At 71.8% G+C, this 56885-nt stretch carries 53 protein-coding genes and 1 tRNA gene (1 of these 54 running past the window's edge); 36 read left to right on the top strand and 18 right to left on the bottom strand.

What is annotated here, in order from left to right; genetic code table 11:
• Positions 1–797, top strand: partial view of an ADP-ribosylglycohydrolase family protein gene (locus ACWCXC_RS25220; protein ID WP_450890605.1) — the 3' portion only. Its footprint begins 97 nt before the window's first position; 797 of the gene's 894 nt are visible here — the last part of the coding sequence; its start codon lies beyond the left edge, outside the window; it ends in the stop codon at positions 795–797.
• 63 nt (positions 798–860) lie between these two features.
• Positions 861–1754 carry a hypothetical protein gene (locus tag ACWCXC_RS25215; RefSeq protein WP_450890604.1) on the top strand — a complete coding sequence of 298 codons (894 nt, stop codon included), beginning with the start codon at positions 861–863 and terminating at the stop codon, positions 1752–1754.
• Positions 1755–1876: 122 nt separating this feature from the next.
• On the opposite strand, the gene ACWCXC_RS25210 is transcribed toward ACWCXC_RS25215, so the two are convergent.
• The 6 genes from ACWCXC_RS25210 to ligD form a co-directional block, all read right to left on the bottom strand.
• Positions 1877–2950, bottom strand: coding sequence for an amidase family protein (locus ACWCXC_RS25210; protein WP_450890603.1), 1074 nt, complete (start codon positions 2948–2950; stop codon positions 1877–1879).
• A gap of 248 nt (positions 2951–3198) precedes the next feature.
• Positions 3199–4656 (bottom strand): peptidoglycan D,D-transpeptidase FtsI family protein, encoded by a 1458-nt coding sequence (locus ACWCXC_RS25205; protein ID WP_450890602.1) that lies wholly within the window; start codon positions 4654–4656, stop codon positions 3199–3201.
• Positions 4653–6035: an FtsW/RodA/SpoVE family cell cycle protein gene (locus ACWCXC_RS25200; RefSeq protein ID WP_450683159.1), complete on the bottom strand. Its 1383-nt coding sequence runs from the start codon at positions 6033–6035 to the stop codon at positions 4653–4655. Before ACWCXC_RS25200 ends, ACWCXC_RS25205 begins: the two co-directional genes overlap by 4 nt.
• Positions 6036–6131: 96 nt before the next feature.
• On the bottom strand, positions 6132–6452 hold the full coding sequence (locus tag ACWCXC_RS25195; protein WP_450683158.1) for a zinc-ribbon domain-containing protein: 321 nt from the start codon (positions 6450–6452) through the stop codon (positions 6132–6134).
• A complete protein-coding gene (locus tag ACWCXC_RS25190; protein WP_450683157.1) occupies positions 6449–8587 on the bottom strand; it encodes a PBS lyase in 2139 nt (712 codons plus the stop codon). The genes ACWCXC_RS25195 and ACWCXC_RS25190 overlap by 4 nt, the downstream gene beginning before the upstream one ends.
• A gap of 207 nt (positions 8588–8794) precedes the next feature.
• Positions 8795–9691 carry a non-homologous end-joining DNA ligase gene (ligD, locus tag ACWCXC_RS25185; protein ID WP_450890601.1) on the bottom strand — a complete coding sequence of 299 codons (897 nt, stop codon included), beginning with the start codon at positions 9689–9691 and terminating at the stop codon, positions 8795–8797.
• A gap of 65 nt (positions 9692–9756) precedes the next feature.
• Here ligD and ku point away from each other — a divergent pair, with 65 nt between their 5' ends.
• Positions 9757–10812: a non-homologous end joining protein Ku gene (ku, locus tag ACWCXC_RS25180; protein ID WP_450890600.1), complete on the top strand. Its 1056-nt coding sequence runs from the start codon at positions 9757–9759 to the stop codon at positions 10810–10812.
• A 280-nt stretch (positions 10813–11092) separates the two neighbouring features.
• Here ku and ACWCXC_RS25175 read toward each other — a convergent pair whose 3' ends face one another.
• Positions 11093–13003 (bottom strand): S53 family peptidase, encoded by a 1911-nt coding sequence (locus ACWCXC_RS25175; RefSeq protein WP_450890599.1) that lies wholly within the window; start codon positions 13001–13003, stop codon positions 11093–11095.
• A gap of 406 nt (positions 13004–13409) precedes the next feature.
• Between ACWCXC_RS25175 and ACWCXC_RS25170 the strand changes: the two genes are divergently transcribed.
• Entirely contained in the window at positions 13410–14723 is a 1314-nt protein-coding gene (locus ACWCXC_RS25170) for a serine hydroxymethyltransferase (RefSeq protein WP_450890598.1), read from the top strand.
• A 68-nt stretch (positions 14724–14791) separates the two neighbouring features.
• On the opposite strand, the gene ACWCXC_RS25165 is transcribed toward ACWCXC_RS25170, so the two are convergent.
• Both ACWCXC_RS25165 and ACWCXC_RS25160 read right to left on the bottom strand, forming a co-directional pair.
• Positions 14792–14977, bottom strand: a complete 186-nt coding sequence (locus ACWCXC_RS25165) for a DUF397 domain-containing protein (RefSeq protein WP_450890597.1) — start codon at positions 14975–14977, stop codon at positions 14792–14794.
• Entirely contained in the window at positions 14974–15840 is an 867-nt protein-coding gene (locus tag ACWCXC_RS25160) for a helix-turn-helix domain-containing protein (protein WP_450890596.1), read from the bottom strand. Before ACWCXC_RS25160 ends, ACWCXC_RS25165 begins: the two co-directional genes overlap by 4 nt.
• Positions 15841–16002: 162 nt before the next feature.
• On the opposite strand from ACWCXC_RS25160, the gene ACWCXC_RS25155 reads away from it, so the two are divergent.
• Positions 16003–16461: an ATP-binding protein gene (locus ACWCXC_RS25155; RefSeq protein WP_450890595.1), complete on the top strand. Its 459-nt coding sequence runs from the start codon at positions 16003–16005 to the stop codon at positions 16459–16461.
• A 76-nt stretch (positions 16462–16537) separates the two neighbouring features.
• On the opposite strand, the gene ACWCXC_RS25150 is transcribed toward ACWCXC_RS25155, so the two are convergent.
• Positions 16538–16609 (bottom strand) — tRNA-Arg (locus tag ACWCXC_RS25150).
• Positions 16610–16806: 197 nt separating this feature from the next.
• Complete coding sequence (locus ACWCXC_RS25145) at positions 16807–16941, bottom strand: hypothetical protein (protein WP_450683161.1); 135 nt, start codon at positions 16939–16941, stop codon at positions 16807–16809.
• Between ACWCXC_RS25145 and ACWCXC_RS25140 the strand changes: the two genes are divergently transcribed.
• The 25 genes from ACWCXC_RS25140 to ACWCXC_RS25020 all read left to right on the top strand — a co-directional run bounded on the left by ACWCXC_RS25140 (position 16882) and on the right by ACWCXC_RS25020 (position 42820).
• Positions 16882–17238: a response regulator gene (locus tag ACWCXC_RS25140; RefSeq protein WP_450683160.1), complete on the top strand. Its 357-nt coding sequence runs from the start codon at positions 16882–16884 to the stop codon at positions 17236–17238. The genes ACWCXC_RS25145 and ACWCXC_RS25140 overlap by 60 nt on opposite strands.
• 55 nt (positions 17239–17293) lie before the next feature.
• Positions 17294–18457: an ArgS-related anticodon-binding protein NrtL gene (gene nrtL, locus ACWCXC_RS25135; RefSeq protein WP_450890594.1), complete on the top strand. Its 1164-nt coding sequence runs from the start codon at positions 17294–17296 to the stop codon at positions 18455–18457.
• A gap of 27 nt (positions 18458–18484) precedes the next feature.
• On the top strand, positions 18485–19876 hold the full coding sequence (lysA, locus tag ACWCXC_RS25130) for a diaminopimelate decarboxylase (RefSeq protein WP_450683133.1): 1392 nt from the start codon (positions 18485–18487) through the stop codon (positions 19874–19876).
• A gap of 125 nt (positions 19877–20001) precedes the next feature.
• Positions 20002–21312, top strand: coding sequence for a homoserine dehydrogenase (locus ACWCXC_RS25125; protein ID WP_450683132.1), 1311 nt, complete (start codon positions 20002–20004; stop codon positions 21310–21312).
• Positions 21313–21318: 6 nt separating this feature from the next.
• Positions 21319–22389, top strand: a complete 1071-nt coding sequence (gene thrC, locus ACWCXC_RS25120) for a threonine synthase (RefSeq protein WP_450683131.1) — start codon at positions 21319–21321, stop codon at positions 22387–22389.
• Between the two features lie 357 nt (positions 22390–22746).
• Entirely contained in the window at positions 22747–23664 is a 918-nt protein-coding gene (gene thrB / locus ACWCXC_RS25115; RefSeq protein ID WP_450890593.1) for a homoserine kinase, read from the top strand.
• A gap of 389 nt (positions 23665–24053) precedes the next feature.
• Entirely contained in the window at positions 24054–26048 is a 1995-nt protein-coding gene (gene rho / locus ACWCXC_RS25110) for a transcription termination factor Rho (RefSeq protein ID WP_450890592.1), read from the top strand.
• Between the two features lie 331 nt (positions 26049–26379).
• Positions 26380–27480 carry an LCP family protein gene (locus ACWCXC_RS25105; RefSeq protein WP_450890591.1) on the top strand — a complete coding sequence of 367 codons (1101 nt, stop codon included), beginning with the start codon at positions 26380–26382 and terminating at the stop codon, positions 27478–27480.
• A 140-nt stretch (positions 27481–27620) separates the two neighbouring features.
• Positions 27621–27845, top strand: a complete 225-nt coding sequence (rpmE, locus tag ACWCXC_RS25100) for a 50S ribosomal protein L31 (protein ID WP_136203279.1) — start codon at positions 27621–27623, stop codon at positions 27843–27845.
• 144 nt (positions 27846–27989) lie between these two features.
• A complete protein-coding gene (gene prfA, locus ACWCXC_RS25095; protein WP_450683127.1) occupies positions 27990–29066 on the top strand; it encodes a peptide chain release factor 1 in 1077 nt (358 codons plus the stop codon).
• Positions 29067–29115: 49 nt separating this feature from the next.
• Entirely contained in the window at positions 29116–29961 is an 846-nt protein-coding gene (gene prmC / locus ACWCXC_RS25090; RefSeq protein WP_450683126.1) for a peptide chain release factor N(5)-glutamine methyltransferase, read from the top strand.
• A 56-nt stretch (positions 29962–30017) separates the two neighbouring features.
• Positions 30018–30665 (top strand): L-threonylcarbamoyladenylate synthase, encoded by a 648-nt coding sequence (locus ACWCXC_RS25085; RefSeq protein ID WP_450683125.1) that lies wholly within the window; start codon positions 30018–30020, stop codon positions 30663–30665.
• Positions 30662–31303 carry an arsenate reductase/protein-tyrosine-phosphatase family protein gene (locus tag ACWCXC_RS25080; protein ID WP_383635043.1) on the top strand — a complete coding sequence of 214 codons (642 nt, stop codon included), beginning with the start codon at positions 30662–30664 and terminating at the stop codon, positions 31301–31303. Before ACWCXC_RS25085 ends, ACWCXC_RS25080 begins: the two co-directional genes overlap by 4 nt.
• 156 nt (positions 31304–31459) lie before the next feature.
• Positions 31460–32716: a serine hydroxymethyltransferase gene (locus ACWCXC_RS25075; protein WP_450890590.1), complete on the top strand. Its 1257-nt coding sequence runs from the start codon at positions 31460–31462 to the stop codon at positions 32714–32716.
• Between the two features lie 115 nt (positions 32717–32831).
• Positions 32832–34220 (top strand): MraY family glycosyltransferase, encoded by a 1389-nt coding sequence (locus tag ACWCXC_RS25070; RefSeq protein ID WP_450683123.1) that lies wholly within the window; start codon positions 32832–32834, stop codon positions 34218–34220.
• Between the two features lie 262 nt (positions 34221–34482).
• On the top strand, positions 34483–34920 hold the full coding sequence (locus ACWCXC_RS25065) for a hypothetical protein (protein ID WP_383635049.1): 438 nt from the start codon (positions 34483–34485) through the stop codon (positions 34918–34920).
• Positions 34921–35146: 226 nt separating this feature from the next.
• Positions 35147–35968: a F0F1 ATP synthase subunit A gene (gene atpB / locus ACWCXC_RS25060; RefSeq protein WP_450683122.1), complete on the top strand. Its 822-nt coding sequence runs from the start codon at positions 35147–35149 to the stop codon at positions 35966–35968.
• A 67-nt stretch (positions 35969–36035) separates the two neighbouring features.
• Positions 36036–36284: an ATP synthase F0 subunit C gene (gene atpE, locus ACWCXC_RS25055; protein ID WP_018102636.1), complete on the top strand. Its 249-nt coding sequence runs from the start codon at positions 36036–36038 to the stop codon at positions 36282–36284.
• Positions 36285–36321: 37 nt separating this feature from the next.
• The gene (locus ACWCXC_RS25050; protein ID WP_450683121.1) at positions 36322–36867 is read left to right on the top strand and encodes a F0F1 ATP synthase subunit B; all 546 of its coding nucleotides are present in this window, start codon (positions 36322–36324) and stop codon (positions 36865–36867) included.
• Positions 36864–37679, top strand: a complete 816-nt coding sequence (locus tag ACWCXC_RS25045) for a F0F1 ATP synthase subunit delta (protein ID WP_450683120.1) — start codon at positions 36864–36866, stop codon at positions 37677–37679. The genes ACWCXC_RS25050 and ACWCXC_RS25045 overlap by 4 nt, the downstream gene beginning before the upstream one ends.
• 140 nt (positions 37680–37819) lie before the next feature.
• Positions 37820–39391, top strand: coding sequence for a F0F1 ATP synthase subunit alpha (gene atpA / locus ACWCXC_RS25040; RefSeq protein ID WP_111338206.1), 1572 nt, complete (start codon positions 37820–37822; stop codon positions 39389–39391).
• Positions 39392–39394: 3 nt separating this feature from the next.
• Positions 39395–40309 carry a F0F1 ATP synthase subunit gamma gene (locus tag ACWCXC_RS25035; protein ID WP_450683119.1) on the top strand — a complete coding sequence of 305 codons (915 nt, stop codon included), beginning with the start codon at positions 39395–39397 and terminating at the stop codon, positions 40307–40309.
• Positions 40309–41751, top strand: a complete 1443-nt coding sequence (atpD, locus tag ACWCXC_RS25030; RefSeq protein WP_450683118.1) for a F0F1 ATP synthase subunit beta — start codon at positions 40309–40311, stop codon at positions 41749–41751. The genes ACWCXC_RS25035 and atpD overlap by 1 nt, the downstream gene beginning before the upstream one ends.
• A 109-nt stretch (positions 41752–41860) precedes the next feature.
• Positions 41861–42235: a F0F1 ATP synthase subunit epsilon gene (locus tag ACWCXC_RS25025; protein WP_383635061.1), complete on the top strand. Its 375-nt coding sequence runs from the start codon at positions 41861–41863 to the stop codon at positions 42233–42235.
• 138 nt (positions 42236–42373) lie between these two features.
• A complete protein-coding gene (locus ACWCXC_RS25020) occupies positions 42374–42820 on the top strand; it encodes a DUF2550 domain-containing protein (RefSeq protein WP_383635456.1) in 447 nt (148 codons plus the stop codon).
• 8 nt (positions 42821–42828) lie between these two features.
• Here ACWCXC_RS25020 and ACWCXC_RS25015 read toward each other — a convergent pair whose 3' ends face one another.
• Positions 42829–43911 (bottom strand): alpha/beta fold hydrolase, encoded by a 1083-nt coding sequence (locus ACWCXC_RS25015; protein ID WP_450890589.1) that lies wholly within the window; start codon positions 43909–43911, stop codon positions 42829–42831.
• A 103-nt stretch (positions 43912–44014) separates the two neighbouring features.
• On the opposite strand from ACWCXC_RS25015, the gene ACWCXC_RS25010 reads away from it, so the two are divergent.
• Complete coding sequence (locus tag ACWCXC_RS25010) at positions 44015–44767, top strand: TetR/AcrR family transcriptional regulator C-terminal domain-containing protein (RefSeq protein ID WP_450683115.1); 753 nt, start codon at positions 44015–44017, stop codon at positions 44765–44767.
• A gap of 151 nt (positions 44768–44918) precedes the next feature.
• Here the strand turns inward: ACWCXC_RS25010 and ACWCXC_RS25005 are convergent, their stop codons facing one another.
• From ACWCXC_RS25005 to ACWCXC_RS24995, 3 genes are all read right to left on the bottom strand, one after another.
• Complete coding sequence (locus ACWCXC_RS25005) at positions 44919–46802, bottom strand: glycosyl hydrolase family 18 protein (RefSeq protein WP_450890588.1); 1884 nt, start codon at positions 46800–46802, stop codon at positions 44919–44921.
• 182 nt (positions 46803–46984) lie between these two features.
• Positions 46985–47635 (bottom strand): response regulator, encoded by a 651-nt coding sequence (locus tag ACWCXC_RS25000; RefSeq protein WP_450683113.1) that lies wholly within the window; start codon positions 47633–47635, stop codon positions 46985–46987.
• Positions 47632–48828, bottom strand: a complete 1197-nt coding sequence (locus ACWCXC_RS24995) for a sensor histidine kinase (protein ID WP_450890587.1) — start codon at positions 48826–48828, stop codon at positions 47632–47634. The genes ACWCXC_RS25000 and ACWCXC_RS24995 overlap by 4 nt, the downstream gene beginning before the upstream one ends.
• A 152-nt stretch (positions 48829–48980) precedes the next feature.
• Here ACWCXC_RS24995 and ACWCXC_RS24990 point away from each other — a divergent pair, with 152 nt between their 5' ends.
• Positions 48981–49574: a hypothetical protein gene (locus tag ACWCXC_RS24990; protein ID WP_450890586.1), complete on the top strand. Its 594-nt coding sequence runs from the start codon at positions 48981–48983 to the stop codon at positions 49572–49574.
• Positions 49575–49599: 25 nt separating this feature from the next.
• Here the strand turns inward: ACWCXC_RS24990 and ACWCXC_RS24985 are convergent, their stop codons facing one another.
• From ACWCXC_RS24985 to ACWCXC_RS24975, 3 genes are read right to left on the bottom strand one after another with little or no spacing between them, the layout of a single operon-like run.
• On the bottom strand, positions 49600–50172 hold the full coding sequence (locus ACWCXC_RS24985; protein WP_450683110.1) for a cob(I)yrinic acid a,c-diamide adenosyltransferase: 573 nt from the start codon (positions 50170–50172) through the stop codon (positions 49600–49602).
• Positions 50173–50185: 13 nt separating this feature from the next.
• On the bottom strand, positions 50186–50935 hold the full coding sequence (locus ACWCXC_RS24980; RefSeq protein WP_450890585.1) for an ABC transporter permease: 750 nt from the start codon (positions 50933–50935) through the stop codon (positions 50186–50188).
• Between the two features lie 12 nt (positions 50936–50947).
• Positions 50948–51730, bottom strand: a complete 783-nt coding sequence (locus tag ACWCXC_RS24975) for an ABC transporter ATP-binding protein (RefSeq protein ID WP_450890584.1) — start codon at positions 51728–51730, stop codon at positions 50948–50950.
• 82 nt (positions 51731–51812) lie between these two features.
• On the opposite strand from ACWCXC_RS24975, the gene ACWCXC_RS24970 reads away from it, so the two are divergent.
• The 4 genes from ACWCXC_RS24970 (at position 51813) to ACWCXC_RS24955 (ending at position 56739) form a co-directional block, all read left to right on the top strand.
• On the top strand, positions 51813–52454 hold the full coding sequence (locus tag ACWCXC_RS24970) for a TetR/AcrR family transcriptional regulator (protein WP_450683107.1): 642 nt from the start codon (positions 51813–51815) through the stop codon (positions 52452–52454).
• Between the two features lie 135 nt (positions 52455–52589).
• Positions 52590–53438 carry a 3-hydroxyacyl-CoA dehydrogenase family protein gene (locus tag ACWCXC_RS24965; protein ID WP_450890583.1) on the top strand — a complete coding sequence of 283 codons (849 nt, stop codon included), beginning with the start codon at positions 52590–52592 and terminating at the stop codon, positions 53436–53438.
• A 260-nt stretch (positions 53439–53698) separates the two neighbouring features.
• A complete protein-coding gene (locus ACWCXC_RS24960) occupies positions 53699–54022 on the top strand; it encodes an STAS domain-containing protein (RefSeq protein WP_383635086.1) in 324 nt (107 codons plus the stop codon).
• A gap of 230 nt (positions 54023–54252) precedes the next feature.
• Positions 54253–56739: an ATP-binding protein gene (locus ACWCXC_RS24955; protein WP_450890582.1), complete on the top strand. Its 2487-nt coding sequence runs from the start codon at positions 54253–54255 to the stop codon at positions 56737–56739.
• Positions 56740–56885: the final 146 nt, after the last annotated feature.

Raw genomic sequence — 56885 nt, 5'->3', positions numbered from 1 at the left:
GGCTGTTCCGGCCGCCCCGGCAGGCGGTCAACGAGATCCGCGCCCGCCGCCTCCCGCACGAGCCCGTCTGGCACTGGACCGACGACACGGCGCTCGCCCGCGCCCTGTACCGGATGCTCGACGAGCGCGGGCGCGTCGAACAGGACCGGCTCGCGCTCCTCTTCGCGCTCGCCTTCGACGCCGACCGGGCACGGGGGTACGGCCACGGCATGCACCTGCTGCTGCCCCAACTGCTGACCGACCCGGCCGACTGGCGGACCCTGGCCCCCGGGCTGTTCGAGGGCGGCAGCCTCGGCAACGGCGCCGCGATGCGCGTGGCTCCGCTCGGCGCCCGCTTCCACCACGACCCGGGCCTCGCCGCCGAACAGGCCGTGCTCCAGGCCGAGGTCACCCACGCCCACCCCGAGGGGATCGCCGGAGCGGTCGCCGTCGCCGTCGCGGCGGCCCTCGCCGTGGAAGGCGGTCTCACACTCGCGCGGGTCGCCGGGCTGACGCCTCCGGGAGCCGTACGGGAGGGACTTCTGCGCGCCGCCGAGGTCCCCTTCGAGACCGCACCGTGGCGCGCGGCCGACCTCCTCGGCAACGGGCAGCGCATCCGCGCCGACGACACCGTGCCGTTCGCCCTGTGGACCGCCGCCCGCCACCCCGGCGATCTGGAGGCCGCTCTCTGGGCCACCGCCGAAGGACTCGGGGACGTCGACACCACGTGCGCGATCACGGGCGGGGTCGTCGGCGCGGCCACCGGGGTGGAGGGCATGCCGGAGAGCTGGCTGCGCCGGCGTGAACCCCTTGACTGACAGGACCCCGTGCGCCCGGGGCACTCGAAATCGTGTTCGCCCCCATGCCGTAACTTGGGCGCCATGACCACCCCGCCGCCTCCGCCCCCGCAGGACCCGTACGGCACCCCGCAGGACCCGTACGGCCCGCCGCCGGGTCCGTACGGCCCCGCGCAGCCGTCCTCGCAGCCGCAGTACAACCCGTACGCACAGCCGGGGCAGCCGGGGCAGCCCGCTCCCGGGCAGCCGCCGTACGGGTACGGGCAGCCGGGGCAGCCGTGGGGCGGTCCCGGGTTCGTCCCTGTGCCGCCGCGGCGCAAGCGGACCGGGCTGGTCGTCGGGATCGTGGTCGGCGCGCTGGTGGTGGCGGGCGGCATCGCGTTCGGCGTCGCCAGGGTGCTGGACTCGGCGGTCGAGAAGGGCGACCTCCCGACGGTCGGCGCCTTTCCGGAGGCCAAGTACCGGCTGACCGTGCCGAAGACGCTCCTCGACGACGAGTACAGCCTCGTCAAGGACTCCTCGGCGACCGACGGGCGGGAGATCGAGGACACCTACGACCCGAGCATCAGGAACGCCAAGGCCGTCGTCGCCCAGTACAGCTCCGACGACGGCGGCAGCCTGATCGTCTCCGGCATGTGGGGGCGCATCAAGAGTCCCGCGTTCACCCGGGAGAAGATCCTGGAGGGCGCCGTGCAGAACGACGGCATGACGATCGCCGTTCCCGCCCGCGACTTCCGGCCCGAGGGCTACGACGTCACCGTCTCCTGCCAGGTGGTGCGCTCGGTGCAGGGAGGCGTCACCAGCACCCTGCCCATGTGCGCCTGGGGTGACGACAACACCGCGTCGTTCGTCGCCGTCGTCACCCCGGAGACCGCCGTCCTGGCCCCCGAGAAGGTCGACCTGGACAAGGCCGCCCTGGACGCCGCCCGGGTCCGCGCCGAAGCACGCCGGCCGATCGGCGGCACGGCGGCCGGCTGACCCCCGCCCCACGCCTCCTCACGGCCACCCCGCCGGCCGATCGGTGGCACCGCCGCCGGCGCCGACCCCCACCCCCACGCCTTTCCACGGCCACCCGCTGCCCCCTGCCACCCCACGCGTCCTCACGGCCGCGCCGTCCCCAGCACCCTTTCCGCCGCCGAGGCCATGGCGAGCAGCGCGGCGTCCGCGCCCCGGTCGGCGACCAGTTGGAGCCCGACCGGGCAGCCGTCGCCGGTGAAGCCGGCGAAGACGCTGGCCGCAGGATGCCCGCTGAGGTTGAAGGACCAGGTCAGTGAGGTCGAGAAGGTGTCGCCCGGGCCGTCGTGGCCGTGCGGGCGGTTCGGGGTGACGGGGGTCAGGAGCAGCGGCGTGCGCGCGAAGAAGGCATCCAGCCGGCGGTCGTTCTCCTCGCGCGCCTCCGCCTGCTCCCGGGGCACGTGCCCGGCGCGCACCGCCTGCCAGGCCGCCGCCGGGTCCAGCAGCGTGCACGCGGGTCCGGTGAGCCGGACGACGCCCGCCGCCACGAGCCGGTCCACCGCGCCGCGCACCACCGCCGCGACCTCCGGTTCGACCTCGGCGTACCCGAGGTCGGTGCTGTGGGCGGCGGGCAGCGGCAGCGTCACGGGGACCGGCGCGTAGCCGTCCAGGACCCCGCGCAGATACGTCTCCGCGTCGGCGGCCGTACGGGCGAGCACCCCCGGCGCCGCCAGTCCGGACCGGTCGCCGGACGGCAGCAGCCCGTTGGTCGTCTTCAGGCCGAACACCCCGCACCACGCGGCCGGGATACGCACCGACCCCGCCCCGTCGCCGCCGGTCGCCAGCGGGACCGCGCCCGCCGCGACGGCCACCGCCGAACCGGCCGACGAACCTCCGGGGGTGCGGTCGGGCCGCCACGGATTGAGGGTCCGTCCCCGCGTCCCCAGTCCCCAGGTCTGCCAGGCCGTTCCGGGCCCCGGCACGGCCGTCGAGCCGATCGGGATCCCGCCCGCCGCGATCAGCCGCCGCGCGGCGGGGGAGCGCAGGCCGGTGCGGCCCTTCACCGCGAAGGGCAGCCCGGCCAGGGGGAGACGGGCCGCCCCGGGCTCCCGGGCACGCGCCTGCTCGTGCCAGATGTCGAGGAAGGCGTGGAGCCGCGCGTCCGCCCGCTCGGCGGCGTCCAGCGCGCCCCCCACGTTCAGGAATCCGTGTCCGTCCATCGCCCCGGGCCCCCCTCGGATCGCGCTTCCCGGCCACCGCCCGCCGGACGGACCACAGTCTCTCCTCGCGGCCTCGATTCCGGAGCATCGGTCTCTCCGCGTGGCCTCGATTCCGGAGCATCGGTCTCTCCGCGTGGCCTCGATTCCGGAGCATCGGTCTCTCCGCGTGGCCTCGATCACGGAACTCGGCTTCCCCACCCTGCCCAATAACGGAACTCACCCTCCCCGCGCCGCCTCCCTCAGGGAACTCACCCTCCCAGCGCCGCCTCCATCACCGAACGGGCGATCGGGGCCGCGCTGCCGCCGCCGCTGATGTCGGCCCGGTCGGCCGCCGCGTCCTCCACGACGACGGCCACGGCGACGGCGGGCCGGCCGCTGTCCGGGGCCTGGGCCCAGGAGATGAACCAGGCGTACGGGGTCCCCGAGTTGTCCACGCCGTGCTGGGCGGTGCCGGTCTTGCCGCCGACGGTGACCCCGTCGATCGCCGCGTTGGTGCCGGTGCCGTCGCGCACCACGTCGATCATCATCTGCCGCAGCCGCATCGCCGTCATCGGGTTCATCGCCCGGTGGTACGTCCGCGCGCCGGTCGTGCGGACGGTGGAGCCGCCGTGCGTGGTCGTGCGTTCCACGAGGTGGGGGCGCATCAGCTCGCCGCCGTTGGCGACGGCCGAGGCCACCATCGCCATCTGCAACGGTGTCGCGGTGGTGTCGAACTGGCCGATCGAGGAGAGGGCCAGCTGGTCGTCGCTCATCTCGGTGTCGAAGTTGCTCTTCGCCACCCCGGACGGGATCCGCAGCCCCGTGTCGTTGAAGCCGAAGCGCCCGGCGGCCTCCACCATGCCCTTGAGCCCGACCTCCACGCCCAGATGGGCCATCACGGTGTTGCAGGAGACCCGGATCGCGTCGGCCAGCGAGGCCTCCTCGCAGCCGCGCGACTCGTTGGGCAGCGTCGTGGTGGTGCCCGGCAGGACGTAGGGGGACGGGGTGCCGGTCGGGGCGTCCGGATCGGTGACGACCTCCGCGTCCAGCGCGGCGGCGGCCGTCACGATCTTGAAGGTGGAGCCGGGCGGATACGTCTGCCGGATCGCCCGGTTCAGCATCGGCTGGCTGGACGCCGCGTTCAGCTCGCGCCAGGCGTCGGTGACGGCCGAGCCGGTGCCCGAGAGCCGCCCGGGGTCGTAGGACGGGGTGGAGACCAGTGCGAGGATCCGGCCGCTCGTCGGCTCGATGGCCGCCACCGCGCCGCGCCGCCCGTCGAGCCCCTGGTAGGCGGCGCGCTGCACGGCCTCCCTGATCGTGGTGACGACGTTCCCGCCCGGCTGCCGGCTCCGGGTGATCTCGTTCCAGAAGGGCAGCGGCGCCAGCATCGGATCGGTGCCCGCGAGGACGTCGTCCTCGGCGTGCTCCAGCAGGGTGGTGCCGTACGTCTGCGAGGCGTAGCCCGTCACCGGGGCGTACAGCGGGCCGTCGCGGTAGGTGCGCTCCCAGGCCAGTTGCTCGCCGGTGTCCTTCGAGCCGGTGACCGGCCGGCCGTCGACCAGGACGTCGCCGCGCGGCTGGTCGTAACGGGCGATCGTGGTACGGCGGTTGGCGGGGTTGTCGTCGAGTTCGTCGGCGTCGAGGACCTGGACGCGGGCGGCGTTCAGCAGCAGGGCCACGAGCAGCAGCAGGCAGAACGCGGCGGCGCGCCGGATGTGGCGGATCACGAGCCGGCTCCTTCGGGGGCGGGGGCGACGACTCCGGTCTCCACCCGGTCGGGGCGCGGGCGGCGGGCGAGGTCGCTGAGGCGGATCAGCAGCGCCACGATGATCCAGTTGGTGACCACGGAGGAGCCGCCCTGGGCGAGGAACGGCATGGCCATCCCCGTCAGCGGGATCAGCCCCATCACCCCGCCCGCGATGACGAAGACCTGGAGCGCCAGGATCGAGGCGAGCCCGATGGAGAGCAGCTGGCCGAAGGGGTCGCGCAGCACCAGCCCGGCGCGGTAGCCGCGCGCCACCAGCAGCGCGTACAGCAGGAACACCGCCGTGAGCCCGGCCAGGCCCAGTTCCTCGCCGGCCGTCGCCAGGATGAAGTCGGACTTGGCGGCGAAGCCGATGAGGACGGAGTGCCCGAGCCCGAGCCCGGTGCCGAGCATCCCGCCCGCGGCGAACGCGAACAGCGACTGGGCGAGCTGCCCGGGGCCCTGTCCGGCGTCGATGGACGCGAACGGATCGAGCCAGTCCTGCACCCTGCTGTGCACATGGGGTTCGAACGAGCCGACGACGAAGGCCCCCACGGCGGCCAGCAGCAGTCCGACGGCGATCCAGCCGGTCCGCCCGGTCGCCACGTACAGCAGGATCACGAAGAGGCCGAAGAACAGCAGCGAGGTGCCCAGGTCCCGTTCCAGGACCAGCACGCCGACGCTGATCAGCCAGATCGCCACGATCGGCCCGAGCACCCGGCCGGTGGGCAGCCGCAGCCGCTGGACCGTGCGCCCGGTGTACGCCAGCGCGCCGCGGTTCGCCGCGAGGTAGGCGGCGAAGAACACCGCGAGCAGGATCTTGGCGAACTCACCGGGCTGGAAGGAGAACCCGCCGATCCTGATCCAGATCTTCGCCCCGTTCACCGCCGGGAAGAAGATCGGCACGATCATCAGCACGAGGGCCGCGGCGACCGAGAGGTACGCGTACCGCTGGAGCACCCGGTGGTCGCGCAGGAACACCACCACCGCGATGAAGAACGCGACCCCGAGCGTGGACCAGACGAGCTGGGTCGGGGCCGCCCTGTCGTGCGGGGTCTCCAGGTCCAGCCGGTAGATCAGCACCAGCCCGAGCCCGTTGAGGAGCACGGCGATGGGCAGCAGCAGCGGATCGGCGTACGGGGCGCGCAGCCGGACCGCGAGATGCGCCAGCAGCGCGAGCAGCCCCAGACCGCCGCCGTAGCCGAGCACATCGGGCGGGACGGCGTCGTCGTGGGCCAGACCGACGGCGGTGTAGCCGTAGACGGAGAGGAGGACGGCCCCGATGAGGAGCGAGAGTTCCACGCCGCGCCGCCGGGGCAGGCGCAGCTCGGGCGGGGGAGCGTCCGCCGTCGATGCGGTCATGCCCCGCAACGTAGCAAGAGGTGGGGCTTATTTCCCTTATGTCATAGTGCGGAGGTTCGCAGGTCGGACGGCGGGGTACGGGCTCCCGCCGCGTCCTCAGTGCTGACCGGGCGTCCGGCCCTGCGCCCCGGGGGCGGCGCCGGGCTGCGGGCTCCCGCCGAACGGGTTCCCGTCCTGCGACGCCACGTGCTGGGCGAGCAGCTGGTCGGCCTGCTCCTTGGGGATGCGCTGCTCCCCGCCGCAGAAGGTGCACTGGGTGGCGTACTTCGTCGAGAACGGGAACAGCGGGACGAAGAACAGCGTGAACTTCGTCACCCGCTTGCGCAGCGTGTGCGCGGCCGGGTTCCCGCACCAGCCGCAGACCAGCGTGAGGATCGCCAGCTGGTACAGATAGCCGCGCGTGCCGAAAATGATCATGTCGTGGGTCCCTTCCCCGTATCACCCAGGAGCGCCCGGCGGCAGAGCGCCAGCAGCTTCTCGTCCTCGTATGTGTCATGGCTGCCGTAGCCGCCGTCCATCGCGTTGTGACGGCGTACGGAGGCGAGTTCGGCCCGCAGTACCCGCGCCGTGTCCGGCCCCGCGTCCGCGGCCCCCGTCCGTGCCAGGTGCTCGGCCACCCGGACCCTGACGTGACGGTTCTTCTCCCAGGCCGCGAGGAGCACCGGTACGGATTCCCCGGCCCGACCGGAAACCTCCCACAGCGCGATCGCCGCGTCCACCCGCAGCCACAGCTCCTCGTGGCGCAGCAGCCCCCGCAGCCGGGGCGCCTCCGCCGCCGCGTGCCCGCCGAGCCGGCCCAGCGCGCCCGCCGCCGCCCGCCGTTCGTTCACCTGCTCCGCGCGCAGCCCCTCGGCCAGCACCGGCAGCACCGCCCCGGCGTCCCCCTCGACCGCCCACAGCGCCCGCGCCGCCTCGATCGCGCCCGCCGTCCCGGCCCGGCCCATCAGCGCCCGCAGCTCGGGGACCGCGCACCGCGCCGCCGGACCGAACGAGCCGAGCGCCCGCAGCGCCGCCGTCCGCAGCCACTCGCCCCGGTACGCCGGCGCCCCGCGCAGCAGCCGCAGCACCTCCGGCGCGGCCTCGCCCGCCCGCAGCGCGGTCAGCCCGGCGAGCAGCGGGCTCGCCCGGTCGTACGCCTCCTCGTCCAGCGCCACCTCGCCCAGCCGGCGGCGCAGCGCACCGGCCAACGGCCGGGCGGCCTCCCCGAGATGGGCCAGGGCGTATCCCACGTCGTGCGGCACCTCGGGCCGCTCCAGGGCAGCGCCGAGGGCCGGCAGCGCGCGGGCGTCGCCCAGCCGGGCCAGGGCCTTCACCGCACTGCCCAGACAGGGCGGCCCGCTCGCCCACTCCTTCACCCAGCCGCCCGGATCGGCCGCCACCCGGGCGGCCAGCGCGTCCGCGGCCGGCGCCGCCAGGCCGAACAGCTCCTCCAGCACGTGCGAGGCGGCCTCGGACAGCCGGGGCTCGTCCGAGGCGAGCTGCTCCCCGACGAGCCGGACCAGCTCCCCGTACGCCCCGCGCCAGGTGCGGATCAGTCCTCCGCTCATCCGCACCGCGTCGATGCGCTGCCCCGGGTCCGGGCTGCACAGCTGGTCGGTGAGCAGCGCCGTGCGGTCCGCGATCCGGTCGTCCAGGCCGACGTGCAGGGTGCGCAGCAGATCGGCCGTCCAGGGGGCGCTGCGCCCGGCCCGGTCCTCGGCGGACAGCGAGCGCAGCTGTCCCAGCAGGGTCACCGGGGCGGCCTCGGTCCCGGCGGTCTCCTCGCCGTGCGCCTCCGCCGCGCGGGGGCCGGCCTCGCCGGAGTCCGCGCCGGACGCGTCCCCGGGCGCCGAGCGCAGTTGCCGCAGGAGTCCGGCGACCACCCGCACCACATCGGCGGGCAGCTCCTCGGGCGCGCACCGGGCGAGCTGGGCCAGGGCGGCCAGCCGCAGCCCCGGCGGATGCGCCCCGGCGGCCAGCCGGCCCAGGCACGCGGCGCTGCGCCCGGCCACCGGGCGGTGCCGCAGCGCCAGCCGGCCCGCGGCCTCGATCAGGGCGAGGCGCACCTCCTCGTCCCGTTCCACGGTGATCCGCTCGCAGAGCACGGTCAGCACTCTGGCCGGATCGCCGTGCAGGGTGGCGAGGGCCAGCGGGGCGCTGACCCGGACGCCCGGGTCCTCGTCGGCCAGGAGGGCGAAGAAGACCTCGGAGCCCGCGCTGACGGCCGCGGCGGCCATCGCGTAGTTCGCCGCGCCGTCCGCCTCGTCCGCCGCCTCCCCGATGTCCTCCTCGTCCACGTCGATGCCGCCGATGCTCGTCAGCAGCTCGACCACACCGCCCCGGTCGGGGACGCGGGGGTCCGCGACCAGTTCGAACAGGAAGGGGATGCAGGCGAGCGTGCAGGCGTAGACGTCGCCCTGGTGGTGCACCGCCCCGTACATCCCGTCCAGCGCGGCTTCCCGGCGCACCGGATCGGCGGACGCGAGGCCCTGGAGCAGCCCCGGAACGTCGTCGGCGGGTCCGTACGCATGCTCCATCGAGGCCCAGTCGACCTCGTCGATCCCCGCGAACACGCCATCGCCTCCCCACGGTCTCCTTGCGGCAGTGTCTGCGCAGAGTGTGCACCACCGCTCGGACAATCCGACCGCACCCGACCAGCTTTTGGCCTTGCGCATGACAATGAAGGCGGCCATACGGTATATCCCGGCCGCGCCGGGCGCGCACGGCGCACGGGACGCGGCCGGGGCGGCTCCGGCTACCGGGTGTCGCGTGCCCCCCGGCTACCCGGCCTCCGGCACCGGACGCCCCCGGTCCGTCTCGGTGAGCGGGGCGAGCAGATCGCCGTGGAGCGCCAGCCGCCCGGCCATGTCCCCGGCGAGGAACACCAGGTCCCCGGGGTCCTCGCACCCCTCGATCTCGGCCCAGGTGACCGGGGCCGACACCGTGGGCTCGGCGCGGGCGCGCAGGGTGTACGGGGTGGCGGTCGTCTTCGCCGCCGCGTTCTGGCTGAAATCGACGAACACCTTGCCCGGCCGCAGCGCCCGCCGCATCCGGTGCACCACCAGCTCCGGCAGCTCCCGCTCCGCCCGGACGGCGAGCGCCTTCGCGTACGCCGACACCCGCGCGGAGGGCGTGGGCTCCACCGGGACGAGCAGATGCAGCCCCTTGGAGCCGGAGGTCTTCCCGTACGCCTCCAGGCCGTCCTCCGCCAGGCGCTCGCGCAGCCAGCGTGCGACCCGGCAGCACTCCACGACGGTGGCCGGTGCCCCCGGGTCCAGGTCGAACACCATCCGGTCGGCCGTCCCCGGAGCCTCGGCCCGCCACTGCGGGGTGTGGAACTCCACCACCAGATTGGCCGCCCACATCAGGGACGCCAGCCCGTCCACCACGATCTGCAGGGCCCCCTCCTTCTCGTGGTGCGGCACAGGGGCGGTGCGTACCCAGGACGGCGTACCGGGCGGCGGGTTCTTCGTGAAGAACAGCTGCCCCTCCGGGCCGTCCGGATAGCGCAGGAAGGAGAGCGGCCGGTCCCGCAGATGCGCCAGCAGGGGCCCGGCGACCGTGGCCGCGTAGTAGTGCAGCACCTCGCCCTTGGTGGTGCCCGTGGCCGGGTACAGCACCTTGTCCAGATTGCTCAGCGCCAGGCGCCGCCCCTCCACCTCTGTGATCGGCGTCATACGATAAGAGTCACACGAAATACGGATCTGTACGGACTTGTGCGGATGAACGTAAGGGGTGACCGGTGAGGTCCATATGGAACGGCGCCATCTCCTTCGGGCTGGTCAGCATCCCGATCAAGCTGGTCAACGCCACCGAGAACCACGCGATCTCCTTCCGCCAGATCCATCTCGCGGACGGTGGCCGGATCCGCTACCGCAAGGTGTGCGAGATCGACGGCGAGGAGGTGGGCTCCGGCGAGATCGGCAAGGCGTACGAGGAGGCCGACGGCACGATGATCCCGATCACCGACGAGGATCTGGGGTCCCTGCCGCTGCCCACCGCCAAGACCATCGAGATCGTCGCCTTCGTGCCGGCCGACGCCATCGACCCGCTCCAGATGGACGCCGCGTACTACCTCTCCGCCAACGGGGTACCGGCCGCCAAGCCGTACACCCTGCTGCGCGAGGCGCTGAAGCGGAGCAACAAGGTCGCCCTCGCCAAGTACGCGCTGCGCGGCCGTGAGCGGCTGGGCATGCTGCGCGTCGTGGACGACGTCATCGCCATGCACGGGCTGCTCTGGCCGGACGAGATCCGGGCCCCCGAGGGGGTCGCCCCGGAGGCCGACGTCACGGTCCGCGACGCCGAACTCGACCTGGCCGACGCCCTGATGGACACCCTCGGCGAGGTCGACATGGACTCGCTGCACGACGACTACCGCGAGGCCGTCGAGGAACTGATCGCGGCCAAGGCGTCCGGCGAGACGCTGGAGCCATCGGCCCCCGACTCCTCCGGCGGCAAGGTCATCGACCTGATCGCGGCCCTGGAGGGCAGTGTCCGGGCGGCGAAGGAGGCGCGTGGCGAGGAGACGGGGGAGGCGGAGGACGGGGAGGCGGACGGCGAGGGCCGGGTCGCCGAGGTGACCTCGCTCTCCGGGCGGGGGAAGTCCGCGCAGAAGGGCACCGCGGCGAAGAAGAAGACGTCCGGATCGCGCAAGCCGGCCGCGAAGAAGAGCGCACCGGGCGGCCGTTCCGCCACCACCAAGAAAAAGAGCGCCGAGAAGGCGTCCGGCGGGACCAAGAAGGCCGCCGCGAAGAAGACGTCCGAGCGGCGCACCCCGCGCAAGCGGGCTTCCGCCTGATTCCGCGCGCGGACTCCCTCCGGGGCGGCCGGGGGACCGGGAAGACGCACGGAGGGATACGGACCGGACCGCACCGAAACAGACCTGCGAACCAAAACGGACCGGAGCGCACCGAAATAGGCCGGCGCACCGAAACGGACCGGACCGCACCGAAATGGTTCGGCGAAATCGAAACGGACCGGAGCGCACCGAAACGGACCGGACGGCCGCCGTGGGGATCGCCCCGCGACGGCCGTCCGGCCCGTTCCTCAGGTCTCCGTTCCTCAGGTCTCCGCCGGTGTCAGCGCCCGCGGAAGGAGCCGACGTATCCGGGTGCCGGAGTGCCGACGCCGGTGACGTCGTCGTAGCCGCGCACGGCGGCCAGCGAGGCGTCCTTGCCGAGGCTGCGCACCGAGGTCCGCAGCCCGTCCGCCGCGTCCACGCCGTTGACGAAGTCCACGCGGGCGACGGCCAGATCACGCGTGGCGCCCAGCGGGTGGTCCGTCACGTCGTGGTACGCCGCCGAGCCGTAGCGGGCGTAGATCGCCGGGTTGGCGAAGCCGAGGGGACGCCCGTGCGCCGCCTGCTGGGCGAGGGCCTGCACACCGGCGACGACCGGCGCGGCCAGCGACGTACCGCCGATGCGGTACTCGTCGTACGCGAGGGAGCCGTCGGGCATGGTCTGCGTCTGGCCGACCAGGAAGCCGGTGTTCGGGTCCGCGACCGCCGCGATGTCCGGCACGGTGCGCATCCGGGTCTTCCCGTTGGCGCGGGCCAGGGCGTCCGGCACGGTGCCGCGCTGGTAGGACGGCTGCTTCACGGTGGCGCTGGTGCCGCCGCCCGCGCCCGAGGTGTACGCGCCGGGGAAGCCGGTCCAGCTGAGGCCGTCCGCCGACAGGGGGGCGTTCATCGTGCCCCAGCCGGTCTCCCACTGGTACGCGTCGTGCTTGCCGACGGCCAGCGAGGTGCCGCCGACCGAGGTCACCCAGGCGGAGTTGGCGGGGACGTCGACCTGCTTGGTCCCGGTGGACGCGACGTTGTCGCCGGCGTCGCCCGAGGAGAAGTAGAAGCCGATGCCCTCGACCGCGCCCATCTTGAACACCTGGTCGTAGGCGAGCGCGAGGTCCGGGGTCTGGTTGGCCTCGACGTCGCCCCAGGAGTTGGAGACGATGTCGGCGAGCCGGGAGTCGACGACCTTGTTCAGCGAGTCGAGCAGGTCGTTGTCGTAGCAGGACGCGCCGCCCACGTACACGATGTTCGCGTCCGGTGCGACGGCGTGCACGGCCTCGACGTCGAGGGTCTCCTCGCCGTACCAGCCGGAGGCCCCGCACTCCTCGGTCTTCGTGTAGTCGTCGGGGAGGACCTGGGTGAGCTGCCCGCGCCGGTAGGGCGCGTCCCCGTTGCGCCCGGCGTACTCGGAGGCGTCCTTCGCGATGGTGGGGGAGGCGTACGCGTCGGTGATCGCGACGGTCACGCCCTTGCCCGTGTAGCTCCCGGCCCCGTACGCGGCGCGCAGCTGCTTGCCGGTGTAGCCCTTGACCGCGTACGGCACCTTCGCGCCGTAGGCATCCGGCAGGGAGGAGGCGGTGTTCGAGCCGAAGTAGCTGGAGAACGGGCCGGAGTTACGGAACACGGCGTCCGGCGGCGGCAGGACCTCGTCGTGGCTGGAGCGGTGCGGGGCGTTGTCCAGGCCGGAGACGGCGAGGACGGCGTCACCGAGCGCGGCGGGCACGGTAGCGGTGGCCGCCGGGGCCCGGTAGGTCCGGCCGCCCCTGCGGTAGTCGCGCAGCTGGGTGCCGAAGGCCCGCTCGGCCGTGGCGACGTCACCGGTGGCCGAGACATAGTGCTGGTCGGCGCCCGTGACGGTGAGCCCGGACTCCTTCAGCCACCGGCTCACCCGGTCGATCTGCTCCCGCGTCGCCCCGAACCGGGCCTGCGCCTCGGCAGGGCTCAGATACTTCCCGTACGAGGCCGAGTCCGGGTCGGACACGGCGGCGGCGTACGCCGTGAGGCCCTTGGCATCCCGCCCGGCCAGGTGGACCCGGACGGAGACCTTCGCGCTGTCGGCCGAGGCGCCCCGGTCGGCCGACGCGGTGGCCCAGGCCGGCTTGGTCCCCTGCAACGCCGCTCGGGCGCCGGGTGCGGCGTCTGCGCTGGCGTCGGGTATCCCGAGGGCGAGCGCCCCGGCGAGCATGGGCAGTGTCACTGCCATGCTCAGCCCGGCGCGTCGTCCGGCGCGGCTGATTCTCAACGTAACCCCCTGCGATATGGGTCTCGCGTGCGGACCATGTGCCGGATGATGTGCACATGTAAGGGGCACTCTGGCGAGGAACTTCTCATGTATGGGACATGTATTCGCCAAGAATCGGCCAAGGGTGATCCCCGCACGGCCGGTTGACACCGAATCGCCGGGCTTCGGCCCCTCGTCTTACGGACTCCGGCGACGGCGGGTAGAGTCCGAAGGGCCGCGACTGGCGTGCACCCCGCGCGGGTGTTCCGTGGAACCGACCACGAGGGAGCGGCACACCCGGGCGTGCCCGGGGGCCATCGCCGGAGAGCCGTCCGCCTGGGCGATCCGGGTCCATGTCGCCGCGTGCGACCGACCCGGGAGGACTCCCGTGACCCTGTCCGCATCCGCATCCGCGTCCGCGTCCGCATCTGTATCCACGCCGCCGCGCCACTCCGCCCTGACGGCGGCCGACCCCGAACTGGCCGCCCTGGTGGCCGCCGAGGAACGCCTCCAGGCCGACACCCTGCGCCTGATCCCCAGCGAGAACTACGTCTCCGCCGCCGTGCTCGAAGCGTCCGGCACGGTCCTTCAGAACAAGTACTCCGAGGGCTACCCCGGCAAGCGCTACTACGAGGGCCAGCAGGTCATCGACCAGGTCGAGGCGGTCACCGTCGAGCGGGCGAAGGCCCTGTTCGGCATGGAGCACGCCAACGTCCAGCCCTACTCGGGCTCGCCGGCCAACCTCGCCGTCTACCTCGCCTTCCTGAAGCCCGGCGACACGGTCCTCGGCATGTCACTCCCGATGGGCGGCCACCTCACCCACGGCTGGGGCGTCTCGGCCACCGGCACCTGGTTCAACGGCGTCCAGTACGGCGTACGCCGCGACACCGGCCGCGTCGACCTGGACGAGGTCCGCGACCTGGCCCTCGCCGAGCGGCCCAAGCTCATCTTCTGCGGCGGCACCGCCGTACCCCGCACGATCGACTTCGCGGGCTTCGCGGAGATCGCCCGCGAGGTCGGCGCGGTCCTCGTCGCCGACGTCGCCCACATCGCGGGCCTGATCGCCGGCGGCGCCCACCCCTCGCCCGCTTCCCACGTCGACGTCGTCTCCACCACCACCCACAAGACCTTGCGCGGCCCCCGGGGCGCCATGCTCCTCAGCCGCGCCGAGCACGCCCGCGCCCTCGACCGCGCCGTCTTCCCCGGCCTCCAGGGCGGCCCCCACAACCAGACCACCGCCGCCATCGGCGTCGCCCTCAACGAGGCCGCCACCCCCGCCTTCTGCTCCTACGCCCACGCCGTCGTCGCCAACGCCCGCACCCTCGGCGAAGAACTCGCCGCCCGCGGCTTCGACCTCGTCTCCGGCGGCACCGACAACCACCTGCTGCTGATCGACCTCACGACGAAGGACGTCCCCGGCAAGGTGGCGGCGAAGGCCCTGGACCGCGCGGGCATCGTCGTCAACTACAACACCGTCCCTTACGACCCCCGCAAGCCCTTCGACCCCTCCGGCATCCGCATCGGCACCCCGGCCCTCACGTCCCGGGGCATCCCCGCCTCCGACATGCCCACCGTCGCCACCTGGATCGACCGCGCCGTCACCGCCGCCCGCACGGGCGACGAGACCACCCTCACGGCGATCCGCGCCGAGGTGAAGGACCTGATGGACGCGTACCCGGCCCCGGGCCTCCCGATCGCCTGACCCGGCCACCGCACACGACAGCGCCCCGCCCCGGACGACTCCGGGACGGGGCGCTGGGCGTCCGGGCGTCAGCCCTGGACGGCGTACGTGATGAAGTCGCTCCACACGGTGGGGGAGACGGCGAGTTCGGGGCTGTGCTGGTCCTTGGAGTCCCGGACGTGGACCGTGCCCGCGCCCTTGGCCACCTCGACGCAGCTGTCCCCTTCGGAGCCGCTGTAACTGCTCTTGAACCAGGCCAGTTCTGACGTGCTCATAGCGCTCCTCGCATTCGCTTCAGCAGGCTCAGCGAATCCTCGGGGGTCAGAGCCTGCGAGCGCAGTTTCGCATACCGCTGCTGTAGCACGCTGATCTCCTTAGCGTCAGAGATCAGGCGTCCGTTCTTCTGCCCTTCCGAGTATCCGAACCAGCGATGCTCAGGGGTTTCGGCCAGTTGCAACGGTCCATCCAGCCCCGCGTGATGCGGCCGTCGCGTGGGCATCACCTGGATCTCCACGTTCCAGTTCTTCTCGGCCAAGTCGATGAGATGATCCAGGAGTTCTCGCGTCACCTCGTCGCCACCCGTCCTGCGCTCCAGCACCGACTGCTCGATGATGAAGCTGAAGGCCGTGGGCGGCTTCCGGTTGACGGACAGGAGGTTCTGACGGGCCATCCGGGCCGCGATGCGCTGTTCCAGTTGCTCCGGGTCCGGCAGGGGTGGCACGTCCAGCGAAACGGCCCGCGCGTACGCCTCGGTCTGCAACAGGCCGGGCACCACCCGGCACTCGTACGTGTACAGGCTGATCGCCGTCGCCTCGATGCGCGCCCACTGAACGAACCAACTCGCCAGCCCCGCCTGCCGGGTGAGAAACGGCGCCGCCCGACGGAGCGCGCCGATGTTGCCGAGGACCGGCTCCGCACCCTCCACGAAGTCGAGGTCCGGCATGCGGCGGCCCTGCTCGATGGAGGCGATCGTGTGTTTCGAGTACCCGACGAGGGCACCGAACTCCTCGCGGCTGAGCCCCGCGTGCTCCCGTAACGCGTGGACGACCGCGCCGAAGGTGCGAAGGCTGTCCGACGCCTCCGGTTCCGTACCGCCCGCCGATGCCGTGCCGTTGCCGTCCATGCCCTCGTAGGCCATCGCCGGACACCTCCCGTGCTGTTCGCCCGCCGTACCGCTTCCGACTGGCGCCCATAGTCACGGACGGTGACGCGTACTGTCTACCGAACGTGCGCGTACGCTGACCTTGCGTACGTGCTCCACCCCTGGTGAAGGGGGAGGGAGCGGCGGCACGGTGGGCATATGACAGCACCCTCCGCCCCCGGCACCCTCGAAGCGTCCGTCACCGTATGTGTGTTCGTCCAGCGCTTCAGCTCCACCCCGCGCGGCGCCCGCCTCGCCCGCCGGCTCGCCCTGCACCAGCTCGACCTCTGGGGCCTGCCGTACGGCAGCCCGGCATCCGACACCGCCGCCGTCCTCGTGGCCGAGCTTGCCGCCAACGCCGCCACCCACGGACGGATCCCCGGCCGTGACTTCGAACTGGTCCTCGGGCTCGTCCCCACCGCCCTGCGCATTGAGGTGTCCGACACCCGGGGTGAGCGCCGCCCGCCGTCCCCGGGAACCCTCCGTCCCGCACCCCTGCCGCTGGCCGAGGGCGGCCGGGGTCTCCTCCTGGTCGAGGCGCTCGCCGACCGCTGGGCGGTGCTCGACCGCGACCCGATCGGCAAGACGGTCGTTGCCGAGCTGGATCTTCCCGGCTGAGAGGGGCAAGGGGAACAACAAAAAGCGCTGACCCACATTTCTGTCGGTCAGCGCTTCTGTGGCACTTCCTGCGAAGTGCCCCCGGCAGGATTCGAACCTGCGCACCCGGCTCCGGAGGCCGATGCTCTATCCCCTGAGCTACGGGGGCGTATCGCTGTGTTGCTCGGCGACGGGTGAAACACTACCAGCTTCCACGGGGTGCCCGTGAACAGGTATTCCGCGTCATCGTGCGAGGGCGTGCGCCCCCTCGCACACACATTTGGCCAACCTCGGTGCCGCCGTCCGGGGGCGGAAGTGGGCAAAACCCGGACGCAGCCCCTCCGGCCCGCCTACCCTCGAAGGGTGTCAGGCGCGTGCGGCCGCGTGCTTGTTGTCGACGACAACAAGGTCATCCGGCAGTTGATCAGGGTCAATCTCGAGCTGGAGGGCTTCGAGGTCGTGACCGCGGCCGATGGTGTCGAGTGTCTGGATCTCGTTCATCGGGTCAGTCCCGACGTGATCACGCTCGATGTCGTCATGCCCCGGCTGGACGGGCTCCAGACGGCGACCCGGCTGCGCTCCGATCCGCGGACCCGGCATCTGCCGCTGGCGATCGTCAGCGCGTGCACGCCGTACGAGGTGGACAACGGGGTCGCGGCGGGGGTGGACGCGTTCCTCGCGAAGCCCTTCGAGCCCAGCGAGCTGGTGCGGCTGGTGCGGAGGCTGGTGGAGCGCGGGCGGACCGCCGTGCTGGACGGGCGGCAGGGGGCCGGGCGCGCGGAGAGCGCGGCCGGCTGACCGGATGGCGAAACGCGTTCGCTAAAGGCCCCCCTCCCTCGCCTACGCTTGTCCCGTGACCCCCGCAGATCTCTCCGCGACCGTGCTGCACGCCGTGCGCAGCGCGGTCGACGCGCATGTGCTGCGGGCGCCCGTACCCAGCCGGGTGCGGGTCGAGCGGACCCGGCCCGGCGGCAGCGGGGACTACGCCACCGCCGTCGCCCTCCAGCTCGCCGGCCCCGCCGCCCGGCCCGCCCGCGAGGTCGCCGAGATCCTGCGCGCGCGCATGAGCGGGGTACCCGGCCTCGGTCGCGTCGAGGTCACGGGCGCCGGATTCCTGAACTTCACCCTCGACGCCGGTGCCGACACCGCCGCCCATCGCGCGGTCCTCGCCGCCGTACGGGAGCGGGGCACGCGGTACGGGCACGGCGACGCGCTCGCCGGACAGACCCTCCGCCTCCGCCGCTCCGACGAGGTCAGGGCCGCCGTCACCGCCGACGCCGTGCGCCGCCTCGCCCGCGCCCAGGGCGCCCGCGTCCACGTCGGGCGTCCGGCGGGGCCGGTCGATCCGGACCTGACCGGGCTGGGCGTGGCGGACGACGACCGCACGGATCCGACCGCCGGGCCGACCGCCGGGGACCGGAACACCCCGGTCGCCGGGGCGGCGTCGCACGCGGCCTCCGCCTCCCCTTCCTCCGCCGACGTCGACATACGGCCCGTTCCCGCCGGCGCCACCGCCTCCGCACTGCTGCGGCGGCTCGGCGTGGACGCCGCCCGGTGGGGGCTGCTGCGGGCCGCCGGGCACGACCGGGCGTTCCTCGGGGACGGCCTCCTCGTCCAGGGGGAGGGCAACGCGCTCTTCCTGGTCCGCCACGCGCACGCCCGCACGCACGCGATGACCCGGGGTGCCGCCCTGCTCGGTTTCGCCGCCGCCGGTCCGCGGGAGGCCGCCGCCGTGCCCGCGGGGCCCGAGGCGGTCGCGCTGTACGGGCTGCTCGCCGACCACCCCGCCGAGCTGGCCGCCGCGGCCCGGCACCGCGCGCCCGACCGGCTGGCCCGCCACCTCGAAGCGGTGGCCCACGGCTTCCTCGACTTCCACGACGCCGCCTCGCCGCTGCCCGTCGGGGACGAGAAACCCTCGGCCGCCCACCGCTCCCGGCTCGCCCTCGCCGAAGCCGCCGGGACGGTGCTGGCCGGCGGCCTGTCCCTGCTCGGCATCAGCGCGCCCCCGTACCTCTGAACAGATCCGAGAGAGCAGAACCACACGATGAGCCGATCCGCACACCCCGCCGGACCCCGTCACGCCGACGTCCTGTCCGAGGGCCACTACGCCGCCCCCGCCGAGGACCTCAACGCGCTCGACCCCAAGGTCTGGTCCCGCACGGTCAGCCGCGACGAACGCGGCGCCCTCACCGTCGGCGGAATCGACGTCGCCCGGCTGGCCGAGGAGTTCGGCACCCCCGCGTACATCATGGACGAGACCGACTTCCGGGCCCGCTGCCGCGCCTGGGCCGACGCCTTCGGGCCCGGGGCCGACGTCTTCTACGCCGGGAAGGCCTTCCTCTCCCGCGCCGTCGTGCGCTGGCTCAAGGAGGAGGGGCTCAACCTCGACGTCTGCTCCGGCGGCGAGCTGGCCACCGCCCTCGACGCCGGGATGCCCGCCGAGCGCATCGCCTTCCACGGCAACAACAAGACCGTCGCCGAGATCGAGCGGGCCGTTGCCGCGGGCGTCGGCCGGATCGTCCTCGACTCCTTCCAGGAGATCGTCCGCGTCGCCCACACCGCGCAGCGGCTCGGCCGGCGCCAGCGCGTCCAGCTGCGGGTGACCGTCGGCGTCGAGGCCCACACCCACGAGTTCATCGCCACCGCGCACGAGGACCAGAAGTTCGGCATCGCGCTGGCCGGGGGACAGGCCGCCGAAGCGGTCCGCCGCGCGCTCGCACTCGACGGGCTGGAGCTCGTCGGCATCCACTCCCACATCGGCTCGCAGATCTTCGACATGGCCGGCTTCGAGGTCTCCGCCCGCCGCGTGGTGCAGCTGCTCGCCGAGGTCCGCGACGAGCACGGCGTCGAACTGCCCGAGATCGACCTCGGCGGCGGCCTCGGCATCGCGTACACCTCCGAGGACGACCCGCGCGAGCCGCAGGAGATCGCCAAGGCGCTCGGTGACATCGTGACCCGCGAGTGCGAGGCCGCCGGTCTCACCACCCCGCGCATCTCCGTCGAGCCCGGCCGCGCCATCGTCGGCCCCACCGCCTTCACGCTCTACGAGGTCGGCACCATCAAGCCCCTGGAGGGGCTGCGCACCTACGTCAGCGTCGACGGCGGCATGTCGGACAACATCCGCACCGCGCTGTACGACGCCGAGTACAGCGTCGCGCTCGCCTCCCGGACCTCGGACGCCGAGCCCATGCTCGTCCGCATCGTGGGCAAGCACTGCGAGAGCGGGGACATCGTCGTCAAGGACGCGTTCCTCCCGGCGGACCTGGCCCCCGGCGATCTGGTCGCCGTCCCCGCCACCGGCGCGTACTGCCGGTCCATGGCCAGCAACTACAACCACGCCCTGCGTCCGCCGGTCGTCGCCGTGCGCGACGGGGAGGCGCGGGTCGTCGTCCGGCGCGAGACGGAGGAAGATCTCCTGCGTCTCGACGTGGGCTGATGACGATTTTCCGGGGGCACACCCCCGGGCCGAGGTAAACATCTCAGGATCCGGACGGGTGACAGAATCGCCCGTCCGGTGAGTGAGACTGGTTCACACAACAGAGGTAAAGGAAACGAGGTCGGATGATGCGTACGCGTCCGCTGAAGGTGGCGCTGCTGGGCTGTGGAGTCGTCGGCTCAGAGGTGGCCCGCATCATGACGACGCACGCCGACGACCTCACCGCGCGCATCGGCGCCCCGGTCGAGCTCGCCGGCGTCGCCGTGCGCCGGCCCTCCAAGGTGCGCGAGGGCATCGACCCCGCACTGATCACCACCGATGCGACCGCCCTGGTCAAACGGGGCGACATCGACGTCGTCATCGAGGTCATCGGCGGCATCGAGCCCGCCCGCACGCTCATCACCACCGCCTTCGAGCACGGCGCGAGCGTCGTCTCCGCCAACAAGGCGCTGCTCGCCGAGGACGGCGCCGCCCTGCACGCCGCCGCCGAGCAGCACGGCCGCGACCTGTACTACGAGGCCGCCGTCGCCGGTGCCATCCCGCTCGTCCGCCCGCTGCGCGAATCGCTGGCCGGCGACAAGGTCAACCGGGTCCTCGGCATCGTCAACGGCACCACGAACTTCATCCTCGACAAGATGGACACCAGTGGCGCCGGCTACTCCGAGGCGCTCGACGAGGCCACCGCCCTCGGATACGCGGAGGCCGACCCCACCGCCGACGTCGAGGGCTTCGACGCCGCCGCGAAGGCCGCGATCCTCGCCGGCATCGCCTTCCACACCCGGGTGCGGATCGGTGACGTGCACCGCGAGGGCATCACCGAGGTCACCGCCGCCGACATCGCCTCCGCCCGCCGCATGGGCTGCACCGTCAAACTGCTCGCCATCTGCGAGCGCGCCGCCGACGGGCAGTCCGTCACGGCCCGGGTGCACCCCGCGATGATCCCGCTCAGCCACCCGCTGGCCTCCGTCCGCGAGGCGTACAACGCGGTGTTCGTCGAGGCGGAGGCCGCCGGGCAGCTGATGTTCTACGGTCCCGGCGCCGGCGGCGCCCCGACCGCCTCGGCGGTCCTCGGCGACCTCGTCGCGGTCTGCCGCAACCTGCTCAACGAGGCCCCCGGACCCGGCGAGTCCGCCTACACCCGCCTGCCGGTGAGCCCGATGGGCGAGGTCGTCACGCGCTACCACATCAGCCTCGACGTGGCCGACAAACCCGGTGTGCTCGCCCAGGTCGCGACGGTCTTCGCCGAGCAGGGCGTGTCCATCGACACGGTCCGCCAGCAGAGCCGGCCGGACAGTCAGGAATCGGACGGCGAGGCCTCCCTCGTCGTCGTCACCCACCGCGCGCCCGACGCCGCCCTCTCGGGGACCGTCGAGGCGCTGCGCAAGCTCGACACCGTGCGCGGTGTCGCCAGCATCATGCGTGTTGAAGGGGAGTAAGGACCCATGACCACCAAGGGCACCCACCAGTGGCGCGGCATCATCGAGGAGTACCGGGACCGGCTCCCGGTCACGAGCACGACGCCGGTCGTCACGCTCCGTGAGGGCGGTACGCCGCTCGTCCCCGCTCAGGTCCTGTCCGAGCGCACGGGCTGCGAGGTGCACCTCAAGGTCGAGGGCGCCAACCCCACCGGTTCCTTCAAGGACCGCGGCATGACCATGGCCATCACCCGGGCCAAGGAGGAGGGCGCGCAGGCCGTCATCTGCGCCTCCACCGGCAACACCTCCGCCTCCGCCGCCGCGTACGCGGTGCGGGCCGGCATGGTCTGCGCCGTCCTCGTCCCGCAGGGCAAGATCGCCCTGGGCAAGATGGGCCAGGCGCTCGTCCACGGCGCCAAGATCCTCCAGGTGGACGGCAACTTCGACGACTGCCTGACGCTCGCCCGCTCGCTTTCGGACAACTACCCGGTGGCTCTGGTCAATTCGGTCAACCCGGTCCGCATCGAGGGCCAGAAGACCGCCGCGTTCGAGATCGTCGACGCGCTCGGCGACGCCCCGGACATCCACGTCCTCCCGGTCGGCAACGCGGGCAACATCACGGCCTACTGGAAGGGCTACACCGAGTACGCCAAGGACGGCGTCTCCTCGCGCACCCCGCGCATGTGGGGCTTCCAGGCGTCCGGCTCCGCGCCCATCGTGCGCGGCGAGGTCGTCAAGGACCCGTCGACCATCGCCACCGCCATCCGGATCGGCAACCCGGCCTCCTGGCAGTACGCCCTGGCCGCGCGCGACGAGTCCGGCGGTTTCATCGACGAGGTCACGGACCGTCAGATCCTGTCCGCCTACCGCCTGTTGGCCTCCCAGGAGGGCGTCTTCGTGGAGCCCGCGTCGGCGGCTTCGGTGGCCGGTCTGCTGAAGGCCGCCGAGGAGGGCAAGGTCGACCCCGGCCAGAAGATCGTCTGCACGGTCACCGGCAACGGCCTCAAGGACCCCGACTGGGCCGTCGCGGGCGCCCCGCAGCCGGTCACCGTCCCGGTCGACGCCGCCACCGCGGCCGAGCGGCTGGGCCTCGTGTAACACCCGGTGTACGCCGCCGCCGTGTCCCGGGGCCGTCCGCGCGACGGGCCCGGGACACGGCGACACCTCGTCAGAAACGCAGCTCAAACACCCTTTTCGGGGCGGCGAGCGCACCGGCGGCGTGCGACACGCATCGTGCGCCTCCTGTGCGCCCTATGTCGCGACAGAACCTTCCTTCGATAAGCTGTACCCAACCCAGTCCGCCCCGCCGTGTACGAGCCGGGGTGCACGGGTCGTTGCGGTCCCCCCTGAAGTACCCCAGGAAAACCCCCGTACCACCCCGAAACACCCCCATCCCCAGAAGCCCCGCAGCTTCTCGCATGTCCCCGCCGCCTCACAAGGAGAGTCGTCAGAGCGATGGCCGGTCCCGCCTTCCGAGCCGCCGCCGTCCGGGTGCGCGTCCCCGCCACCAGCGCCAACCTGGGCCCGGGTTTCGATGCCCTCGGCCTGTCGCTGGGCCTGTACGACGACGTCGTCGTCCGCGTGGCCGACTCCGGACTGCACATCGACATCGCCGGCGAGGGCGCGGACACGCTGCCCCGCGACGAGAAGCACCTCCTCGTGCGGTCCCTGCGCACCGCCTTCGACCTGCTCGGCGGACAGCCCCGCGGCCTGGAGATCGTCTGCGCCAACCGCATCCCGCACGGACGCGGCCTCGGCTCCTCCTCCGCCGCCATCTGCGCCGGCATCGTCGCGGCCCGCGCCGTGACCACCGGCGGCGACGCCCGTCTCGACGACGCCGCCCTGCTGGAGCTGGCCACCGAGATCGAGGGCCACCCGGACAACGTCGCCGCCTGTCTGCTCGGCGGATTCACGCTGGCCTGGATGGACGGCGGATCGGCGCGCGCGATCAGGATGGATCCCGCTGATTCCATCGTTCCGGTGGTTTTCGTCCCCGGCAAGCCGGTGCTCACCGAGACCGCCCGCGGCCTGCTGCCGCGCACCGTCCCGCACGTCGACGCCGCCTTCAACGCCGGCCGTGCCGCGCTCCTCGTCGAGGCCCTGACCAGGCGCCCCGAGCTGCTGCTCACGGCCACCGAGGACCGGCTGCACCAGGAGTACCGCGCCCCGGCCATGCCGGAGAGCGCGGAACTGGTGGCCCGGCTGCGCGCCGAGGGCGTCCCCGCGGTCATCTCCGGTGCCGGACCCACCGTGCTGGCACTGGCCGAGGACGGTGCGGCCGACAAGGTCGCACGACTGGCGGGCGAGGGCTGGGCGGCCAACCGGCTCGCGCTCGACGCCCAGGGAGCGAGCGTGCTGCCGCTCGCCCCGTAGGCGAGAAGTGGTTGCCGGTGAACGAGAGGGGGAATGTTTGTTGGAGCCGGTAGTGTTAACCTCAAGTCTGCAATCGACGTCTATGTGGCGCGTTGCTTCGTGTCCCTTTCCGGGACCACCAATTCTTCCGGGAGCCTCCCCAACTGCCTGAGCAGCCTGCCTGAGCAGTTTCGAGCACGCTCCGGAACCGGCACGACACCCCTCGCTTGTCTCAGGAGTGGGCCGAGCAGGGGGATGCTCGCGCCGGACCCATGCACACGTTCACCTCTCCGCCGTACCTACCCGGCGGGACCACCGCCCCGGCACGGTCCGCACCGAAGACCGCAGTCGGACAGCACAACCGGTCGCCGAGCCAGAAGGCCGACGTCCGCTCCAGGGAAGGACCCTTCGTGAGCGACACCACCGATCTGATGGGCGTGACTGCCGACAAGAACGTCGACAGCGCCGCGCCCGCCGAAGGTGCTGCCACTGGCACCACCGCACGGCGCCGCCGCTCCGGCACCGGCCTTGACGGCATGGTCCTGGCCGAGCTGCAGCAGGTCGCGTCCGGCCTCGGCATCAAGGGCACTGCGCGGATGCGCAAGAGCCAGCTGATCGAGGTCATCAAGGAGGCCCAGGCCGGCGGCTCCGCCGCGCCGAAGGCCAAGGCCGCGGCCCCCGCCGAGGAGGCCAAGACCGCGCCGAAGCGCCGGGCCACCTCCAAGGCGCGCACCGGAGCCGGGGACGAGACCCCGGCCGCCGCCCCCGCCGAGCAGCCCGCCGCCCAGCAGCAGATCGACATCCCCGGTCAGCCCGCCAGCGACGAGGCGCCCGCGGGCGAGCGCCGCCGCCGCCGCGCCACCGCGCAGGCCGGCAGCCCGGAGGCCAAGTCCGAGACCAAGGACCGCGCCAAGGACGAGCCCAAGCACGAGGCGCCCGCCGAGGACCGTTCCGAGTCCAAGGCCGAGTCCGCCGCCGACAACGCCGAGGGGCGTCGCGGCGACCGCCAGGAGCGCGGCCAGCGCGGAGACCGCCGCGAGGGCCGTGAGGGCCGGCGCGACCGCCGGAACAAGGGCGACGAGCAGGGCCAGGGCCAGGGCGGCCAGCGTCAGCGCGGCCAGCAGAACCAGGGCCAGCAGGGCGGCGGACCCCAGGACGACTTCGACGACGAGGGCGGCCGGCGCGGCCGCCGGGGCCGCTACCGCGACCGCCGGGGCCGTCGCGGACGCGACGACTTCGCGGGCGAGGTCGCCGTCTCCGACGACGATGTCCTGATCCCCGTCGCGGGCATCCTCGACATCCTCGACAACTACGCGTTCATCCGGACCTCCGGCTACCTGCCCGGTCCGAACGACGTGTACGTCTCGCTCGCCCAGGTCCGCAAGAACGGCCTGCGCAAGGGCGACCACGTCACGGGGGCCGTGCGCCAGCCCAAGGACGGCGAGCGCCGCGAGAAGTTCAACGCGCTGGTCCGCCTGGACTCGGTCAACGCCGGAGCACCCGAATCCGGCCGCGGCCGTCCGGAGTTCCAGAAGCTGACCCCGCTCTACCCGCAGGACCGGCTCCGCCTGGAGACCGACTCCAACGTCCTGACGACGCGGATCATCGATCTGGTCGCCCCCATCGGCAAGGGCCAGCGCGGTCTGATCGTGGCCCCGCCGAAGACCGGCAAGACCATGATCCTCCAGGCCATCGCCAACGCGATCACGGTCAACAGCCCCGAGTGCCACCTGATGGTCGTCCTGGTCGACGAGCGTCCGGAAGAGGTCACCGACATGCAGCGGTCGGTGAAGGGCGAGGTCATCTCCTCGACCTTCGACCGCCCCGCCGAGGACCACACCACCGTCGCCGAGCTGGCCATCGAGCGCGCCAAGCGCCTCGTGGAGCTGGGTCACGACGTGGTCGTCCTGCTGGACTCGATCACCCGTCTGGGACGCGCGTACAACCTCGCGGCCCCGGCCTCCGGGCGCATCCTGTCCGGTGGTGTCGACTCGACCGCGCTCTACCCGCCGAAGCGCTTCTTCGGTGCCGCGCGCAACATCGAGGACGGCGGCTCGCTGACCATCCTGGCCACCGCGCTCGTCGAGACCGGCTCGCGCATGGACGAGGTGATCTTCGAGGAGTTCAAGGGCACCGGCAACATGGAGCTCAAGCTCGATCGCAAGCTCTCCGACAAGCGGATCTTCCCGGCGGTGGACGTCGACGCGTCCAGCACCCGCAAGGAGGAAATCCTGCTCGGCAGCGAGGAGTTGGGGATCGTCTGGAAGCTCCGCCGGGTGCTCCACGCGCTGGACCAGCAGCAGGCGATCGAGCTGCTGCTGGACCGGATGAAGAAGACCCAGTCCAACGCGGAGTTCCTGCTCCAGATCCAGAAGACGACGCCGGCCCCGGGCAACAACGACTAGGGCCGTCCCGCTTCGCACGTCCGGGCCGCCCCCGGCACTTCGGTGCCGGGGGCGGCCTCGTCGTTGCCCCCGAGACCTTCGCCACACGGCCGCCCGCCGCCACGGGGTCAGTCCGGTCGCCGCAGAGGACAGGAAACCGCAGGTGAGCGCGGGGTCACGGGCCGCCGCCCGGCCGCGCGGGCGGTGCCGCTCCTTATCCGGAGGCCACCGCCCCCTGTGCAACCCTTCTTGTCGCCGCCGCGTCGTACCCGACAGTGACAAAGCGGCACAGACACCCGCACACCACGTAGGGGGCGGTAGCCGGGAACGGGCCGGGAAATCGAGGAGAGGGATGAGCGGACAGCGCGGAACCACCAGCCGAATACGGCCCACCGGCCGCCGCCGGAGGAAGCCGTCCCGCCGCCGCAGGGCGGCCGTCGTCGCCGCCTGGGGCCTGGCCGGACTGGTCGTCGTCGGCGGATCCGGGCTCGGGTACGCCTACTTCCACCTCAACGGAAACCTCAAGGCCGTCGACATCGACAACGCGCTCGGCAAGAACCGGCCGAAGAACGTCGACAACGGCTCCGAGGACATCCTCGTGCTCGGCTCCGACTCCCGTTCCGGCGCGAACGCCGCGTACGGCGAGGACCAGGGCGGCGCCCGCTCCGACACCGCGATGGTCGTGCACGTCAACAAGGGGCACAGGACCGCGAGCGTGGTCTCCATCCCGCGCGACACCCTCGTCACCCGGCCCGAATGCACCGGCGACGTGAGCGGCGAGCCCGTCGCCGGCCAGGAGCGGGCCATGTTCAACACGGCGTACGAGGTCGGCGGGCCGGCCTGCGCGGTGAAAACGGTCGAGGCGATGTCCGGGATCCGCATGGACCACTACATCGAGGTCGACTTCACCGGCTTCAAGAAGCTCGTCGACAAGCTCGGCGGCGTCGAGATCACCACCAACCGGGCCATCGACGACCCCAAGAGCCACCTGGACCTCGCCCCCGGCACCCACACCCTGAACGGCGAACAGGCGCTCGGCCTGGTCCGCACCCGCAAGAGCGTCGGGGACGGCAGCGACCTCGGCCGCATCCAGCTCCAGCAGGACTTCGTCAAGGCGCTCATCAAGCAGGCCACGAGCGTCGGCATGCTCAACGGCACCAAGCTCTACGGCATCGCGGACACCGCCACCAAGGCCCTCACCACCGACTCCGACCTCGGATCGGTCACCAGGCTGGCGAGCTTCGCGACCGGGCTGAAGGGCCTCGGCGCCGACGACGTCCGCATGGTGACGCTGCCCGTGCGATACGACACCGCCGATCCCAACCGGGTCGTCCCGCTGGAGGAGGAGTCGAAGCAGGTGTGGACCGCGCTCCGCGCCGACGCCCCGATCCCCGCCTCCGCCCTGAAGAACTCCGCGGGCGACAAGGGCGACGCCGGCGGGATCGTGCGCTGACCCCGCTCCGGGAATAGCCGGCGGCCCACCCCGGTTTTGGGAGATACGGCCGGTCCTGGCAGACTGGTACGTCGGCCCCGGTTCACGGACGCGCAATCCGCGCGGACGACCCGGTGCCCTCCCGAACCTAGGAGACACCCTTGAAGCGCGACATTCACCCCCAGTACGTCGAGACGCAGGTCAGCTGCACCTGTGGCGCGTCGTTCACCACCCGTTCGACGCTGGACAGCGGCACCATCCGTGCCGACGTCTGCTCCGAGTGCCACCCGTTCTACACGGGCAAGCAGAAGATCCTCGACACCGGTGGCCGCGTGGCCCGCTTCGAGGCCCGCTTCGGCAAGGCCGCCGGCACCGCCAGCAAGTAGCGAGCCGACAGCGCCGGTCCTCGGCGCCCTCGTTCCGGGGGCGCTGGGGCCGGCGTTTTTTCGGCCGGGGCGCGGGCCCCGCACCCCGGCCGGACAGGCGTCTTTCCGGCAGGCACGACGAGCGAAGGAACCAGGAGCCCGAAGATGTTCGAGGCGGTCGAGGAACTGATCGGCGAGCAGTCCGATCTTGAGAAGAAGCTCGCGGACCCCTCGGTCCACGCGGACCAGGCCAACGCGCGCAAGCTGAACAAGCGCTACGCCGAGCTGACTCCCATCGTCTCCGCCTACCGCTCCTGGAAGCAGGTCGGCGAGGACATCGAGACCGCCCGCGAGCTGGCCGCCGACGACCCCGACTTCGCCGCCGAGGTCAAGGACCTGGAGCAGGAGCGCGAGGAACTCACCGAGAAGCTCCGCCTGCTGCTCGTCCCGCGCGACCCCAGCGACGACAAGGACGTGCTCCTGGAGATCAAGGCGGGCGCGGGCGGCGACGAGTCCGCCCTGTTCGCCGGCGACCTCCTGCGCATGTACCTGCGCTACGCCGAGCGCGTCGGCTGGAAGACCGAGATCATCGACTCCACCGAGTCCGAGCTCGGCGGCTACAAGGACGTCCAGGTCTCCGTGCGCACCAAGGGCGGCAACGGGGCCACCGAGCCCGGCCAGGGCGTCTGGGCCCGGATGAAGTACGAGGGCGGCGTGCACCGCGTGCAGCGCGTGCCCTCCACCGAGTCCCAGGGCCGCATCCACACCTCCGCCGCCGGCGTGCTCGTCACCCCCGAGGCCGAGGAGGTCGACGTGGAGATCCACGCCAACGACCTGCGCATCGACGTCTACCGCTCCTCGGGCCCCGGCGGCCAGTCCGTCAACACCACCGACTCCGCGGTCCGCATCACCCACCTCCCGACCGGCGTCGTCGCCTCCTGCCAGAACGAGAAGAGCCAGCTCCAGAACAAGGAGCAGGCCATGCGCATCCTGCGCTCGCGGCTGCTGGCCGCCGCCCAGGAGGCCGCCGAGCAGGAAGCCTCCGACGTGCGCCGCAGCCAGGTGCGCACGGTCGACCGGTCCGAGAAGATCCGTACGTACAACTTCCCGGAAAACCGCATCTCGGACCACCGGGTCGGCTTCAAGGCGTACAACTTGGACCAGGTGCTCGACGGGGACCTGGACGCCGTGATCCAGGCCTGTGTCGACGCCGACTCGGCGGCCAAGCTCGCCAACGCGTGAGCCGAGCCCCTCTGACCGCACCGCCCGTGAACCCGTACGGAGAACCGCGATGAACCTGCTGCTCGCCGAGGTGGCCCAGGCCACCCAGCGGCTGGCCGACGCCGGTGTCCCTTCGCCGCGCTTCGACGCCGAGGAACTCGCCGCGTTCGTGCACGGCGTCAAGCGGGGCGAGCTGCACACCGTGCCGGACGCCGACTTCGACGCCCGCTATTGGGAGACCATCGCCCGCCGCGAGGCCCGCGAACCGCTCCAGCACATCACCGGCCGGGCCTTCTTCCGCTATCTGGAGCTCCAGGTCGGCCCCGGGGTCTTCGTGCCCCGGCCGGAGACCGAGTCGGTGGTCGGCTGGGCGATAGACGCCGTCCGCGCGATGGACGTCGTCGAGCCGCTGATCGTCGACCTGTGCACCGGCTCCGGGGCCATCGCGCTCGCCATGGCCCAGGAGGTGCCGCGCTCGCGCGTGCACGCCGTGGAGCTGTCCGAGGACGCCCTGAAGTGGACCCGGAAGAACGCCGAGGACTCCAGGGTCACCGTCCACCGGGGCGACGCCCTGACCGCCCTCCCCGAGCTGGACGGCCAGGTCGACCTGGTCATCTCCAACCCGCCGTACATCCCGCTCACCGAATGGGAGTACGTGGCGCCCGAGGCCCGTGACCACGACCCGGAGATGGCCCTCTTCTCCGGCGAGGACGGCCTCGACACCATTCGCGGCATCGAGCGCACCGCGCACCGGCTGCTGCGCCCCGGCGGGCTCGTCGTCATCGAGCACGCCGACACCCAGGGCGGCCAGGTGCCGTGGATCTTCACCGAGGAGCGGGGCTGGGCGGACGCGGCCGACCACCCCGACCTCAACCGCCGCCCCCGGTTCGCCACGGCCCGCAAGGCCATGCCGTGACCGCCGGCACCCGCCCGTACCAGCCCTACCCGTACATGCTTGAGGAGGCCGGCTAGATGGCACGGCGATACGACTGCAACGACGCGACCGACCGTACGACGGGTCTGCGCGAGGCCGCGTCGGCCGTCCGCCGCGGCGAGCTGGTCGTGCTGCCCACCGACACCGTGTACGGGATCGGTGCGGACGCCTTCGGCTCCGAGGCCGTCGGGGATCTGCTGGAGGCCAAGGGCCGCGGCCGCACCATGCCCTCGCCCGTGCTGATCGGCTCGCCGAACACCCTGCACGGTCTGGTCACCGACTTCTCCGAGCAGGCGTGGGAGCTGGTGGACGCGTTCTGGCCCGGCGCCCTGACGATCATCGCCAAGCACCAGCCCTCGCTCCAGTGGGACCTGGGCGACACCCGGGGCACCGTCGCGATCCGGATGCCGCTGCACCCGGTCGCCCTCGAACTGCTCACGGAGGTCGGCCCGATGGCCGTCTCCAGCGCCAACCTCACCGGGCACCCGGCCCCCGAGGACTGCGACGCCGCGCAGGAGATGCTCGGGGACTCCGTCTCCGTCTACCTCGACGGCGGTCCGACCCCGGGCATCGTGCCCTCCTCGATTGTCGACGTCACCGGCAAGGTACCGGTCCTGCTGAGGGCCGGCGCGCTCTCCGCCGAGGACCTGCGCACGGTGGTACCCGACCTCGAGGTGGCCAATTGACCGCCCCTGAGGGGCGTGGCATAGCGGGGCGGACCGACACCTTCCGCATCCTCCACGTCAGCACCGGCAACGTGTGCCGCTCACCGATCACCGAGCGGCTGACCCGGCATGCCCTCGTGGACCGGCTGGGCGATCCGCTCCAGGGCGGGCTGATCGTGGAGAGCGCCGGCACCTGGGGGCACGAGGGCGCCCCCATGGAGGCCAACGCGGAGGTGGTCCTCGCCGACTTCGGCGCCGACGCCACCGGCTTCGTCGGCCGGGAGCTCCTCGACGAGCACGTGATCCGTGCCGACCTCGTCCTCACCGCGACCCGCGACCACCGGGCCCAGGTGATCTCCATGGGGCATTCGGCGGGACTGCGCACCTTCACGCTCAAGGAGTTCACCCGGCTCGTCCGGGCGATAGACCCGGCGACCCTGCCCGACGCCCGGGACGAGGGCGTCGTCGAGCGTGCCCGCGCCCTGGTCCGGGCGGCCGCCGCGCTGCGCGGCTGGCTGCTCGCCCCCACCGCGGACGCCGACGAGGTCCATGACCCGTACGGCGCCCCCATCACGTTCTTCCGGTCCATCGGGGACGAGATCAACCAGGCCCTGGACCCGGTCGTCACCGCGCTCACGGGCGTGCCCGCCGCGCACTGATCCGCGCGGGCGTCCCCGGGGCGCGAGGGCGGCCGTACGGCCGGGACGCGGTACGCCGGGGTCCCGACGGGTCACACGGGCCCGGCAGCGGGCAGCGTCCGCCGTACGGGCCTACATTGGAGCCGACGCCACCTCTCCCCAGGCCCGGAGCTCCCGATGCCGGTCACCAGCGCCAGCTCACCGTCCGCCGCCACCGCCCCGCAGGACTTCCGGGCGCTGCTCCGGGAGGATCCGGAGATCGCCGAGGTGCTGGCGGGGGAGGCGCGCAGGCAGGCGCACACGCTCCAGCTGACCGCCGCCGAGAACTTCGCCTCGCCCGCCGTGCTGGCCGCCCTCGGCTCCCCGCTCGCCAACAAGTACGCCGAGGGCTATCCCGGCGCCCGCCACCACGGCGGCTGCGAGCAGGCGGACGCCGCCGAGCGGATCGCGGTGCGCCGGGCCACCGCGCTCTTCGGCGCCGAGCACGCCAACGTCCAGCCGCACTCCGGCTCCTCGGCCGTCCTGGCCGCCTACGCGGCGCTGCTGCGGCCGGGGGACACGGTCCTGGCGATGGGCCTCCCGTACGGCGGCCACCTCACCCACGGTTCGCCCGCCAACTTCTCCGGCCGGTGGTTCGAGTTCATCGGCTACGGGGTGGACCCGGAGAGCGGGCTGATCGACTACGACCAGGTCGCGGCGCTGGCCCGGACGCACCGGCCCAGGGCGATCGTCAGCGGCTCGATCTCCTACCCGCGCCACATCGACCACGCGCGCTTCCGGGAGATCTGCGACGAGGTGGGCGCCTTCCTGATCGCCGACGCCGCGCATCCGACGGGGCTGATCGCCGGGGGAGCGGCGCCCAGCCCCGTTCCGTACGCGGACGTCGTCTGCGCGACCACGCACAAGGTGCTGCGCGGCCCGCGCGGCGGGATGCTGCTGTGCGGCGCGGAGCTGGCGGAGCGCATCGACCGGGCGGTGTTCCCCTTCACCCAGGGCGGCGCGCAGATGCACACGGTGGCCGCGAAGGCCGTCGCCTTCGGGGAGGCGGCGGCGCCGTCCTTCGCCGCGTACGCCCACCGGGTGGTTGCCCACGCCCGGGTGCTGGCCGCCGGTCTGGAGGCGGAGGGCTTCGAGATCGTCACGGGCGGCACCGACACCCATCTGATCGTCGCGGACCCGGCCCCGCTGGGCGCCGACGGCCCCGAGGCCCGCGACCGGCTGGCCGCCGCGGGGATGGTGCTGGACACCTGCGCGCTGCCGTACGGGAACGCCCGGGGCATCCGGCTGGGCACGGCGGCCCTCACCACCCAGGGGATGGACGACGCGGACATGGCCAGGCTCGCCGTGCTCATCGGCTCCGCGGTGCGCCGGGAGGGCGATGCCGGCGCCGAGGTGCGCGAACTGGCCGTGGCCCATCGGCCGTACCCGGGGTGACATCGGAACGTTTGTCCGTAAAGGAGTGTGCTGTGCAACCATCGCGGGGTGCTCCGTGTCCTCAACCATGAGGCGGACCTAGTTAAGGTGTGGGCTGAGATGGCCGGCGACATTTATGGGGCAGCCCGTGCGTGATTACTTGCTGACGCTCTGTGTCACGGCCGCGGTGACGTACCTGCTCACCGGCCCGGTGCGTAAGTTCGCCATCGCGGTCGGGGCGATGCCCGCGATCCGCGCGCGCGACGTGCACCGCGAACCGACACCTAGGCTCGGCGGCATCGCCATGTTCGGCGGGCTGTGCGCGGGGCTGATCGTCGCCGACCACCTGGCCAATCTCGACGGCGTCTTCGACCTCTCCAACGAACCGCGCGCCCTGCTCTCGGGCGCCGCGCTGATCTGGCTGATCGGCGTCCTGGACGACAAGTTCGAGATCGACGCCCTGATCAAGCTCGGCGGGCAGATGATCGCCGCGGCGGTCATGGTGCTCCAGGGCCTCACGATCCTCTGGCTGCCGATCCCCGGCGTCGGGACGGTCCCGCTCACGCAGTGGCAGGGCACGCTGCTGACGGTCGCACTGGTCGTGATCACGATCAACGCGGTCAACTTCGTGGACGGCCTCGACGGTCTGGCCGCGGGCATGGTCTGCATCGCCGCGGCGGCGCTCTTCCTGTACACCTACCGGCTCTGGTACGGATACGGCATCGAGGCGGCGGCCCCCGCGACGCTCTTCACCGCCATCCTGATGGGGATGTGCCTGGGCTTCCTGCCGCACAACATGCACCCGGCCAGGATCTTCATGGGGGACTCGGGGTCGATGCTGATCGGCCTGGTCCTCGCGGCGGGCGCGATCTCGGTGACCGGCCAGGTCGACCCGGACGCGATGAAGCTCTTCGCGGGCAGCGAACGGCAGGCCACGCACGCGATGCTGCCGGTCTTCATCCCGCTGCTGCTGCCGCTGACGATCATCGCCATTCCGGCGGCGGACCTGGTGCTCGCGATCGTGCGGCGGACCTGGAACGGACAGTCGCCGTTCGCCGCCGACCGCGGCCATCTGCACCACCGGCTGCTGGAGATCGGCCACTCGCACAGCCGCTCGGTGCTGATCATGTACTTCTGGTCGGCGCTGATCGCCTTCGGCGCGGTGGGCTACTCGGTGCACTCGACCTCGATGTGGATCGTGCTGGCGATCACCGGACTGTCCACGCTGGGCCTGATCCTGCTGCTGATGCCCCGGTTCACCCCGCGTGCGCCGCACTGGGCCGAACACTTCGTACCGCCCCGCTACCGGCGCCGGAAGCGGCGCGGGACCCAGGACCCCGGGGCGGTCCCCGAAAGCGCCCAGGAGGGCCAACAGGGGCCCCAGGACGGGCGGATGGGGCAGGAGGGACAGGAGCCGTCACCGCAGCCGCCGATCGCCGCGGGTGTCTCCGGCGTCAACGGGGCGACGGCGATCGGCCCCCGCGCACGGTTCTCGGACCGGCGCAAGGCAAATTCGACCCGTTGACAATTCGGTCATCGCGGGGCAATACCAGACAGGTAAGTGCGTTGTCTTGCTCACACGCGCGAATTAGCTCTCACGTGTGACAGCAAGCACACTTTCTTGGTAAAGACCTCATCAAATAGTTTGTGATACCGTTCACGAACCCGGTGACAGAGCCGAAGGACCTGAGTAGCACGGTCCCTTGGCCCCCGAGGGTTCGACTCTCACCGGCCTACGCTCGTCCATGACGACACACTGCCCATCCCCAGCAAGCGGAGCTGCCGCCATGCCGTCCAACGACGTCCGGACTCTCCTCCAGACCGCCGTGCCCACCGCCACCGCCGGCGTCGCAGCCGTCGCGATCAGCGGTGGCGTCGCGGGCGGCAAGGGAGCCCTGGGCGCGCTCGTCGGGACGATCGTGGTGATCCTCTTCATGGGGATCGGGATGGTCGTCCTGCAGCGGACCGCCCGGTCCATGCCTCACCTCTTCCAGGCGATGGGGCTCGCGCTCTACACGGCGCAGCTCCTGCTCCTGTTCATCTTCGTCGCCGTATTCAAGAACACCTCGCTGTTCAACCCGAAGGCCTTCGCGATCACCCTGGTCGCGACGACTCTCGTGTGGATCGGCGCACAGGCGCGTGCGCACATGAAGGCCAAGATCCTTTACGTGGAACCCGAGTCCGACCAGGCCGAGAAGCCGAAGAAGCCGGGATCCCGAGCGTGAAGGGTAGGGGCGGAATAAGTGCAGGATCAGGACCCTGCTATCGTCCGGTTCCAACTGCGGCACTGCGGGCGCGTGCATGTGAGCTGACGCCTGCTCGATCGCGAGGCTCACATGCCTGACTGCCGCTCACACATCCGAAACACCAGTCCAGTGCCGAACCGCGGCTGCGCGCCGCGCCGACACAACGAGGTTGCCGTACCTATGCGCCACGCTGAAGGAGCCCGCGGTGAGTGCTGACCCGACACAGGTGCTCGCCTTCGAGACCGACTGCCACCTCTTCGACGGTTGTGGCTTTCCGGCACCCGGCCTGCACTCGTTCCTGTTCGAGCCCCTGTGGGGCGACGCGGACAGCAACTTGTACTTCAACAAGACGATGCTGCTGGCCCTGCTCGGCTCGGTGATCATCGTTGGCTTCTTCTGGGCCGCCTTCCGCAAGCCGAAGTTGGTGCCCGGCAAGCTTCAGATGACCGCCGAGGCCGGTTACGACTTCATCCGCCGCGGCATCGTCTACGAGACGATCGGCAAGCGCGACGGCGAGAAGTACGTCCCGCTGATGGTCTCGCTGTTCTTCGTCATCTGGATGATGAACCTCTGGTCGATCATCCCGATCGCCCAGTTCCCGGTGACGGCGATCATCTCGTACCCGGCGATCCTCGCCGGCATCGTCTACGTGCTCTGGGTCGGCCTGACCTTCAAGAAGCACGGCTTCGTCGGGGCCCTGAAGAACTTCACGGGCTACGACAAGAACCTCGGCGGGGTCCTGCCGCTCTCGATGACCATCGAGTTCTTCTCGAACCTGCTGGTCCGGCCGTTCACGCACGCGGTCCGGCTCTTCGCCAACATGTTCGCGGGCCACACGCTGCTGCTGCTGTTCACGATCGCCAGCTGGTACATGCTGAACGGCATCGGGATCGCGTACGCGGGCGTCTCGTTCGTGATGGTCCTCGTGATGACGGCCTTCGAGCTCTTCATCCAGGCTGTCCAGGCCTATGTGTTCGTCCTGCTGGCCTGCAGCTACATCCAGGGCGCTCTCGCCAAGGGCCACTGAGCACCCACCTCCTGAAGCACCCGGTGGCCAACCCCCACCGGACATTGAAAGAGAAGGAAGAACCGGCATGTCCGCTCTCCAGACCCTCGCCGCCGGCGTCGAAATCAAGGGCAACCTCGGCTCGATCGGTTACGGCCTCGCCGCGATCGGCCCCGGCGTCGGCATCGGCATCATCTTCGGTAACGGCACCCAGGCGCTCGCCCGTCAGCCCGAGGCCGCCGGCCTCATCCGCGCCAACCAGATCCTCGGCTTCGCCTTCTGTGAGGCGCTCGCCCTGATCGGTCTGGTCATGCCGTTCGTCTACCCGACCTCCTGACCGGTCGCGAACAGCCCATTCGACGGAAGGCACTGACGTGAACCCCCTGGTTCAGCTCGCGGCGGAGGAAGCGGAAAACCCGCTCATTCCGCCGATCCCTGAGCTCGTCATTGGCCTCATCGCTTTCGTCATCGTCTTCGGCTTCCTCGCCAAGAAGCTCCTCCCGAACATCAACAAGGTTCTGGAAGAGCGCCGCGAGGCCATCGAAGGCGGGATCGAGAAGGCCGATGCGGCCCAGACCGAGGCCCAGAGCGTTCTTGAGCAGTACAAGGCTCAGCTCGCCGAGGCCCGCCACGAAGCCGCTCGTCTGCGCCAGGAGGCGCAGGAGCAGGGCGCCGTGATCCTGCAGGAAATGCGTGCCGAGGGCCAGCGCCAGCGCGACGAGATCGTCGCCGCCGGCCACGCCCAGATCGAGGCCGACCGCAAGGCCGCCGCCGCCGCGCTGCGCCAGGACGTGGGCAAGCTCGCCACCGAACTGGCCGGCAAGCTCGTCGGCGAGTCCCTCGAGGACCACGCCCGGCAGAGCGGCACCGTCGACCGCTTCCTCGACGAGCTCGAGGCGAAGGCCGAGGCCGTCCGATGAACAGCGCGAGCCGCGAGGCACTGGCTGCCGCACGCGAGCGCCTCGACGCACTGACCGACAGCACGTCGGTCGACGCGTCGAAGCTCGCCGAGGACCTGGCCGGCGTCACGGCGCTGCTGCACCGCGAGGTGTCGCTGCGCCGGGTCCTGACCGACCCGGCGCAGCCCGCCGAGGCCAGGGCCGAGCTCGCCGGACGTCTGCTGAACGGCCAGGTGGGCGGCGAAGCCGTCGATTTGGTCTCCGGCATGGTCCGCTCGCGCTGGTCGCAGTCGCGCGACCTGGTCGACGCGATCGAGGAACTGGCGAACACCGCCGACCTCACCGCCGCCCAGCGCGCCGGTGACCTCGACGACGTCGAGGACGAGCTGTTCCGGTTCGGCCGGATCGTGGCCTCGGACACCGAGCTGCGTTCCGCGCTGACCAGCCGGACCGCGAACCCGTCCGCCAAGGGCGAGCTGCTGCACAGCCTGCTCGGCGGAAAGGCGCGTCCGGCCACCGAGCGCGTCGTCGTGCGACTCGTCACCCAGCCCCGGGGACGTAGCCTGGAAGCGGGACTCGATTCCCTCTCCAAGCTCGCCGCGGAGCGCCGGGACCGTACGGTCGCGGTCGTCACCTCGGCGGTGCCGCTCAGTGACCGGCAGAAGCAGCGCCTCGGCGCGGCCCTGGCGAAGCTCTACGGCCGGCAGATGCACCTGAATCTCGATGTGGACCCCGAGGTCCTCGGCGGGATCGCGGTGCGGGTCGGCGACGAGGTCATCAACGGCACCATCGCGGAGCGTCTCGACGAGGCGTCCCGTCGCATGGCCGGCTGACCGAGCGCGGCGCACCCAACAGAACAGAGCAAGACCAGCGGCCCGGTTGGGCCGTGCAGAAACTGCAGAAGATTCCTGGGGGTCGGCCCCCAGACCCCCTTAAGAAACTTCGGGCCCAACAAGGAGAGCAGGGAACCCAGATGGCGGAGCTCACGATCCGGCCGGAGGAGATCCGGGACGCGCTGGAGAACTTTGTCCAGTCGTACAAGCCGGACGCGGCCTCGCGCGAGGAGGTCGGTACGGTCAGCGTTGCCGGCGACGGCATCGCGAAGGTGGAGGGTCTGCCCTCCGCCATGGCGAACGAGCTGCTGAAGTTCGAGGACGGCACCCTCGGCCTCGCCCTCAACCTTGAGGAGCGCGAGATCGGTGCGATCGTCCTCGGCGAGTTCAGCGGCATCGAGGAGGGCCAGCCGGTGCAGCGCACCGGTGAGGTGCTCTCCGTCGGCGTCGGCGAGGGTTACCTCGGCCGTGTCGTCGACCCGCTCGGCAACCCGATCGACGGTCTCGGCGAGATCGCGACCGACGGCCGCCGCGCCCTCGAGCTGCAGGCCCCTGGCGTCATGGTCCGCAAGTCGGTCCACGAGCCGATGCAGACCGGCTACAAGGCCGTCGACGCGATGGTGCCGATCGGCCGCGGCCAGCGCCAGCTGATCATTGGTGACCGTCAGACCGGCAAGACCGCTCTGGCCGTCGACACGATCATCAACCAGCGCGACAACTGGCGCTCGGGCGACGTGAACAAGCAGGTCCGCTGCATCTACGTCGCCATCGGTCAGAAGGGCTCCACCATCGCCTCCGTGCGCGGTGCCCTCGAAGAGGCCGGCGCCCTGGAGTACACGACCATCGTCGCCGCCCCGGCGTCCGACCCGGCCGGCTTCAAGTACCTGGCGCCGTACACCGGTTCGGCCATCGGCCAGCACTGGATGTACCAGGGCAAGCACGTCCTGATCATCTTCGACGACCTCTCGAAGCAGGCCGACGCCTACCGCGCCGTGTCGCTTCTGCTGCGCCGTCCGCCGGGCCGCGAGGCCTACCCGGGCGACGTCTTCTACCTCCACTCGCGTCTGCTGGAGCGCTGCGCGAAGCTCTCCGACGACATGGGTGCCGGTTCGATGACGGGCCTCCCGATCGTCGAGACCAAGGCGAACGACGTGTCGGCGTTCATCCCGACCAACGTCATCTCCATCACCGACGGCCAGTGCTTCCTGGAGTCCGACCTGTTCAACGCCGGCCAGCGTCCGGCCCTGAACGTCGGTATCTCGGTCTCCCGCGTCGGTGGCTCCGCCCAGCACAAGGCCATGCGCCAGGTGTCCGGCCGCCTCCGTGTCGACCTCGCCCAGTACCGCGAGCTGGAGGCGTTCGCCGCCTTCGGTTCCGACCTGGACGCGGCCTCGAAGGCCTCGCTGGAGCGCGGTAAGCGCATGGTCGAGCTGCTGAAGCAGCCGCAGTACGCCCCGTTCCCGGTCGAGGAGCAGGTCGTCTCCGTCTGGGCCGGCACCAACGGCAAGATGGACGACGTCCCGGTCGAGGACATCCGCCGCTTCGAGACGGAGCTGCTGGAGTACCTGCGCCGCGAGCGCAAGGACCTCCTCACCAGCATCCGCGAGGGCGCCAAGATGTCCGACGACACGCTGCAGGCGATCGCCGACGCCGTCGCCGCCTTCAAGCAGCAGTTCGAGACCTCGGACGGCAAGCTCCTGGGCGAGGGCTGATCGATGGGCGCTCAGCTTCGCGTTTACAAGCGCCGCATCCGCTCCGTCACCGCCACGAAGAAGATCACCAAGGCGATGGAGATGATCGCCGCCTCGCGCATCGTCAAGGCGCAGCGCCAGGTGGCGGCGTCGACGCCGTACGCGACCGAACTCACCCGTGCGGTGCGTGCGGTGGCGACCGGCTCCACCACCAAGCACCCGCTGACCACCGAGGCCGAGTCCCCGGCACGGGCCGCGATCCTGCTCATCACGAGCGACCGCGGTCTGGCCGGCGGTTACTCCTCCAACGCCATCAAGGCGGCGGAGCAGCTGACCGTGCGGCTCCGCGGTGAGGGCAAGGAGGTCGACACGTATGTGATCGGCCGCAAGGGTGTCGCCTACTACGGCTTCCGTGAGCGCAAGCTCGCGGACTCGTGGACCGGCTTCACCGACAGCCCGACGTACGCGGACGCCAAGCGGGCCGCCGCCCCGCTGATCGAGGCGGTGACGCGCGAGACCGCCGAGGGCGGCGTCGACGAGCTGCACATCGTCTTCACCGAGTTCGTCTCGATGATGACGCAGAACCCGGTCGACGACCGGATGCTGCCGCTCAGTCTCGGTGCCACGAAGGACGAGGACGGCAAGGGCGAGATCCTGCCGCTCTTCGACTTCGAGCCGTCGGCGGAGGACGTCCTCGACGCCCTGCTTCCGCGGTACGTCGAGAGCCGGATCTACAACGCCCTGCTGCAGGCCGCCGCTTCCGAGCACGCCGCCCGCCGCCGTGCGATGAAGTCGGCGACCGACAACGCCGGAGAGCTGATCAAGACCCTCTCCCGGCTTGCCAACGCGGCCCGCCAGGCCGAAATCACCCAGGAAATCAGCGAGATCGTCGGTGGTGCCAGCGCGCTGGCCGACGCGACCGCGGGGAGTGACAAGTAATGACGACGACAGTTGAGACGGCCGTTGCCACGGGCCGCGTCGCCCGGGTCATCGGCCCGGTCGTCGACGTGGAGTTCCCCGTCGACGCGATGCCGGACATCTACAACGCGCTGACCGTCCAGGTGGCCGACCCGGCCGAGGACGGCAAGATCAAGACGCTGACCCTCGAAGTCGCCCAGCACCTGGGTGACGGCGTGATCCGCGCGATCTCGATGCAGCCCACCGACGGCCTGGTCCGCCAGGCCCCGGTGACCGACACGGGCACGGGCATCACGGTGCCCGTCGGGGACATCACCAAGGGCAAGGTCTTCAACACCCTCGGCGAGATCCTGAACAAGCCCGAGGCCGAGGCCGAGGTCACCGAGCGCTGGCCGATCCACCGCAAGGCGCCCAACTTCGACCAGCTCGAGTCCAAGACCGAGATGTTCGAGACCGGCGTCAAGGTCATCGACCTGCTCACCCCGTACGTCAAGGGTGGAAAGATCGGTCTGTTCGGTGGTGCCGGTGTCGGCAAGACCGTGCTGATCCAGGAAATGATCTACCGCGTCGCCAACAACCACGACGGTGTGTCGGTGTTCGCGGGCGTCGGTGAGCGTACCCGTGAGGGCAACGACCTCATCGAGGAGATGGCCGAGTCCGGCGTCATCGACAAGACGGCGCTCGTCTTCGGTCAGATGGACGAGCCGCCGGGGACGCGTCTGCGCGTCGCCCTGGCCGGTCTGACCATGGCGGAGTACTTCCGCGATGTGCAGAAGCAGGACGTGCTCTTCTTCATCGACAACATCTTCCGGTACACCCAGGCCGGCTCCGAGGTGTCCACCCTGCTCGGCCGTATGCCGTCCGCGGTGGGTTACCAGCCGAACCTGGCCGACGAGATGGGTCTGCTGCAGGAGCGCATCACGTCGACCCGCGGTCACTCGATCACCTCGATGCAGGCGATCTACGTCCCCGCGGACGACCTGACCGACCCGGCGCCGGCCACCACGTTCGCCCACCTCGACGCGACGACGGTGCTCTCCCGTCCGATCTCCGAGAAGGGCATCTACCCGGCCGTGGACCCGCTGGACTCGACGTCCCGCATCCTGGACCCGCGGTACATCGCCGCGGACCACTACACCACGGCCATGCGCGTCAAGGGGATCCTCCAGAAGTACAAGGACCTCCAGGACATCATCGCGATCCTCGGTATCGACGAGCTGGGCGAGGAGGACAAGCTCGTTGTCCACCGTGCCCGTCGCGTCGAGCGCTTCCTGTCGCAGAACACCCACGTCGCCAAGCAGTTCACCGGCGTCGACGGTTCGGACGTGTCGCTCGACGAGTCGATCACCGCGTTCAACGCGATCTGCGACGGTGAGTACGACCACTTCCCGGAGCAGGCGTTCTTCCTGTGCGGTGGCATCGAGGACCTGAAGGCCAACGCCAAGGAGCTCGGCGTCTCCTGAGCCCCCGGCTCACCGAGGGGGGCGGGTGCGTCCCGTCCCCCTCACCACGCCCCGTAGAATTGACCCAACACCCGGCACGACCGCCGGGTGGTGACCCGAGGAGCCACCCTTGGCTGCTGAGCTGCACGTCGAGCTGGTCGCCGCGGACCGCAGTGTCTGGTCCGGCGAGGCCACCCTGGTCGTCGCGCGCACCACGTCCGGCGACATCGGCGTCATGCCCGGTCACCAGCCGCTTCTGGGTGTGCTGGAATCGGGCCCGGTGACGATCCGTACGAGCGAGGGCGGCACCGTCGTCGCCGCTGTGCACGGCGGTTTCATCTCCTTCGCCGACGACAAGCTCTCGCTGCTGGCGGAGATCGCCGAGCTGGCGGACGAGATCGATGTCCAGCGCGCCGAGCGCGCGCTGGAGCGTGCGCAGTCGGACGCGGACGCCGCGTCCGAGCGGCGCGCCGAGGTGCGACTGCGCGCGGTGGCGGCTCACTAGCCACCCCGCGCAACGGCTTTACCCTCAGCCGCGGCCCGTTCTGGAGACCCTCCAGACCGTGTCGCGGCTGAGGCGATGCAGGTGCGGTTGAATTATTTGGTTATCCGTTTACTCGATGACGCGAGGAGGTCGGTGGAGATGTACCTCGCGCTGTGGGTGGGCGGGCTCGTTGTCGCACTGGTCGCGGTGGGGCTCTTCGTCTTCGGTCTGCGCCGGCGGCTGATCCAGCGCTCGGGCGGCACCTTCGACTGCAGTCTGCGCTGGAACGTCCCCGCCGAGCCCGATCTCTCGGGCAAGGGCTGGGTGTACGGCGTCGCCCGGTACAGCGGCGACAAGGTGAACTGGTTCCGTGTCTTCAGCTACTCCCCGCGTCCGCGCCGGGTGCTGGAGCGCTCGGCCATCGAGGTGGTCGCCCGCCGGATGCCCGAGGGCGAGGAGGAGCTGGCCCTGCTGTCCGACGCCGTCGTGCTCGGCTGTCTCCACCGGGAGACCCGCCTGGAGCTGGCGATGAGCGAGGACGCGCTGACCGGCTTCCTGGCCTGGCTGGAGGCCGCCCCGCCCGGCCAGAGGGTGAACGTGGCCTGACGGCCCCCTCAGGCTTCCGTGCGGTCCGCCCCGATCACCGGGCGGACCCGGGTGAGCATCAGTTCCAGGAACCGGTCCGGGTGACGGAACGCGGCGAAGTGACTGGCGTCCTCGATGAGCGCGAAGTCCTTGACCGGTGCGGTGACGTCGTCCAGGAAGGCACGGGCCGGTCCCGGCGGGGTGAGCACGTCGTGCGCCCCCTGGAAGAGGAAGACCGGCAGCCTGAATACGGTCCCCTCGGCCCGTTCGTCGATCCCCGCGGCCTCGTGTGCCACCCGCTCGGAGAAGGTCATCGCGGCCATGTAGGAGCGCAGCCCGCGCAGGCTGTGCAGGGGTGAGAACCAGAGCGAGCGGACCACCACCGTCTTCATCGTGTCGTACGACAGCGGGTCGGACGTGATGACCAGCTTGGCGTAGCGCGACGACTGCTGCGGCGTCCAGGCCGAGGGGTCGGAGCCCATCGCGGTGGCGGCGGCCAGGTCCTTGCGCTTTCCGGCCTTCTCCAGACGCTCCAGCAGCGCCCGGTGGGCGCCGTGCTCCCGCCCGCCCGCCATGATGTTCTGGTCGGTGCCGACGTACGCGGTGTACCGCTCGGGGTGGGCGCGGGCCAGCCGGAGGCCGGTGACCGTGCCGAAGGAGTTGGCGACCAGGAGCACCTTCTCGACGCCCAGCCGCTCACGGACGTGGTCGGTGACCTCCAGGGCGTCCTCGTACAGCCGGTCGAGGGTGAACGGCCCCTGGCCCCCGGCGCCGTGCCGGGCGAAGGTCCGGCCGGCGCCGCGCATGTCCCAGCGGACGACGGTGAAGTGCCGCTCCCAGCCCCGGGTGCGGGGGAGGAAGACGTGGTTGGAGGCGCCGGGGCCGCCGTGGATCTCCAGGACGACCGGGTTGGCGCGGTCATCGCCGCGCACCGAGATCCACTGGTCGAGTCCGCCGATCCGGACGAAGCCCGCCTCGTCGATCCCGTGGGGTGTGGTGATGCGCAGTTTCGCGGCCTCGGCCGCGCGTCTGATCTGCCGGTGGCCCAGGATTCCGGCGGCCGGAGCGGCGAGGAGAGCGGCGGCGGTGGCGGCGACGAGTGCGGTGAGCATGTGCGTACCCCTCAAACTGTTTACGCTGTAAGCGATTCGGTTTAAGGTATATACAGTTGTTGGGGCGGCGTCAACCGTCCCAGGAGCACCGAGGAGGAACGCGATGGCCGGGAGCGGGGCGGCGGGGAAGCGGAGCGGACCGCGGGATCTGAGGGCGGCGGTCGCCCTGCTCTGGGGGGAGCGCGGGCAGCCCGCCCGGGGGCCGAAGCCTTCGCTGTCCCCGCGCGGGATCGCGGACGAGGCGGTCGCCGTCGCCGACGCCGAGGGGCTGGACGCCGTCTCGATGGGACGGGTCGCGGCCGGGCTCGGCGTCTCGGGGATGGCGCTCTACCGCTATGTGCCGGGCAAGAACGAGCTGGTGGAGCTGATGGTCGAGGTCGTCCTGGAGGACGTGCCCGACCTCTCCGCCGAGGCGGGCGACTGGCGGGCCGGGCTGACCGTCTGGAGCCGCCGCAGCTGGGAGGTGTACCGGCGGCACGGCTGGCTGCTCGGGGCGACGGCGATGCGCCGCCAGATCATGGGCCCGCACCAGCTCGGCTGGCTGGACGCCGCCCACGCCGTCCTGGAGCCGACCGGGCTGAGTGCGGCCGAGCGGCAGCGGACCGTCCTCCTGCTGATCGGGCAGGTGCGCGGCATCGCCCAGCAGGCGGCGGACTTCGACGAGGAGCACAGCCGGGAGTGGGGCCGGCTGACGGACGAGCTGCTGGAGCGGCACGCGGAGCGCTTCCCCGCCCTGACCCGGGCCATCGCCCACGGTGCCTTCGCGCCCGACGAGGGGGGCGACCCGCTCGCCTTCGGCCTCGAACGGATCCTGGACGGTGTCCAGGTCCTGGTGGACCGCGCCGCGCGGGACTGACGCGGGCGGGCGGACGCGGAGGCCGGCGCGCGGAGGGGTGCGGGGCCGGCGCGCGGGCGGGTGTGGACGAACGAAAGACCGGGGAGACAGGGGGCGGACCTGTCTCCCCGGCGGCTTTCCGGGTGGTGCTAGCAGCGGCGGTGCGTCGCGGCTACTTCAGACCGTTGTTCATCGCGGTCACGAGCTCACCGTTGCTGGTGTCACCGCTGAACTCCCAGAAGAACGCGCCTCCCAGACCCTGGTTCTTGGCCCAGGCCATCTTGGAGCCGATGGTGGCGGGGGTGTCGTAGCTCCACCAGTTGGTGCCGCAGTGGGCGTACGCGGTGCCGGCGATGGTGCCGGTGGTCGGGCAGCTGTTCTTGAGGACCTTGTAGTCCTCGATGCCCGCCTCGTAGGTGCCCGGGGCAGCGCCGGTGGCGGTGCCGCCCGGGGCGTCCTGGGTGACGCCGGTCCAGCCGCGGCCGTAGAAGCCGATGCCGAGCAGCAGCTTGGCGGCCGGGACGCCCTGCGCCTTCAGCTTGGCGATCGCGTCGGCGGAGTTGAAGCCGGCGATCGGGATGCCGGTGTACGAGTTCAGCGGGGAGTGCGGGGCCGTCGGGCCCTTCGCGTCCCAGGCGCCGAAGAAGTCGTACGTCATCACGTTGTACCAGTTGAGCGACTGGGCGGCGCCGGCGTAGTCCGCCAGGTCGATCTTGCCGCCCTGCGAACCGTCGGCCGTGATGGCGGCGGTGACCAGGTAGTCCTTGCCGAACTTGGTGCGCAGCGCCGAGGTGAGCTTCTTCAGCGCGTCCGGACCGCTGCTGTCACAGGTCAGACCGCAGGCGTTCGGGTACTCCCAGTCGATGTCGATGCCGTCGAAGACATCGGCCCAGCGCGGGTCCTCGACCAGGCTGTAGCAGGAGTCCGCGAACGCGGCCGGGTTCTGCGCGGCCTGGCCGAAGCCGCCGGACCAGGTCCAGCCGCCGAAGGACCAGAGGACCTTGATGTGGGGGTACTTGGCCTTCAGCTTGCGGAGCTGGTTGAAGGAGCCGCGCAGCGGCTGGTCCCAGGTGTCCGCCACGCCGTCGACCGACTGGTCGGCGGTGTACGCCTTGTCGTAGTCCGCGTACGAGTCGCCGATCGTGCACTTGCCGCCCTGGACGTTGCCGAAGGCGTAGTTGATGTGCGTGATCTTCGCGGCAGAACCGGAGGTGTCCAGGTTCTTGACGTGGTAGTTGCGGCCGTAGACGCCCCACTCGGCGAAGTAGCCGAGGTTGACCTTGTCGCCGGTCTGGTTGCCGCCGTCACCGCCGCCGCCGGTGGTGTGGACCTTGACCGAGGCGCTGACCGGACCGGTCTGGTCGGCGGTGTCCCGGGCCTGCACGGCGTACGAGTAGTCGGTGCCCGCGGTCAGACCGGTGTTGGTGTACGTGGTGCCGGTGACCGTGGCCACCACGGCGCCGTCGCGCAGCACGTCGTAGTTCTTGACGCCCTTGTCGTCGGTGGCCGCGGTCCAGCTGAGCTTCACCGAGGTGTCGGTGATGCCGCTCGCGGTGGGCGTGCCCGGCGCGGTGGGGGGATTGTCGCCGGGAACCGTCGGGCCGCCGTCGCAGGAGGCGCCGTTCAGCGTGCAGTTGGTGGCGGAGCCGCCGCCGGAGCCGGTGCCGTTGAAGCCGAAGGAGACACTGGCGCCGGGGGCGATGGTGCCGTTCCAGCCGACGTTCTTGGCGGTCCAGTGGTTGCCCGTGTGCGTGACGGTGGCGTCCCAGGCGGAGCCGACGGCGGTGCCGGTCGGGAAGTCCCACTCGATGCTCCAGGAGCTGAGGGACGTGGTGCCGGTGTTCTTCACCGTCCACTGGCCCTCGAAGCCGGAGCCCCAGTCGGACTTCTTGAGGTACGTGGCCGTGGCCGAGGTGGCCGCCTCGGCGGGCGAGGCCAGGCCGACCATGGCGGCGAGGGGGAGAAGCAGTGCGGACAGACCCGCGACGGCTCTGGTTCTGGTGGCTTTTCCGGACCCGATTCTGAACCGGGTCCGGCGGGGGGTCTCAGTGCTCAACGGTGCGCTCCTCGGGAGAGGTCCGGACAAACGGGGGTGGTCCGTGGACTGCAAACCCTGCGCCGCCCTGAGCCCGTCTTGTCATGTTGGGCTCACCGCAGTGTGCTCGGTGAGATTAGGAAGGTCTGGACCAATCGTCAAGAGGTCTGGACCAAAGATCGGAGACCCGCCCACTTAAACCTTCAGATCCCCAACTCCTGTGCCAGCACCGCCGCCTGGACCCTGCTGCGCAGCTCCAGCTTCCCCAGCAAGCGGCTGACGTGCGTCTTCACCGTCGCTTCCGCCATCGAGAGCCGCACCGCGATCTCGGCGTTCGACAGTCCCTCGCCCAGACACCCCAGCACCTCGCGCTCACGGCGCGTCAGCGAGTCCAGCGCCTCGCCGCCCGGCGCCGCCGGCGTCCGGGCCGGTCCCGAACGGGCGAACTCCGCGATCAGCCGGCGCGTCACCGACGGGGCGATCAGCCCCTCGCCGCCCGCCACCGTGCGGACCGCCTCCAGCAGGTCCCGCGCCTCGGTGTCCTTGAGCAGGAAACCCGCCGCCCCCGCCCGCAACGCCCCGAACACATAGGCGTCCAGATCGAAGGTCGTCAGCACCAGCACGTCCGCGAGCCCCTCCGCGACCACCAGCTCCGTCGCCGACACCCCGTCCAGGCGCGGCATCTGGACATCCATCAGCACCAGATCCGGCCGCAGCTCCCGGGCCAGCCGCACCGCCGCCTCCCCGTCGGCGGCCTCCCCGACCACCTCCATGTCCGGCGCGCTGCCCAGGATGAGCACCAGCCCCGCCCGTACCGCCGACTGGTCCTCCGCGACCAGGATCCGGATCGTCATGAGCCCGCTTTCCTTTCGTCCACGGGCAGTTCGGCCCGCACCCGCCACACCCGGGAGCCGTCCGGACCGGAGCCGGGCCCCGCCTCGAACACGCCTCCCAGCAGCTCCACCCGCTCCCGCATCCCCACCAGCCCCGCCCCCGAACCCGGCGCACGCGGCCGGGGCCGCTCCGCGAGCACACTGCGCACCTCCACCGTCAGCGCGTCCGCGTCCTGTCCCAGCCACACCGTCACCGGCCCGGGGGCCGCGTGCTTGAGCGCGTTGGTCAGGGACTCCTGCACGATCCGGTACGCCGCCAGCTCCACCGGCGCCGGCAGTGGCCCGGCCCCGTCGCGCTCGTCCCGGAGCGTGCAGTCCAGCCCGCTGGAGACGGCGTTCGTCCGCTGCTGCTCGACGAGGGCGTCCAGCGAGTCCAGCGTCGGGGAACTGCTCGGCACCGGATCCCCGCCCCCGGCCCGCAGCAGTCCGATCAGCCGGCGCATGTCGGCCAGTCCGGCCACGCTGTTCTCCCGGATCACCCCGAGCGCGTCGCGCGAGGTCCCCGGATCGTCCAGGGAGAGCGCGGCCGTGGAGTGGATGGCGATGGCGGAGAGGTGGTTGGCCACCATGTCGTGCAGCTCGCGGGCCATCCGGGCGCGCTCGGCGGTCACCGCCTGCGTACGGTCCATCTCGGCCAGCAGCGCGATCTGGTCGGCCCGCAGCCGGGCGGTCTCGGCCGCGTTGCGGTGGTTGCGGACGCTGACCCCGGTGAGCGCCGGCAGGAACACCACCAGTCCGGTGGCGATGCCGACCAGGAGCGCCTGGGCGTCGCGGAACCACGCCACGAAACCGATGGTCACCCCGACCGTGATCAGCAGGGTGGCCACGGGGATGCGGCGGGCCGCCGCCGGGGAGCCGTACAGCACCGCCGCGTACATCAGGTCCGTGAACATCAGCACCGTCGCCAGGTTCCCGGAGGTGAACTGGTCCGCGACCAGCGCCGCCGTCCCGAGGGCCAGGGCCGTCTGCGGGGCGCTGCGCCGGGCCGGCTCCAGCGCGGCCACCACGACGAGCGGGAGCAGGGAGACCCAGTCCGCGCCGAAGAGGCGACCGGTCTGCATGTGCAGCCCGAGCAGCCACAGGACCCCTCCGCCGAGGAGTCCGATGACCGCGATCAGGACGTCGTCGCGGTGGGGGCGGGCCAGTGAGAACACCCGTCCATCCAACACGCCCCCGCCGCGCCGGGGCCTCCTCGTCGAGGGCGATCCGCGACTACATCGAAGGATGCAGTGCGCTTTCGTCACCGGGGCCGATGAACCGGGCCGGACCGGCGGCCAGGCTGGAAGGGACGGAAAGGATGCGGACCGTGATCGTCACACTGATCGTCCTCTGCGAGATCGCCTTCTGGGTGCTGCTGGCCCTCGGACTCGCGCTGCGCTACGTGGCGGGGAAGCCGAGGCTGGGCGGCGCCGTGCTGCTGTGCGAGCCGCTGCTGGAGCTCGTCCTGCTGGTGGTGACGGCCGTCGATCTGAAGAACGGTGCCGCACCGGACTGGAAGCACGGACTGGCCGCCGTCTACATCGGCTTCACCGTCGGGCTCGGCCACTCCACCATCCGCTGGGTGGACGCCCGCGTCGCCCACCGCTTCGCCGGCGGCCCGCCCCCGGTGAAACCGCCGAGGTACGGCACGGCGCGGGCGGTGCACGAATGGAAGGTCGCCGGACGGTGGAGCGTGGCGGCCGTGACGGCCCTGGCGCTCCTCCAGGCGGCGATCTGGTACGTCGGCGGGGAGGGCGACGCCGGCTCGCTGCGGTCCTGGCAGCGCACGATGCTCTTCGTCCTCGGCATCAACCTGGTGATCGCCCTCAGCTACACCCTGTTCCCCAAGCGGGCCCCGCACGGCGGTACGGGAGACCGGCGGGACGGCACCCGGAAGGTGAACGGGCCGCCCGCGGGGTGAGACCCGCGGACGGCGGCGCTCCGGATCAGCGTTCGCCGCCCGGCACCCACAGCACGTCCCCGACCTCCTTGTTCGCCACCCGGGCCAGGATGAACAGCAGGTCCGAGAGCCGGTTCAGATAGGTCGCGGTCAGCGGGTTCATCACCTCGCCGTGCACCTCGAACGCGGCCCAGGTGGAGCGCTCGGCGCGCCGGACCACCGTGCACGCCTGGTGCAGCAGCGCGGCGCCGGGGGTGCCGCCCGGAAGGATGAAGCTGCGGAGCTTCTCCACCTGCTCCAGATAGTGGTCGCAGTCCGCCTCCAGCCGGTCGATGTAGTGCTGCTCCACCCGCAGCGGCGGGTACTGCGGCTCCTCGACGACCGGCGTCGACAGATCGGCGCCGACGTCGAAGAGGTCGTTCTGCACCCGGACGAGAACCTTCACCACGTCCTCGGGCAGTGCGCCCAGCGCGATGGCCGTCCCGAGGACGGCGTTGGCCTCGTTGGCGTCGGCGTACGCGGAGATCCGCAGATCGGTCTTGGCGGTCCGGCTCATGTCGCCGAGGGCGGTGGTGCCCGTGTCGCCGGTGCGGGTGTAGATACGTGTCAGATTGACCATGCCGTCACCTTAGTTACGCCCCCGCCCTCCGGAAGACGGCTGTGCCCACCGTCACGGCCAGGGCGGTGAATCCGACGGCGACGAGCCCCCCGTACAGCATGTGCGTCGTGGCGTACGCGCCCGCGTACGCGTCCCGCACCGCGTCCACCAGGTAGCGCAGCGGTGTGAGGTGCGACAGGACGTCCAGCCAGCCGGGGCCGAGCGTCATCGGGAGCACCAGCCCCGACAGCAGCATGGTCGGCATGGCCACGGCGTTGACCACCGGACCGAACTCCTGCGGGGTCGCGACCCGCATGGCCAGGGTGTACGAGAGCGAGGCCAGCGCGACGGTGAGCAGCGCGACGAACACGAAGCCGATCAGGATCCCGGGCAGCGGCGCGCGCAGTCCCATGAGGACGGCGGTGAGCACCAGCAGCACGGCCTGGAAGACGAACAGCAGCGCGTCGCGCAGCACCCGCCCCAGCAGCAGCGCGGCCCGGCTGACCGGGGTGACCCGCATCCGTTCGACGACCCCGGTCGACGCGTCGATGATGAGCGCGAAACCGGCGAACGAGGCACCGAACAGCGCGAGTTGGAGCAGCAGTCCGGGCACGAGCACCTGCCAGGAGTCGCCCCGGCCGCCGAGCGGCAGCCCGGTGAGCAGCGGGCCGAAGAAGAGCAGGTAGAGCAGCGGCATCAGGATGCCGAAGAGGATCTGGAACTTCGAGCGCAGGGTCTGGCGGGCGTACCGCCCGAAGACGAGCGCGGTGTCGTGGAGCAGCATCGGTCTCGGTCCCTAGACGGTGGCGGGCGTGGGGTCGGCGGGGGCGGCGGAGCGGCCGGTGACGGCGAGGAACGCGTCCTGGAGCGAGGCGTTGGCGGAGCCCGCGTACCGCTCCTTCAGCGCGGTCGGGGTGCCCTCGGCCGCGACCCGCCCGTGGTCGATGACGACCACCCGGTCCGCGAGCGCGTCCGCCTCGTCGAGGTAGTGCGTGGTGAGCACCACCGTGGTGCCGGACTCCGTGCGCAGCGTGCGCACCAGCTCCCAGAGGTCGGCGCGGCTGCCCGGGTCGAGCCCGGTCGTCGGCTCGTCGAGGAAGAGCACGGCCGGGCTGTGGGTGAGCCCCATCGCGAGGTCCAGCCGGCGGCGCTGGCCCCCGGAGAGGGTGACCGCCCTCCGGTCGAGGAGTCCGGTCAGGCCCAGCTCCCCGGCCAGCTCCCGGGCCCTGGCCTCGGCGGCGGTGCGGCCCAGCCGGTACAGCCGGCCCTGGGTGACCAGCTCCTCGCGGACCGAGAGGTGCGGGTCGACCCCGCCGGACTGGGCGACGTAGCCGCAGACGCCGCGGACCCCGGCGGGATCGCGGACCAGATCGTGGCCGGCGACGGTGGCGGCGCCCCCGGTCGGGGCGAGGAGGGTGGTGAGCATCCGCAGGGTGGTCGTCTTGCCCGCCCCGTTGGGGCCGAGCAGGCCGACGATCTCGCCGGCCTCCACGGTGAGATCGAGCGCGCGCACGGCGTCCACCGGGCCCGCCTTGGTGGTGAAGGTCCGGGCGAGCCCGGCCGTACTGATGATTGCCATAACGACCACAAAAACAGAGTCACTGAAAAATTGCAATGGCCCCAAAAATTCAGCAACTCCAGAACGGGCCTACGATGAGGCCATGAGCGAGGGACTCCGGGAGCGCAAGAAGCGGCAGACCAGGCAGCACCTCTCGGACGTGGCCACCGGCCTCTTCCTGGAGCGCGGCTTCGACGCGGTCACCATCGCGGAGGTCGCACGGGCCGCCGATGTCTCGGTGAACACCGTGTACAACTACTTCCCGGCCAAGGAGGACCTCTTCCTCGACCGCAGCCGGGGCGTCGTCGACCGGCTCTCGCGGTACGTCCGGGGCCGCGACAAGGGGGAGTCCGCCGCCGACGCCGTCCTGCGCGAACTGCGCGACCAGGTCGAGAGCGTCTCGCCCGCCGTCGGGCTCATGGAGGGCTACGAGCGCTTCATGAAGGTCATCGAGGGCGCCGACGGCCTCAAGGCGCGGCTCTGGCACATCCAGCAGGAGGTGCAGGAGCACCTGGAGGCCACGCTCCTGGAGGAGTCCGGCGCGGCCCCCGGCGACCGCACCCCGTCCCTCGTCGCCGGCCAGCTCGCCTGGGTGCACTCCACGCTCATGGCGTACATCGGCCGCGAGATGATGGCCGGCCGGCGGGCCGGCGAGGTGTCCCGGGACGCCCTCGTCCTCCTCGACGACATCGAGGAGCTGCTCGGCGAACGGGTGCTCAACTACGCGCGGCGCACCGCCGAATGACGGCTCCCGGTGTGATGTCCGTCATTTGAGACGTGACGCGCATCTCTTCACCGCCCCAGCACCCCTCACGGGTACTAACCTCCGCCGGAGAGCACGGACGAAGAACCGTCGAGGAACAAGCAGAGGGGTGCCAACGTGGCCAGGAAGCTCGCCGTCATCGGCGCCGGACTCATGGGGTCCGGTATCGCACAGGTCTCCGCCCAGGCGGGCTGGGACGTCGTGCTGCGCGATGTCACCGACGCGGCCCTGACCCGCGGCCATGACGGCATCAGGGCCTCGTACGACAAGTTCGTCTCCAAGGGCAAGCTCGACGCCGCCGACGCCGAGGCCGCCCTCGGCCGCATCACCACCACCACCGACCTCGACGCGGTCGCCGACGCCGACGTGGTCGTCGAGGCGGTCTTCGAGAAGCTGGAGGTGAAGCACGAGATCTTCCGCTCCCTGGACACGATCGTCCGGGACGACACCGTGCTCGCCTCCAACACCTCCGCCATCCCGATCACCAAGATCGCGGCGGTCACCGAGCGCCCGGAGCGCGTCGTCGGCGTGCACTTCTTCTCGCCGGTCCCGATGATGCGGCTCTGCGAGCTGGTCCGCGGCTACAAGACCAGCGACGAAACCCTCGCCACCGCCCGGGAGTTCGCGGAGTCGGTCGGCAAGACCTGCATCGTGGTCAACCGCGACGTGGCCGGCTTCGTCACCACCCGGCTGATCTCGGCGCTCGTCGTCGAGGCCGCCAAGCTGTACGAGTCGGGCGTCGCCTCCGCCGAGGACATCGACATCGCCTGCAAGCTCGGTTTCGGCCACGCCATGGGCCCGCTCGCGACCGCGGACCTGACCGGTGTCGACATCCTGCTGCACGCCACCGGCAACATCTACACCGAGTCCCAGGACGAGAAGTTCGCCGCCCCGGAGCTGATGCGCCGGATGGTGGACGCAGGTGACATCGGGCGCAAGAGCGGGCAGGGCTTTTACACCTACTGATCGTTTCCGGTCCCCGGCTGTCTGACATGGCGTCGATTCCGTCGTCGGTCCGACCCGGGGGCCCTGGGCGCTGTCTTCGGACAACACCCGCGGAACCGGTGGATCCCACCCGGATCCGCAGCCGCCCCGGTCACTCCTCGGAGTGAATTAGGTATCGGTTCGCTTACAGACGGCAACTTCACCGTCTCTGCCGCAGTCAGTGGGGGAGAGACAGTTTCAGACACACCGGCCATGCCACGGAGCATTCCAGGGGAGCGCATATGCACATCAGGGGCGACCACGCCGAGCTCGCCGTCGGGGGCCGCCTCGATGTCCGCAGCGCGGCGGACGCCCGTACGGTCCTGCACTCGGCCCTCGACGACGGCGTCGGCGATCTGGTGCTCGACCTGACCGAGCTGGACTCGTGGGACGCCACCGGACTCGGCGTCATCATGGGCGCGCACCGCAGAGCCGGACGGGCCGGGCGCAGACTCGTGCTCCGCGGTGTGCCTCCGCAGATGCAACGCCTTCTCGTCGCCACCCGGCTGCACCGGATCCTGGCCATCGAGGGCGGAATCGCCGCGGAGTCCCTGCCGCGCGTCTGACGGCACCCACCCGCTCGGGACACGGACGGAATCCACACAATCCTCACCGGACCGTGATCTGCGGTGCGGCGCGGCACCCCGGGTGTTCGTAGATACTGTGCGAAGGTTTAGGGTTCGGCCGTCTGCCGATTGACGGACCCACCTGGCGGACACCGGACCGTGAGCGACAGCTTGGGCGTGTGGGGCCGGGAGGGGCACCCGTTCTCGACGCGTCTATGGGGGCTTTGGCGATGGACCCGACACACCGCGGGCCGGAGGAGTACGGCCACGACGACGGCGGATCGTCCGGGGAGAGCGGCCGGCGCCGCCCCTCGCGCGACGCCCTCGCTCCGGATTTCGGTCAGCAAACACCGCAACAGGCACGTGTGGTCCCGCTGATAGCCGGTGATCTCCTGCTCACCGTCAACCCGGTGGACGGCAGCGAGGTCGAACCCTGCCCGCCCGGCGAGCAGCCCGCGGCCCCCGTCCGCCGCACCCCCGCCGAGCGCGCCGACCGCGAACGGGCCGCCGCACCGCCCGTGCCGCCCGGCCCGCCCGCCCTCCAGCTCCCGCTCCTCCAGCGCGAGGACGAACGCGAACGGCTGACCCGGCTGCTGGCCCGGGGCCGCTCCGTACGGCTCACCGGACCGGCCGGATCCGGCCGCACCACGCTCCTGGACGCCGTCGCCGCCGACTGCGCCGGATTCGCCCCCGACGGCGTCGTCCGCCTCAACGGCCACAAGCGCACCGTCACCGATCTGCTGTACGGCCTCTTCGACGCGGTCCACGACGCCCCGCTGCACCGCCCGGACCGCGAGCTGCTCCACGAGAAGCTGCGCACCACCGGCGCCGTCGTCGTCCTGGACGACCTGGAGTTCGGCGGCGCCGCCCTCGACGAACTGCTCGACGCGACGCCCGAGTGCGCCTTCCTGCTGGCCGCGACGCCCGACGTCCAGGCCCCGGGCCCCGAGTCCCACCTCGAAGAGGTCTTCCTCCCCGGCCTGGACCGGGCCCACGCCGTCGAGCTCCTGGAGACGGTCGTCGAACGCCGGCTCACCGAGGAGGAGAACAACTGGGCCGGAGACCTCTGGTTCGAGTCCGAGGGCCTGCCCCTGCGCTTCGTCCAGGCCGGCGCCCTGCTCCGCCAGCGCGATCTGCTGCGCCCCGACTCCACCGCGTACGACGAGTTCGGCTACCGCGACGGCGCGGTCACCGACGAGCCCGCGCCGGAGGCGGACGAGGCCCTCGACCTCCCGCTGCCCAGCCTCGGCGAGGGCGCCGCGCCCGCCGCGCTGCTCGGCTCCCGGCTGAGCGAGGCCGCGCGCCAGACGCTGCGCTTCGCCGTCGCGCTCGGCGGCGAGGTGCCGCACCAGGCACATCTGCCGGCGCTCGTGGGGGACACCCACGCCGACGCGGCCCTCGGCGAACTGGCCGGCTGCGGACTGCTGTCCCCGGCCGGCCCCCGCTACCGGCTGGCCGCCGGGGTGCTCGCCCAGCTGGAGGCCGCCGGATACGGCGAAGGGGCCGGCGAACACGCCCGGACCGTGGCCCAGCACTACGCCTGGTGGACCGGGCACCCCTCCGTCACCCCGCACCGGGTGGTGGCCGAGTCCGACGCGATCCTCGCCTCGATGGCGCAGCTGGTGCCCGGGGACGAGGCCGGGCAGACCAGCGTGGCGGTCCTGCTGGCCCGCAGCGCCTCGCCCGCCTTCGCGGCCGGGCTGCACTGGAGCGCCTGGGAGCGTGCGCTGCGGATCGGCCAGGAGGCCGCCCGGATCGCGGGAGAGGTCGCGGAGGAGGCGTACTTCCACCACGAGCTGGGTGTGCTCGCGCTCTGCACCGGCAACCCCGACCGGGCCAGGACCGAACTGGAGACCTCCGTCAGCATGCGCGGCGCGCTGGCCGACAAGCCCGGCGCGGTCGCCGGGCGGCGGGCGCTCGCCCTGGTCGCCGACCGCTCCCGGTCGGCGGCGGCGTCCGGCGGCCTCGCGGTCGCCGGGCCATCGGCGCAGTCCGCCCCGGCGGAGCCGTCGACGCCGCGCGGGCTGCCGGCCGTCATCCCCGTCTCCGTACCGAAGCCGCTGTCGGAGGACACCGCCGTCATCGCCCGGCAGAGCGCGCCGAAGGGCGGTGAGGAACCCCCGGCCGGCCGTTTCCCGCTGCTCGGCGGTGCCCGGCGCAATCTGGTCGCGGCCGGAGCGGGCGTGCTGCTCGCCGGGGTGCTGGGCACCGTGGTGACCCTGGGGCTCACCTCGAACAGCGACCCGGCGGGTGACCCCGGAGCCTCGACCGAGCAGTCGGTGACCGACGGCGGGGACACGGAGGACGAGCTGCCCTCCGACGAGACCACGGACGGGACCACCCCGTCGGCCACGGCCTCGGGTTCGGCCTCGTCCTCCGCGAGCCCCGGCCCGTCCGGGACCCCGTCCGCACCGGCCACGGGGAGCGGGCCGTCGGCCACCGGGAGCGCGTCGGCGTCGGCACCGTCCTCGCCGGACGGAAGCCCTTCGTCGCCGGGGTCCTCGCCGTCGCACTCGAAGCCCATGAGCCCGAGGCCGACACCGAGCGGTGCCTCGCCGTCGAGCCCCGACCCGTCGGAGTCGCAGTCCTCCGATCCGTCGCCGTCCCCGTCCACGGACGATCCGGGGGACCCGGAGGGGCCGACGGCGCCCGACTCCTCGGACACGGCGGCCATCGGCCCGACCGGCCCCACGCAGGCCGGCCCCTCGACGACCTGAGCGGTGGGGGGGGCCCCGCGGGCCCCCCCCCGCCGGCCGAACAGCCCCCGCGGGGGGGGGGCCGGGGGGCCGGGGGCCCCCCCCCCGACCCGCGGACGGCGCCCGACCCCCGGTCGGAGCCGGGGCCGCGAGGGGCCGGGGCGGGC

The organism is Streptomyces sp. NPDC001515 (assembly GCF_053597115.1).
The sequence above is the reverse complement of the archived record's forward strand: the minus strand, read 5'-3'. Positions and strand labels throughout refer to the sequence as shown.

Coding starts and splice junctions, on each gene's coding strand:
- ACWCXC_RS25155 (WP_450890595.1), top strand. CDS start 16,003: ATGACAGCACCCTCCGCCCCCGGCACCCTCGAAGCGTCCGTCACCGTA.
- ligD (WP_450890601.1), bottom strand. CDS start 9,691: ATGACGCCGATCACAGAGGTGGAGGGGCGGCGCCTGGCGCTGAGCAAT.
- ACWCXC_RS25020 (WP_383635456.1), top strand. CDS start 42,374: ATGTACCTCGCGCTGTGGGTGGGCGGGCTCGTTGTCGCACTGGTCGCG.
- ACWCXC_RS25175 (WP_450890599.1), bottom strand. CDS start 13,003: ATGGCAGTGACACTGCCCATGCTCGCCGGGGCGCTCGCCCTCGGGATA.
- ACWCXC_RS24985 (WP_450683110.1), bottom strand. CDS start 50,172: ATGGTCAATCTGACACGTATCTACACCCGCACCGGCGACACGGGCACC.
- ACWCXC_RS25065 (WP_383635049.1), top strand. CDS start 34,483: ATGCCGTCCAACGACGTCCGGACTCTCCTCCAGACCGCCGTGCCCACC.
- ACWCXC_RS25010 (WP_450683115.1), top strand. CDS start 44,015: ATGGCCGGGAGCGGGGCGGCGGGGAAGCGGAGCGGACCGCGGGATCTG.
- ACWCXC_RS25070 (WP_450683123.1), top strand. CDS start 32,832: ATGGGGCAGCCCGTGCGTGATTACTTGCTGACGCTCTGTGTCACGGCC.
- ACWCXC_RS25160 (WP_450890596.1), bottom strand. CDS start 15,840: ATGGCCTACGAGGGCATGGACGGCAACGGCACGGCATCGGCGGGCGGT.
- atpE (WP_018102636.1), top strand. CDS start 36,036: ATGTCCGCTCTCCAGACCCTCGCCGCCGGCGTCGAAATCAAGGGCAAC.
- ACWCXC_RS25215 (WP_450890604.1), top strand. CDS start 861: ATGACCACCCCGCCGCCTCCGCCCCCGCAGGACCCGTACGGCACCCCG.
- atpA (WP_111338206.1), top strand. CDS start 37,820: ATGGCGGAGCTCACGATCCGGCCGGAGGAGATCCGGGACGCGCTGGAG.
- prmC (WP_450683126.1), top strand. CDS start 29,116: ATGAACCTGCTGCTCGCCGAGGTGGCCCAGGCCACCCAGCGGCTGGCC.
- ACWCXC_RS25105 (WP_450890591.1), top strand. CDS start 26,380: ATGAGCGGACAGCGCGGAACCACCAGCCGAATACGGCCCACCGGCCGC.
- ACWCXC_RS24975 (WP_450890584.1), bottom strand. CDS start 51,730: ATGGCAATCATCAGTACGGCCGGGCTCGCCCGGACCTTCACCACCAAG.
- atpD (WP_450683118.1), top strand. CDS start 40,309: ATGACGACGACAGTTGAGACGGCCGTTGCCACGGGCCGCGTCGCCCGG.
- ACWCXC_RS24960 (WP_383635086.1), top strand. CDS start 53,699: ATGCACATCAGGGGCGACCACGCCGAGCTCGCCGTCGGGGGCCGCCTC.
- prfA (WP_450683127.1), top strand. CDS start 27,990: ATGTTCGAGGCGGTCGAGGAACTGATCGGCGAGCAGTCCGATCTTGAG.
- ACWCXC_RS24980 (WP_450890585.1), bottom strand. CDS start 50,935: ATGCTGCTCCACGACACCGCGCTCGTCTTCGGGCGGTACGCCCGCCAG.
- ACWCXC_RS25200 (WP_450683159.1), bottom strand. CDS start 6,035: ATGACCGCATCGACGGCGGACGCTCCCCCGCCCGAGCTGCGCCTGCCC.
- ACWCXC_RS25015 (WP_450890589.1), bottom strand. CDS start 43,911: ATGCTCACCGCACTCGTCGCCGCCACCGCCGCCGCTCTCCTCGCCGCT.
- ACWCXC_RS25210 (WP_450890603.1), bottom strand. CDS start 2,950: ATGGACGGACACGGATTCCTGAACGTGGGGGGCGCGCTGGACGCCGCC.
- thrB (WP_450890593.1), top strand. CDS start 22,747: ATGGCCGGTCCCGCCTTCCGAGCCGCCGCCGTCCGGGTGCGCGTCCCC.
- ACWCXC_RS25085 (WP_450683125.1), top strand. CDS start 30,018: ATGGCACGGCGATACGACTGCAACGACGCGACCGACCGTACGACGGGT.
- ACWCXC_RS25165 (WP_450890597.1), bottom strand. CDS start 14,977: ATGAGCACGTCAGAACTGGCCTGGTTCAAGAGCAGTTACAGCGGCTCC.
- lysA (WP_450683133.1), top strand. CDS start 18,485: ATGAGCCGATCCGCACACCCCGCCGGACCCCGTCACGCCGACGTCCTG.
- ACWCXC_RS25045 (WP_450683120.1), top strand. CDS start 36,864: ATGAACAGCGCGAGCCGCGAGGCACTGGCTGCCGCACGCGAGCGCCTC.
- ACWCXC_RS25195 (WP_450683158.1), bottom strand. CDS start 6,452: ATGATCATTTTCGGCACGCGCGGCTATCTGTACCAGCTGGCGATCCTC.
- ACWCXC_RS25145 (WP_450683161.1), bottom strand. CDS start 16,941: ATGAACGAGATCCAGACACTCGACACCATCGGCCGCGGTCACGACCTC.
- ACWCXC_RS25035 (WP_450683119.1), top strand. CDS start 39,395: ATGGGCGCTCAGCTTCGCGTTTACAAGCGCCGCATCCGCTCCGTCACC.
- ACWCXC_RS24955 (WP_450890582.1), top strand. CDS start 54,253: ATGGACCCGACACACCGCGGGCCGGAGGAGTACGGCCACGACGACGGC.
- ACWCXC_RS25125 (WP_450683132.1), top strand. CDS start 20,002: ATGATGCGTACGCGTCCGCTGAAGGTGGCGCTGCTGGGCTGTGGAGTC.
- ACWCXC_RS25000 (WP_450683113.1), bottom strand. CDS start 47,635: ATGACGATCCGGATCCTGGTCGCGGAGGACCAGTCGGCGGTACGGGCG.
- thrC (WP_450683131.1), top strand. CDS start 21,319: ATGACCACCAAGGGCACCCACCAGTGGCGCGGCATCATCGAGGAGTAC.
- ACWCXC_RS24970 (WP_450683107.1), top strand. CDS start 51,813: ATGAGCGAGGGACTCCGGGAGCGCAAGAAGCGGCAGACCAGGCAGCAC.
- ACWCXC_RS25075 (WP_450890590.1), top strand. CDS start 31,460: ATGCCGGTCACCAGCGCCAGCTCACCGTCCGCCGCCACCGCCCCGCAG.